Genomic DNA, 57,378 nt, shown 5'->3' on the forward strand with positions numbered 1-57,378 from the left:
CACCCGCTTCACCAAACGCGCCGCCTACTACCGCTCCGAACTCACCATCGCCGCGATCATCCTCTGGCTCCGCGATTCACCGGACACGCCCTAGGACAGCCTCGTGGCAGGCCCGACGGTGAGGGCGACGTCCGCGACGACGGCGTCCGGCTCGTCGGACCACGGGACGGCGTACACCTCGCGGGACGGGGCGTGCGCCTGCCCCGTCGCGACGCGCAGCGCGTCGAGGTACCCGACGATCTGCGGGAACCGGCAGTCGCGCGACGGCACCTCGACGTACGCCTCCGTGCGTGCCGGGTCCTCGCGGAGCACGACCGGCCCGGCGGGGACGACCGCCCCGCGGTACGGGACGCACGCCTCGACCCGCCCGGGGACGTCGCGGCCGACGGGCGAGTGGTAGATCACCCAGTGCGCCGCGCCCGCCTCCGCCCCGGCCGCGGCGAGGTGCGCGCGGATGGTCAGCAGGTCGGCGCTGAACGTGGGGACGAGGTCGTCCTGGGTCGTGGACGACGTGATCGTGGCGACCGTGCACGCAGGGACCTCGCGCCATCGGACCTCGGCCTCCCCGCGCCCGGTCGCGAGCGCACGCGCGAGCTCCTCCGCGGTCGCGCGCTGCTCCGCGAGAGCCCGCTGCCGCTCGTCCCACCAGCCGAGGAGGACGTCGCGCACGTCGCGCGGGTCGGCGTCGAGCACCTCGGGGACGCGCGCGAGCGGCACGTCGATCCGGCGCAGGAGCGCCAGGGCGCGGCCCCGCTCGACCTGCTCGGGCGCGTACGCGCGGTAGCCCGTGCGGGGGTCGACGCCGGCCGGGACGAGGAGGCCGTTGGCGTCATAGAGCCGCAGCGCCTTGATGGACAGACCCGACGCGCGCACCATCTCGCCGCTCGTGAGCGTCTCCGCCGTCGGGCGGTCCCCCTGCTCCTGCGTCACGCGTCGAGCGTAACGACGGGAACAGCTCGTGCCACGGCGACGGCGTGGCGCCGGGCGGCACTACCCTGGCCAGATGCCTGACGACCTCACGCAGACCGCCACGCCGCCGACCCCCGCGGAGCGGGAGGATCCGGCGGCGCCCGTCGCGCCCCGCCGCCCGGCGCCGCGCACGCACCACGGGGAGACCGTGGAGGACGACTACGAGTGGCTGCGGGACAAGGAGTCGCCCGAGGTCGTCGCCCACCTGGAGGCCGAGAACGCGTACACCGAGGCGCGGCTCGCGCACCTCGAGCCGCTGCGCGAGCGGATCTTCGAGGAGATCAAGGCGCGCACGCTCGAGACGGACCTGTCCGTGCCCGTGCGGCAGGGCGCGCACTGGTACTACGCGCGCACGGTCGAGGGCTCGCAGTACCCGATCCGGGCGCGCGCGCCGATCGACGCGAGCCTGGGCAGCGACGCGCCGTCGTCCTGGGTGCCGCCCGTCCTGGAGCCGGGCGTGCCCGTGCCGGGCGAGCAGGTGCTGCTCGACGACAACGTCGAGGCCGAGGGCCACGACTTCTTCTCCCTCGGGTCGTTCGACGTGTCGGTCGACGGGGCGCGGCTCGCGTACGCGGTCGACGTCGTCGGCGACGAGCGGTACACCCTGCGCATCCGCGACCTCGGCACGGGCACGGACCTCGTGGACGAGGTCCCCGGGACGTTCCCGGGCGCCGTCTTCTCCCCGGACGGGCGGTACGTCTTCTACCCGACGGTCGACGACGCGTGGCGGCCCTGGCGCGTGTGGCGCCACGAGGTGGGCACCCCGGCGACGCAGGACGTCGTCGTCTTCGAGGAGCCCGACGAGCGCTACTGGGTCGGCGTGGGCGTCTCGCGCTCGCAGCGGTTCGTGCAGATCGACGTCGGCTCGAAGATCACGTCGGAGACCTGGCTGATCGACGCCGCCGACCCGACCGCCGAGCCGCAGGTCGTGTGGCCGCGCCGCGAGGGCGTCGAGTACACGGTCGAGCACGCCGTCCTGCCGAGCACGTGGTTCCCCGCGGTCGAGCACGAGGAAGATGGCGGAAAGGCCGGGAGGACGACAGCGACGTCGGGTTCGGCGGGGGAGCGGCGCGACGTGCTGCTCGTGCTGCACAACGACGGCGCGGAGAACTTCGAGCTCGTCGTGACCCGGGTGCCCGACGGCGGGGCGTCCGCCGGCGGTGGGCCCGCGGGCCCGGGGGACGCGACCGTCGTCGTGCCGCACGACCCCGAGACCCGGCTGGAAGGGGTCGACGCCTTCGCCTCGCACCTCGTCGTCTCCTACCGGCGCGACGCGCTGTCGCGGGTCGGGGTGATCGACCTCGCGTCGGCCGAGCCGCCGCGCCCGGCGGGCCTGCCGACCCCGATCCGCACGGGCGACACACCGGCACCCTCGGGCGACCACTGGCACGTGCACGAGGTCGCGTTCGACGAGCCGCTGTACACCGTCGCGCTCGCCGGAAACCCCGAGTGGGACCAGCCGAACGTGCGCCTGTCGTACGCGAGCTTCGTCACGCCGTCGACCGTGTACGACCTGCGCGTCGAGACGGACGAGCTCACGCTGCTCAAGCAGCAGCCCGTGCTCGGCGGGTACGACGCCGCGGACTACGTGCAGCGCCGCGAGTGGGCGACGGCCGAGGACGGCACGCAGGTGCCGGTCTCGCTCGTGTGGCGGCGCGACGCCGTCGGGCTCGACGCGACGGGCACGGGCGCCGAGCCCGCGCCGCTGCTGCTCTACGGCTACGGGTCGTACGAGATCAGCATCGACCCGGGGTTCTCGATCTCGCGCCTGTCGCTGCTTGACCGCGGCGTCGTGTTCGCCGTCGCGCACGTGCGCGGCGGCGGTGAGATGGGCCGCCGCTGGTACGACGAGGGCAAGACGCTCACCAAGCGGAACACGTTCACCGACTTCGTCGCGGTCGCGCGCCACCTCGTCGACGCGGGCTGGACGAGCCCCGAGCGCCTCGTCGCGCAGGGCGGCTCCGCGGGCGGGCTGCTCATGGGCGCGGTGACCAACCTCGCGCCCGAGCTGTTCGCGGGCGTGCTCGCGCAGGTGCCGTTCGTCGACGCGCTCACGTCGATCCTCGACCCGTCCCTGCCGCTCACCGTCGTCGAGTGGGACGAGTGGGGCGACCCCCTGCACGACCCCGAGGTCTACCAGTACATGCGCACGTACACGCCGTACGAGAACGTGCCCGACGACGCGTCGCACTACCCGAGGATCCTCGCCGTGACGTCGTTCCACGACACGCGCGTGCTGTACGTCGAGCCCGCGAAGTGGGTCGCGCGGCTGCGTGCCGCGGGGGCACCCGCGCTGCTCAAGATCGAGATGCACGCCGGCCACGGCGGCGTCTCGGGCCGGTACGAGGGCTGGCGCGAGGTCGCGTACGAGGACGCGTGGGTCCTCGACGTGCTCGGGCTCGCGGGGCGGTGACGGGCTCGACGCCCGACCCGCGGACCGCGCGCGACGCGACGCCCCCGGGGACGGCGGCGCTGCTGCTGCGCCCGGTCGGCTACCTCGCGATCGGGCTGGTGTGGACGGCGATCGGGCTGTTCGTCGTCGGGCTGTACCTCGCGGTCGCGGCGTACGGGCTGTTCGAGCCGCCCGCGGACCAGGAGCCGTGGGCCGAGCTCGTGGCCTCGCCCGACGCCGTGCTGGGCCGGCTCGCCGTCGTCGCGCCGATCTTCGTCGTCCTCGCCGGGCCGGTCGCCTGGTACCTGTCATGCGCGACCTGGCCGCTCGCGGCGCTGTCCTTCGTGTACGCCGGCCGGGCGCTGCGGCCCGCGTACCGCGGCGACCGGCTCTCGTTCACGAGCCACGTCGCGCCCGGCACGACCCTCGGCCCGCCCGTGCCGGGTCCGGTCGCGATGTCGCTCCAGCCGCAGCGGCGCTCGCGGTTCACGGACACCCTCATGCGTTTCTACGCCTGCGGCTGGAACCTGGACTTCCGCGAGTTCTGGCCCGCGGTCCCGGCCGGGGTCGCGTGGGCCCTCGCGAGCACCGGGGCGTCGACGGCGCTGCCGTCGGGCTGGCGGGTCGGGCTCGTCGTGGCCGCCGTCCCGTTCGGGTTGTGGTCCGTGGTCGCGCTGCGCCGGGCCTGGACGTGGCGGTTCCACCGCGAGCGCGCGCGCCTGGCGGCGCGGCGCCGCCTCGAGCGGCACGGCGACCAGTACCGGATCGACCCGCGCGTCGTCCGCACGCGCCCGCAGTCGGCGGAGCACCGCGCGCGCGTCGAGGCCGAGCGCGCCGCGGCGCGCAGCGCGCAGGACCACCTGACGAGCCTGTCGAGCGACGCCATCGGCGAGCGCCGCGAGGCCGTGCTCCGCGCGCGCCGGGACCGCGAGGCGCGCGAGCGCTCCCAGGACGACGACCCGAGACGAGGCTGACGTACGGGTCGGCGGTGGTCAGGTGGCCTGCGGGCTGCCGCACTCCGCGCAGAAGCGCGCGCCGGCGGCGTTGGCGGTGCCGCACTCGCGGCATGCGGCGACCTGCGCGAGGCGCTCGCCGCACTCGCCACAGAACTTGCCGCCGTCGACCTTGGCCGAGCACGACGGGCACTGCGTGACGACCGGCGTCCGCAGGTCCGCGCCGCCGACCAGGTCGGTCGTCCGGAGCTGCTCCTGCAGCTGGTAGCGGCGCGCCTCGGCCTGGAGCTGGGCGAGCTCCTCCGCCTGCTGGGGCGAGCAGCGCACGCACTGCCCGACGGCGTCGTTCCAGCAGACCTCGTGGCACATCCAGTCGCCGCAGCCGTGGCACTGGCGGAAGGCGTCGCGCACCTCGCCGACGGCGGCGTCGAGCGCCTTGTCCTTCGCGGACGAGTTGGTCTGGCGGTCGGCGGCCCACGACCCGGCCGCGTACGACAGGTCGGCCACCTTGCCGCCGAAGAACCGGCCGGCGGCCTGGACCAGGCTGCTGCCCTTGGCCACGAGGTCCGCCTGGTACGCGGACCGGTACCCGTTGCCGCACCGCTCGCACCGGAACTCGAACTGGTAGCCGCCCGCGTTCGACAGGTCGCGGACGTTGTCGGTGAAGGCGATGGGCGCGCTCATGGCAGGGACCTCGGTAGGCTCGGGGGCGGCGTCCCCGCAGGCCAGGCCCGCGGGAGGGGGACGTCATGGGAATCCCATGACCGCAGCGATGCTACCCACGGACCCTCGTCGCCCGGACGGATCACCCGGGTGAAATCGGGGCAGACCGCCGTCGGGCCTCGCTGTGGACAGTACGGCCGCGGAGGCGACCCGCTGGATACGATCGGGCCGGTCTCGACCAGGTTCACGTGGCAGGGGGATGCCGTGGGGTATGCGATCGACCCCGACGCCGTGCGCGTCGCGGGGCAGATGGTGGGTCAGCTCGTGGTGACAGGCGTCGCGCGGACGTGGAGCGGCGCCGACGGCTGCGGCGCGGAGCAGGTCGCGACGGCGATGGAGGAGCTCCAGACGTGGTTCCGTGCCGAGTGGGCGACGCTGGAGGACGATCTGCTCCGGTCCGAGCAGGACGCGCGGTACGCGGCGGCCGTGCTGGGCGCAGCGGACGACGCCGCCGCCCGCACGGCGAGGGCCACCGCGGTGGTGTCCGGCGCACGGAGGCCGGTATGAGCGCCTGGGGGCTCTGGCGGCCGGGCGACGGTGATCTCGACGGGCTGAGCAGCGCAGCCTCCGTGCTGCGGGGATCGGTCGACCAGGCGGTGGTGTGCGGGACGGAGGCCTCGCGCGACGGTGCACACGGTGTGGACGGGTCCGGCCAGCGAGGCGTGGTCGACGGCGCTCGCGGCCGCGGCGGCTCGTGCGGCGACGCTGGGTGACGTCGCGCAGACGACGGAGCGAGAGGTCCGCAACTACGTCGCGGAGGTCGAGGGCGTCCGCGACACGCACGCGAAGGCCGTGTGGCGCATGAAGGACGTGTGCGCCGACGCCGCGCGAGCGGGCGTGTCGTGCACGTTCGACCTGGACACGGGGCGCGTGGAGTGCGTCGAGACGGCCGGACACTCGGGCGGTGGGGTGTGGCGGAGCTCTGTCGCCGGTCCGCAGCTGGCCCTGGTCGGCGCGACCGCGTTCGAGATGCGGCTGATGGACGAGCTGTCGGTGATCGCCGAGCTCGCGGAGCGCCGTCGAGAGCTCGACCGGTCCCTGCGGGACGCGGTGCTGGGGGCGATCCCGTCGGGCTGGTCGGCACGGCGGGCGACGTTCGAGGCGGCCGGGGTCACGGACCCGACGGAGATGACGCCGCGGACGTACGCGGTGCTGCTCGCGGACCGCGTCGTCGAGGTCGGGGGTGAACCTCTGACGCCGGCCGATGCCCAGGAGCTCTCGGCGTTCCTCGCCGAGCACTCGGCCGACCGTGTCGCCATGGACGCGTTCTTCCGCGAGCTGGGCGGTGCGGGTGCGGTCCGGCTCTCCGCGTCGCTCGAGACGGCGCTCGACGACTCGCACCGTGATCGTGACCTGTCGTGGCAGCTGCTCGCCGAGCTGGGGATCGGGTTGCGTGACGGGCTCGCGGCGGCGTCGGTGCAGTGGGGGCCGCGGGTGGCCGATCCGTTCGCCCGGGACATGATGGCGGTGGGTGAGCCGGGGGCCGTGGCGTTCCTGCTCTCGGGTCCGCCGTTCGTGGGTGCGGCGCTGGCGGCTGCGGTCGCCCGGGAGGTCGACGTGGCCGAGCGCGAGGGTCGTTCGTTGCCGGCGTCGGGGCACACCGACCTCGGGCAGATGGCGTGGGGGCGCTCGACGTTCGACCTGGCGGGGCGGGCGTTCGAGTCGTTGGGCGCGCACCCGCAGCAGGCGGCCGACTTCCTGGACGACCCGGCGGACGGGCGGGCGCGGATCGAGTACTGGTTCGCGGACCGGTCGTGGATCGCGGCGGACTGGGAGGGGCCGTTGGCGTTGTGGGACGGTGCGCAGCGGGCGCCCGGCGGGCCGGCATGGGTACCGCCGGACGGCGTGTGGGACGTCGACGCGCTGGAGGCCGCGGCGGGGCGCAACAGCCGGATCTTCGATGCGTTGTGGAGCAACACGTCGTTCCAGGCGGAGTCGGTCTCCGACCGGGCGTCGGTCGCGCTCGCGGGAGCGCTCGCGCCCGACCTGCTGTACCAGCTCGAACAGATCCAGTTCTCTGAGGCGCTCGAACAGAAGACCGTGCGGGACGGGGACAAGGGTCCCACGGTGGGGGATACGGTCGAGGTCTCTCCGTTCTGGGCGGGCGGGGTGTCGCGCCCGGTCCCGCTCGTGGGGTGGGACGCGTACGCGCACGTGGTGGGGATCGCGGGGTCGCGCACGGGCGGTGCCAGCGTCCTGGACGCGACGGCGCGGACGTACACGGACAGGCTGTGGGCCGTGACGGGGCACGACGAGCTGCTGTTCGGCAAGGCGACCCAGCGCGTGGTGGCGATGGACGGGTTCGTCACCGGCGCGGTGGACAAGGCGGAGATGGGCGTGGCGCGGCGGGTCGACGAGCGGGTGGCGCGGGACGTCGCGGCCGTGCAGGCGCTGGTCTCCTCGATCCCGCTGCCCGGCCCGAGCGGGCTCGTGGCTCGGGGATGGGCCAGGCGTTGAGCGGCCCGGCGGCGTGGATGGTCGACGGCGGGACGATGTACGGCGTGGGGTCGGTGCTCACGGCGGCGGGGCAGCAGGCGCAGAGCGCCAACGAGCTGGAGGCGCTCCTGGCGACGCGCGCCAGCCGGGACGCGTCGCGCGACGCGATGGAGCAGGAGCTGCTGCGTGCGGCGATGGACGTGTACGGGATGGGGGACCCGCCACGGTTCGAGCCGGACGACGACTCCGAGTGGAACCGGACCTGGGCCGAGGTCCTGGTCAAGCAGGGTGCCGTCACGGCCCAGACGATCGAGGAGTCGCACGGGCAGTGGATGGCGGCGTACGGGTACGGGCGGCTGGAGAACCCTCCACCGATGGCGGCGCCCGAGGTGGCGGACGAGACCGAGACGCGGGAGGAGGCCGGATGAGGCTCGCGAGGCGCGGTGTGGCCGCTGTGGTCGTGGCCGCCGGGGTGCTGGTGGTGTCGGGGTGCGGGGAGCCGAGCCCGACGGTGATGGAGTCGCCGCGGATCGTGTGGCAGGACGGGAGGGCGCCGGACTCGCCTCTGGAGGCAGACCCGTGGGTGCAGGCGATGCGGGCACGGGACCTGGGTGTGTCGATGGCGTGGAACTCGGGGGACTTCACGATCCGGCAGCTGACGGACTACGAGTCGGACGAGGATGTGGCCCGGATAGTGGAGTACTACGTCGTGCAGGGTGACGACCCGTCGGTGGACGTGGGGCCGATGCCGTTCGAGCCGTTGGCGGTGACGGAGCTTCCGGACGGGTCGGCCGCGGCGGTGCGGGCGTGCTTCCTGGAGAAGAGCATGTCGGAGCATGCGACGGAGCCGTGGATCTATGACGTGTTCGGTGAGCCGGAGCTGGTGGCGACGATCGGCGTGTGGTACCTGGGGTTCGAGGAGGGGACGGGTGAGCGGCACCGGTTGGACTCGGACGATCCGCGGATCGAGGAGTTCGACGAGTCGGTGACCGATGGTGAGGACGAGGAGTGTGACCCGGAGTCGGTGCCGTTCGGGTTGTACGACCCGGAGCCGCAGCTGCCGGAGGCGCCGGTGACGAAGCCGGTGCGGGCTCCGCTGGTGGACGGCGCGTGAGGCGCGCGGGTCAGGGGCGGACGAGCCGGAGCGGGGTGTCGGCCGTGCGGACCGTGACGGTCTGGCCCCAGGAGGCGACGAGCCGGTCGTCCTCCACGCCGTCGCCGAACACGACGAGACGGTCCGACGCGACCGTGAGCGCGACGTCCGTGCCGTCCTCGACGACGCCCTCCGTGAGCGTGACGCCGGTCGCCGGCGAGGGCCACGCCTCGCGCACGAACCAGCCGAGCCGGTGTTCGGTGCGCCCCGGGGCCCGGCGGCCGCCGCGGTCGTGCGCGAGCGACGCCCACCAGCCCGTCGCGCCGGTGCCGGTCGCGACGAGCACGCCCGACGACGACTGCCGCTCCTCGCCGGCCGCGCACCGCAGCGTGTAGCGCGCGCTCTGGTGGCTCGGGTGCCCGACGAACACCTCGTTGAGCGCCGTGAGGTGCTGCCCGTCGTCGAGGTCGGCACGGACCATGGTGAGCGCGTCGACGGGCAGGACCGCCGTGGGGTCGGGCGCGCCCGCGGGGGCGTCGCCACCGAGCCCGCGGAGGAGGGCCGTGGCGGCCCCCACCGAGTGCCGCACGAGCACCCCGGGGTTCACCCCGGGCTCGGGATCGATGCCCAGCACCGGCTGCCCGCGCAGGTACTTCGCGACGTTCGCGACGAGGCCGTCCTGCCCGACGACGACCACGACGTCCTCCGGCGCGAGGAGGAACCGCGACAGGTCGGCACGCTCGACGTCCGCGCGGGCCCAGCCCGCGGGGAGGGCGGCCACGACGGCGTCGCGCGCCGCAGCGAGCGCGTCGTGCCGTTCCTGGACCTCGGCGAGCGACCGGCCGCGCGAGCGGAGGAAGAACTCCGCCTGGCCCCGGGTCCCGTGCCGGTCCAGCAGGTCGTCGAGCTCCGTGCGGCGGTGCACGACGACGGCGCGTCGGCGCAGCACCGTCAGGCCGCCTTCCCGGTCGTCCCCGACGCCGTGCCCGACCTCGTGCCGTCCGGTCCGCCGTCGGGCCCGCCGAGCACGCCGCCCAACAGCGAGCCGAGCACCCCCGTCAGGAGGTCGGGCGTGATGGTGAGGTTCTGGACGTCGGGGAGCGAGCCGGCCGCCTCGCGGACCGCGAGCGCGAGCAGCGTGCCCTGCCCGGCGCTCGCCCAGACGTCCATGCGTGCCTGCTCGGCCGCGGCCTCGGCGGCGCCGACGACGCGCACCTGCTCGGCCTGCGCGTCGGTCGCGAGCCGCGCACGCTCGGCGGTCGCGCGGGCGTCGACCAGCGCGGCGGCGGCCTTCTCCTCGGCCTCGCGCCGGGCGTTCGCGCCGTCCTGGGCGACGAGGCGCTCGCGGCGCGTCGCGAGCTCGATCTTGCTCGCCAGCTCGTTCTCGGCGATCGCGCGCTCGCGCTCGACGGCGAGGGCCCGGCGCTCGTACGTCGCGCGGTCGGCCTCGGCCTGCACCTGCTCGCGCGCCGGCGTCTGGAGCGCGCGCTCGACGTCCTTCTCGGGGCGGACGGCGAGCACCTGGACGCCGACGACGACGATGCCGGTCGCCGTGAGGCGCGGGTCGGTGGCCAGAGCGTCGGTGAGGACGTCGCGCACGCGCGGCACGCCGGCCGTGAGGGCGTCGGCGAGGGGCATCGCGGCGAGCGCATCGGCGGCCCGGCTCTGCGCGAGCCGCCCGACGATGCTCGTCACCTGGTCCCGGCCCGCGGTGCTCGTCTCGCCGCTGCCCGGGTCGACGGCGAAGTCGAGGCGCTGCGAGACGGTCACGGGGTCCGCGAACCGGTAGGTGACCCCGGCCTGGACGGTGACGTCCTGGTGGTCGGCGGTCACGGCGTGGAAGAAGACGGGCAGCTCCTGGTCGTCGACGGGGACCTCCGAGAGGACCGACGTCGTCGGGCGGAACCAGAACGCCTGCCCCACGCCCTCGTGCGCGACGCGCCCGCGGCGCAGGTGCACGACGTGGCCCGTGGGGCTGCCGAGGAAGTGCCGGGTCCACGGGTAGGTGCGGATGGTGGCCATGGTCGCTCCAATCGTTATCGTCATCCTGACGATAACGACGCTAGACCGCGGGAGGGTTCTCGTCAACCTGACGCTAATGTGCGACGATGGCCGGATGACCGAGCCCGCGAGCCCGACCCCCGACGTCCCGCCGACCGCCGCTCTGCTGCCCGTCACCGTCGACGTCGTCGCGCTCACGGTCCGCGACGACGCCCTGCACGTGCTCCTCGTCGAGCGCGGGGTCGAGCCGTTCCGCGGCGCGCTCGCCCTGCCCGGCGGCTTCGTCCTGCTCGGCGAGGGCCTCGCGCGGGCGGCACGGCGCGAGCTCGCGGAGGAGACCGGCGTCCGTCCGCCCGGTCACCTCGAACAGCTCCGCACGTACGGCCCGCTCGACCGAGACCCGCGCGGGCCGGTCCTGTCCGTCGCGTACCTGCTCCTCGCGCCCGAGTTCGGCGTCGTGGAGGCGGGGTCCGACGCCGGGGGAGCGGCCTGGCACGCCGTCGAGCCCCTGCTCGCGGCGACCCCGGGCGGGCCGACGGCGTCGGGCGACCGGGCGCCGTCAGGCACCGGGCTCGCGTTCGACCACGCGCGGATCCTGGCCGACGGCGTCGAGCGCGCCCGCGCCAAGCTCGAGTACTCGGCGCTCGCGACGGCGTTCTGCCCGCCTGAGTTCACCGTCGCCGACCTGCGGCGCGTCTACGAGGCGGTGTGGGGCGTGCGCCTCGACCCGCGCAACTTCTCCCGCAAGGCCACGACCACCCCCGGCTTCCTCGCCGACACCGGCCGCACGACGTCGGGCGGCACCGGCCGCCCCGCGACCCTCTACCGCGCCGCGCCGAACCCGGGATCTCTCCCCACGACCGGCCCGGCCCGGGGAGCGACCCCGGGTTCGGCGGCGGACCCGGACGACGCCCCGGCGAGCGTGCCCGCCGTCCTCGACCCGCCGCTCATGCGTCCGCGACGGTGACCGCCGGGGCGCCCGGGGAGAACTCCCCCTCGACAGGGGCGCGCGGCTGAGTACGCTCGCGCGCATGTCGACCTACAGCTACTGGCGCAGCGACCAGGGCAACATGCAGGCCCTCTCGGACGAGCTCGCCGCGCAGGCCGCGATGGCGCGGTCGCGCGAGGCGTCGCTCAACCGGCGCCTGCGCTCGCTCGAGGGCGACCTGTCCAGCCGCGTCGAGGTGCTCACGCGCCTCGTCAACGCGCTCATCGAGCTCGGCGAGGTGCGCGAGGAGCTCGCGCTGTTCACCCCCGCCCGACGCGCCCGCGACGCGGCGCGCGCCCTGACGCGCGCGGTCGTGACGGGCGATGGCGACGTGTCGCACCTGCGGCGGTCGCCCGACCTCGCCGACGTGCCCGGCTACTGGCTCGTGCCCGCGGCGCTCGCCCTCGCCGAGCTCCCCGCGGGCCGGCTCGACGCGGAGGCGGCGCAGGAGGCGCTGCTGCGCGACCGCCGTCGGGCCGCGACCTACCTCGTCGCGGTCTGCGCGCTCGTCGGGCAGCCCGGCCTCGCGCGCGAGTGGATGCCCTGGGTGCTCGACGCCCCCGTCCTCCCCGCGGCCGGCTGGGGGAGCGCCGACGGTGCGCCGGAGGCGGCGCCGGAACGCCCCGGCGAGACGCTGGACGAGGTCCTCGTGACGGCCTCGGAGCGGGCGCTGTGGCGCGCGGCGGCCGCGGGGCACCTCGGGGACGACGGCGTCGCGGTCGTCCGCGCGGCGCTCGCCGAGCGCGTCGCCCTGCTCGACGACGACGCGCACGCCCGCTGGCGTGCGCGGCTCCTCGAGGCGGCGCCCGCGCTCCCCGGGAGCGGGGACGACTGGGGCTCGCCCGAGGTCGGGGCGGCCGACGGGTCCGGCACGCGTCGCCGGGCCGCGGCGCCCGACGCCCTGCCGCTCCTGCGGTCCTGGACCGCGTGGTCGCGGGCCGTCGTCGCAGGGGAGGTCGCCCTGCCCGCGGCGGCACCCGGTCCGCTCGCCCTCGGGGCGTCGTCGGGCACCACCGGCACCACCGGCACCACCGGCACCACCGGCACCGCTGCGACGCCGAGCGGCGCCACGGCCCCGGGCGCGGCGCTGCTGCGGGTCGTCGGGTCGCTCGTGAACGAGGGGGCGCCCGTCGAGCGGGGCCTCCTCGAGCGTGCGGAGCTGCTGGCCGACCGCGTGGGGCGCGCGCCCGAGGACGACGGCCCGGAGTGGGACGCGTCCGCGGGGACGCTCGTCGACCTGCTCGTGGACGACGCGCGCGGCACCGACCCGGGGCTCGCGGCGATCGCGGCACCGCTGCTCGTCGACGACCTGCGCGTCGCGAGCCACGCGCGGGCCTCCGAGCTCGCGGCGACCCCGGCACCGTCGCGCGTGCTGCGCCTCGCGGGCCGGTCCGTCACCGTCACGCCCACCGACGACGGCGCGTCGCCCGCCGCGACGGCGCGGGCGGAGCTCCTCGCACGCCCCGTCGACGGGGTGTCGTGGGGCGTCGTCGGCGGGGTCGGGGCGATCGCCGTCGCGACGCTCGTGCTCGGGATCGTGGTCGCGCCGGCCTGGTACGCGGTGGCCGTCGTCGCGGCGGTGGTCGCGGCGTGGCAGTGGTTCTCGGGCGAGCAGCGCGCGCGGGACCAGCGCGCGGCGGCGCGGGCGAGCGCGGAGCGGTTCGACAGCGAGCTGGCCGAGGCGCGCACCGCCGTCGCGGCGGAGGCGGAGCGCGCGCGGACGCAGCGCGAGGCGGTCGCGACCGTCGTCGACGACCTCGACGACGCCCTCGCCGACCTGGGCGCACCGGCCGCCGCCTGACGCGCCCGACCCGGGTCCGCCCGGGCTCCCGCCGACGGCCCGCCGGGCGCCGCGCCAGGGCCGGACCACCCGCGCCCGCGGGCCGTCCGGCCCTGCCCGGCACCTGCTCGAACAGACCCTCGTCGGCCGTTCGAACAGCCGCTTCGAACGCCGGATGAACTGTCGGTGAACAGTGGCCGAAGAATCCACAGGATGGTCGAGCGCGCGGCGGGGATGACCCCACCATGGACGACGTGACCGAGACGCTCCTGCTGGTGCTCGTCGTCGTGACCGCACTGGCCTTCGACTTCACCAACGGCTTCCACGACACGGGCAACGCGATGGCCACCTCCATCGCCACCAAGGCCCTCAAGCCCAAGACCGCCGTCGCCCTCTCCGCCGTCCTCAACATGGTCGGGGCGTTCCTCTCCCTGGCCGTCGCGGCGACCATCGCGAAGGGCCTGGTCGACGCGAACGTCATCACCCTCGAGGTCGTCCTCGCGGGGCTCGTGGGCGGCATCACCTGGAACCTGCTGACCTGGCTGCTCGGCATCCCGTCGAGCTCGTCGCACGCGCTGATCGGCGGCGTCGTGGGCTCTGTGCTCGCGGCCGTCGGGACCCAGGGCGTCATCTGGAGCGGCGTCGCCGCGAAGGTGCTCATCCCCGCGCTGCTCGCCCCGCTCGTCGCGGTCGGCGTCGCGAGCGTCGGCACGTGGGCCGTGGCCCGCCTCACGCGCGACGTCCCGGAGGACGTGTCGACCCGCGCGTTCCGCTGGGGCCAGGTCGGCTCCGCGTCGCTCGTCTCGCTCGCGCACGGCACCAACGACGCCCAGAAGTCGATGGGCATCATCCTGCTCGCGCTCATCGCGGCGGGCGCCGTCCCGGCCGACTCGAGCGTGCCGTTCTGGGTGATCCTCTCCTGCGCGTCGTTCATGGCGCTCGGCACCTACCTGGGCGGCTGGCGCATCATCCGCACGCTCGGCAAGGGCCTCGTCGAGATCGACACCCGGCAGGGCATGGCCGCCGAGACGTCGTCCGCGGCCGTCATCCTCATGTCCGGGCTGTTCGGCTACTCGCTCTCGACGACGCACGTCGCGACCGGCTCGATCCTCGGCTCGGGCGTCGGCATGCCGGGCGCCAAGGTCCGCTGGGGCGTCGCGGGCCGCATGCTCGCCGCGTGGGGCCTGACGCTCCCGGCCGCCGGCCTCGTCGGCGCGGCCTGCTACGGCATCCAGCACGGGATCGGCGGCGCGGCCGGCACGGTCGTGGTGTTCGCGATCCTCGTCGCGACGTCCGTCGCCATCTGGGTCGCGTCGCGCCGCAAGCCCGTGGACCACAACAACGTCAACGACGCCTGGGAGGAGGGCGCGGTGGACGCCGGGCTCGAGACCGAGGTCGTCGAGGCGCGGGAGGCCGCGCTGGAGCGTCGCCTCGACGCGGCCGACCCGTTCACCGACGGCGAGCCGCAGGCCGCCCGCGCCACGAACCCGACCGTGACCGCACCCGCCGCGCGCCAGCGCGCGAGCGTCTGACCCCGGCAGCCCGGAGGAGAGAACCGTGTTCGTCGAGATCGACTCGCTGCTCAAGGTCGTCGTCGCCGGCCTCGTCGTCGGCGCGGGCCTGCCCGCCCTCTTCGCGCTCGGGGTCCGGCTTGCCGCCGGCCGCGCCGTGCCCGTGGAGGTCGGCACCCCCGACGGCCGCTTCACGTCCGACGGCCGGACCGTGCGCGTCGAGCGCGCCACCCGCGGCCGCCAGGTCGGCGCGCTCGTGTGCTTCGCCGTCGTCGTCCTCGCGATCGCGGGCGGCATCGCCTTCGTCGCGGGCGGCGGTCACTGACCCGCGCTCCCCGGCCCCGCTGAGCGCCTGACGTCGTCGCGGTCGGACCGGTTCGACCTCGACCCTCGCACGCGCGCAGCGAGCGGAGTCAGGCGGAGTCGCGCACCACGAGGCTCGGGTCGAACAGGACGGAGCGCGCCCCGGCCTCCGGGTCGTCGATCTGGGCGAGCAGGAGTCGCGCCATCTCCGCCGCCATCTCCTCGACGGGCTGACGCACCGTCGTGAGCGGGGGGTGCGCCTGGTGCGCGACCGTGGAGTCGTCGAAACCGACGACCGCGACGTCCTCCGGGACGCGCCGCCCGGCCTCCTGCAGGACCGTCGACGCGCCGTCGGCCATGAGGTCGCTCGCGCCGAACACGCCGTCGACGTCGGGTCGCGCCGCGAGGAGCTCGCGCGCCGCGGCCTCGCCGCCCGCCCGCGTGAAGTCGCCCTCGACGACGAGCGGCTCGGGGAGCCCCGCGGCGCGCACCGCGTCGAGGAAGCCGTCGAGCCGGGCGCGCGCGAAGGGGACGTCGGACGGCCCGGCGACCGTCGCCAGCCGCGTCCGGCCGCGCGCCACGAGGTGCTCGGCCGCGAGCCGCCCGCCCGCCGCCTGGTCGAGGTCGACCCAGCTCACCCCGGCCGACTCGTCCGCCCCGTCGAGGTGCGTCGAGAGCACGACCGGCACGGGCAGCGCGGCGAACCGCGCCGGGAGCGGGTCGCCGGAGCTCGACGTGATGAGCAGGACGCCGTCGACGTGGCCCTGGCGCACGTAGCGCACGACCTGGTCGTGCGCGGGCGGGTCGGCGGGCAGGATCGCGAGGTGGATGTCGCGCGGGAGGAGCACCTGCTGCGCCCCGGCCGTGACCCGGCCGATGTACGGGTCCGTGAACAGGCGCTCCAGGAACGGGCTGGCGTGCGGCCGCTCCGTCGGCTCGGAGACGACGAGCGCGACCGACCCCGTGCGCCGCGTCACGAGGGTGCGCGCCGCGAGGTTGGGGACGTATCCCGTCTCGTCGATCGCCTGCTCGACGACCTCGACGATCGCCGGGTCGACCGTCGGCACGCCGTTGATCACGCGGGACACGGTGGCGCGGGAGACGCCCGCGACGGCGGCGACGGCCTCGAGCGTCGGGCGGGGGGCGGAGCGACGGGCAGCCATGGCGTCAGTTATACCGCCCGGGCTCAGCGCAGACGCTCCTTCGCGGCGAGCACGCGGACCACCGCCGCGTCCACCTTGGCGGCGAACGCCGGGTCGGTCGTCGCGCGCTCGACGACCGCCGCCACCATGGGCTGCACGACGCTCGGGTCCGCGGACGCGAGCACCATGTCGCCGCCCGCGTCGATCGTCAGGAGCGCGCGGTCGGCGGGCGACCACGCCTGCACCTGCTGCGCCGCGGACACGTCGTCCGTGATGACGACGCCGTCGAACCCCAGGTCGCCGCGCAGCATCCCGTCGACGACGACGGGCGAGAACGCCGCGGGCAGCGACCCGTCGATCTGCGCGTAGACGGCCGTGGACGTCATGACGAACGCGGCGCCCGCCTCGATGCCCGACGCGAAGACGGCGACGGACGGGTCGTCGCGCGTCGTCACGTCGTCCGTGACGCCCGCGTCGGTGTCGGTGTTCTCGGTGACGCGGCCCAGCCCCGGGAAGTGCTTGATCGTCACGTCCACCCCGGACGCCTCCATGCCGGCGCTGAAGGCGTTCGCGTGGGTCGTCACCGTGTCCGGCGTGAACCCGTAGCTCCGCTGGAAGTACCCGATCGGCGGGTTCTGCGCCGCCGTCCCCTCGGGCACCAGGTCCATCACCGGCGCGAGGTTGAGGTTCACGCCGGCCGCCGCGAGCTCGCCGCCCCAGGTCGTGGCGTCCGCCTGCAGCGTCGCCGGGTCGAGCGCCGCCTGGTCGGTGGCCGTGGGGATCTGCGAGAACCCCGGACCGCGCAGCACCTGGACGTAGCCCCCCTCCTGGTCGGTCGCGACGAACAGCGGCGTGCCGTTCGTGGTCTCGGGCGAGACGAGCGTCGTGAAGCCCGCGACGAGGTCCGCCGTCGGGCCGGTGCCCGCCTGCGAGCGCCCGGCGAGGAACACGTTGCCGACGTGGAGCTGCGACACCGCGTCGTAGCTCACCTGCTGCGGGTCGCTCACGTCGACGCCGACCATGAAGAGCTGCCCGACCTTCTGCTCGAGCGTCCACCCGGCCAGCGGGTCCTCGGGCGGGGTGGACGGCGTCGGGGGAGTGCCCGACGGCGACGGCTCGGGCGAGGCGCTCGGCGCGCCCGACGACGACGGGGCCGGGGCAGGGCCCGGGCGGGTGAGGTACCACGCGACCGCCGAGACGGCGGCGAGCGTGGTGAGGACGGCGACGACGATCCAGGTGGTCCGGGCACGGGTGGTCACAGAGCTGGCACCTCCAGCGGCCACCGTAGCCCGGGTCCGCTCGACGGGCGGAACCTGCCGCGGCGCGACATGATGCCCGCACGGGTGTCGCGTCCCGGGGCAACGGCGCGCCGGGACCGCGCCGTAGACGACGTCACCGACCCTGGAGCCCGGCATGACCCCTCGCCCGCGCCAGCGCCGCCTCGACTGACGATCACCGACCCGACGACCGACACCCGACCTGGGTGCCGGTCGTCGGGTCGGCGGGGCGGTCCAGCGCGAGGAGCGGGACGAACGCCCCCGCGCGGAGACGAGGATCACAACGCAGACTGCGTCATGGGGGAGCACGCACGACGTCTCAGAAGGCGAGGATGGTGCCCGGGGACCGGGCGGCGTCACCCGTCGGACCAGGAGCCATGCATGTCTCGAGGTACCTGCACCCGCACGCTCGACCCCCTGCGTCGTGTCGTCGCAGCCGTCACCGCCGCGACGCTCGCGCTCGCCGGGGCCGTCGTGCTCGTCACCGGGCCCCAGGCCGCACCCTCGTTCGCCGCGGTCGGGCAGTGCCCCGACCCGGGCCAGTTCCCCGGCATCGGGAACCTGCCCCCGAAGTTCACGGACAACAACGTCTCGGTGTATGCCGGGGGAAACTTCCTCGCCACGGGGTCGGCGTCGGAGGCCGAGGGCGTGCTGGTCGTCGGCGGGGATGCGACGTTCAACCGCACGCTCAGCGGGAACTCGTTCAACGTCGGCACGGTCGGGGCAGGGTCTCAGATCGCGCCGGACCCCGGCACGGTCATGCTCCACGTGGGCGGCACTCTCGACGTGGTCGCACCGACGAACGTGATCGTGGGCGCGGGCTACCAGGACCAAGGCGGCGGTGACGTCCAGGTCGGCGCGGCGAAGACCGGTGCAGGGACGGTGGACACGAACGGCGGGGAACTGCGGCCGAACCTCGGCGCTGCGACCGCGCTCGCGCCGTTCGGCGACTTCGGCGACCAGGTCACCCAGGCCTCGACGGCGTTCGCCGGCCTGACCGGGACACCCGCCACGGTGACGGGCAACATCGCGACCTTCGACGGCTCGGCGAGCACCGACCTGCACGTGTTCACGGTGGACGCCGCGGCGCTCAACGGCGTGAACACGCTCAACTTCGACGGGTTCGCTGACGGCTCCCCGATCGTCATCAACGTGGTGGGCGGCCCGGTCGACTTCCAGCCCAACTACTTCGCCGCGAACAACGTCCGGTTCGACGACTTCGCCAACCCGAACTTCGGCAACTGGGCGTCGCGGATCATGTGGAACTTTGTCGACGCCGACGCGGTCCAGCTCGGCCCGGCGGGGGCGGCGCAGTTCATGGGGTCGGTCATGGCACCGGCGGCGGACGTCCAGCTCTACAACCACATGAACGGGCGGGTGTACGTCGGCGGCGACCTCACGTTCGGCGGCGAGGGCTCGCAGAGCGGCCTGGGGATCCACAACTACCCGTGGATCGGTCCGGGGCCGTTCAACTGTGTCCCGACCTCCAGCTTCGTCGTGCAGAAGACGGTGACGGGCGCCGCCGCGGCGGACGTCCCGGCCGGGACGGTGTTCACCGTCCACTACTCCTACGTCACGCCGGCACCGGACAGCGAGACCGGCGAGGGTGACCTCGAGGTCCCGCTCAACGGCAACCTCGTCCCGGGCCCGGACCTCCCCGTCGGGACCGTCGTGACGGTCTCGGAGCCGACGTTGCCGACCGTCCCCGGCGTGTCGTGGGGGTCGCCGGTGTTCCGCGTCAACGGTGACGTGGTGAGCGATCCCACCTCGTTCACCGTCGTCGACGGTTCGATGATGACCGTGTCGGTCGTCAACACGGCGAACGCCGGCGGACCGGTCGGTGGGTTCTCGGTGCAGAAGGCTCCGCTCCAGGGCAACGCGGCGGGCGCCGTCGACCCCGCGACGGAGTACCAGGTCGACTGGGCGGCGACGCTCCCCGACGGGGCGACGTACGACGGCGACCTGACGGGCACGCTCACCGTGCTCGCGGACGGCGCGGTCGTCGACGGCCCGCAGGATCTGCCGGTCGGCACGACCGTGACGTTCACGGAGGTGACCCCGGACCCGGTCGACGGCGTCGTCTGGGGGACGCCCGTCGTCGAGCCCTCGACCGTGACGGTCGGGGAGGGCCAGAACACGTTCGTCACGGTGACGAACACCGCGACCACGCACGTCGGCGGGTTCACGGTCGTGAAGATCGTGGACGGCAACGCCGCGGGGCTCGTGCCCGACGACACGGCGTTCACCGTGACGTGGACGGCGGAGATCCCGGCGGGCGTCGTCTACGACGGCGAGACCGAGGGGCAGGCGGTGGTCCTCGCGGACGGCACCCCGTACGCCGGTCCCGTGGACCTCCCCGTCGGGACGGTCGTCACGTTCACGGAGGTCGCGCCGCCGGCGATCGACGGCGTCGTGTGGGGCATGCCGTCCATCACCCCGACCGAGCTCACGGTGGGTCAGGGGCAGCCGGCCGTCGTCCAGGTGACGAACACCGCGAGCACCGTGAACGGCGGGTTCACGCTGGAGAAGGAGCTCCTCGGCAACGCGTCGGGTGCGGTGCCGGGCGGCACGGCGTTCCTCGTGGACTGGGCGGCGACGCTCCCGTCCGACGTGACCTACGGCGGCCCGCTCGTCGGCACGCTGACCGTGCTCGCGGACGGGACCGTGGTCGACGGGCCGCAGGACCTGCCGGTCGGGACGGTCGTCACGTTCGCCGAGCAGACGCCGCTGCCCGAGATCGACGGCGTCCAGTGGGGGAGCCCGATCGTCTCGCCCGAGTCGCTCGTCGTGAGCGAGAACGGCGGGCAGCCCGTCGCGGTGACGATCACGAACGTCGCGACGTCCGTCGTCGGCGGGTTCTCGCTGAGCAAGGCGCTCGCGGGGAACGCGGCCGGCGCCGTGCCGGACGACACCGAGTTCCTCGTGGACTGGACGGCGGTGCTGCCGACCGGCGTGACGTACGACGGCGACCTGTCCGGGACGCTGACCGTGCTCGCGGACGGGACCGTGGTGGACGGCCCACAGGACCTGCCCGTCGGGACCGCCGTGGCGTTCTCCGAGCGGACGCCGCTGCCTGCGGTGCCGAACATCGTCTGGGGTGAGCCGTCGTTCACCCCGGGCGCCGAGATCTTCATCACCGAGAACGACGGCGCTCCCGTCGCGATCACCGTGACCAACACGGCGACCAGCACTGTGGGCGGCTTCGCGGTCGCCAAGGACGTCGTCGGCGACGCCGAGGGCCTCGTGCCGGGAAGCACGCCGTTCTCGGTGACGTGGGCCGCGACGCTGCCCACCGGCGTCACGTACGACGGCCCCCTCACGGGGACGCTGACCGTCCTCGCGGACGGGACCGTCGTGGACGGCCCGCAGGACCTCCCGGTCGGGACGACCGTGACGTTCTCCGAGACGTCGCTCCCGACGATCCCGAACGTCGTCTGGGGCGACCCGTCGTTCGATCCCGCCACGCTGACCGTCACGGAGACCGGGGACACCCCGACGCTCGTGACCGTGACCAACACGGCGTCGAGCGTCGTCGGCGGCTTCACGCTCCAGAAGGACGTCCAGGGGAACGCGGTCGGGATCGTGCCCGACATCACGACCTTCACGGTCACCTGGACCGCGGTCCTGCCGCCGGACGTCGCCTACGACGGTCCGCTCACCGGCACGCTGACGGTCCGGGCCGACGGGACGGTCGTGGACGGTCCGGCGGACCTCCCCGTGGGCACCGTGGTGACGTTCGCCGAGCAGACCCCGCTGCCCGAGGTCGGCGACGTCGTGTGGGGCCCGCCGTCGTTCACGCCGGCCCAGCTCACCGTCACGGAGAACGACGGCGAGCCCGTCGCGGTCACGGTGACGAACACCGCGAACGCGGTCGTCGGGTCGTTCGGCGTCGCGAAGGCGCTCGCGGGGAACGCCGCCGGGCTGGTGCCTGGCGACACCGCGTTCCTCGTGGACTGGAGCGCCGACATCCCGGACGGCGTCGACTACGACGGCGACACGTCCGGCACCCTCACCGTCCTCGCCGACGGCACGGTCGTCGACGGCCCGACCGACCTGCCGGTCGGGACGGTCGTGACGCTGAGCGAGCAGACCCCGCTCCCGGAGGTCGACGGCGTCGTGTGGGGTACGCCGTCCTACGACCCGGGGACCACGGTCACCATCACCGAGAACGCCGGCGCGCCCGTCGTCGTGACGCTGACGAACACCGCGACCACGGTGGACGGCGGCTTCTCGGTCGCCAAGGCGCTGACCGGGAACGCGGCCGGGCTGGTGCCCGGTGACACCGCGTTCCTCGTGGACTGGTCCGCGGTGCTGCCCGACGGCGTCACGTACGCGGGCCCGCTGACCGGGACGGTGACCGTGCTCGCGAGCGGGGCCGTCGTCGACGGCCCGCAGGACCTCCCCGTGGGGACCACGGTGACGTTCACCGAGCGCACCCCGCTGCCGTCGGTCGACGGCGTGGTCTGGGGCGTGCCGTCCTTCGCTCCCGCGTCGACGATCGTCGTCGTGGAGAACGGGGGCGACACCGTCACGGTGACGGTCACCAACACGGCCTCGACGGTGGACGGCGGGTTCACGGTGGCCAAGGCCGTGACCGGGAACGCGGCGGGCCTCGTGCCGGACGACACCGAGTTCGTCGTGGGCTGGAGCGCGGCCCTCCCCGAGGGCGTGACGTACGACGGCGACCTGTCCGGCACGCTGACGGTGCTCGCGGACGGGACGGTCGTGGCCGGTCCGGCGGACCTGCCGGTGGGCACGGTCGTGACGTTCACGGAGCAGACCCCGCTGCCCGAGGTGCCGAACGTGGTCTGGGGCGCCCCGGCGTTCACGCCGGGGGCCGAGGCGACGATCGTCGAGGGCGCGACGGGCGTCGAGCTCACCGTGACGAACACGGCGACGAGCGTCGTGGGCGGGTTCGCCGTGCAGAAGGCGCTCGCGGGCGACGCGGCGGGGGTCGTGCCGGGCGACACGGAGTTCCTGGTCGACTGGACCGCGGTGCTGCCCGAGGGCGTCACGTACGAGGGCGACCTGTCCGGGACCCTCACGGTGCTCGCGGACGGGACGGTCGTGGACGGCCCGCAGGACCTGCCGGTGGGGACGGTCGTGACGTTCGCGGAGCAGACGCCGCTGCCCGAGGTCCCGGGCGTGGCGTGGGGTGAGCCGAGCCTCGACCCCGAGGGTGCGCTGACGATCACGGAGAACGACGGCGAGCCGGTGGCGGTGACCGTCACGAACACCGCGGACACCGTACTCGGCACGTTCACCGTCGCCAAGGCGCTCACCGGCGCCGCGGCCGGCGCGGTCCCGGAGGGCACGGCGTTCACCGTGACGTGGTCGGCGACCGTGCCCGACGGCGTCGTGTTCGACGGCCCGACGAGCGGCACGCTCACCGTCCTCGCGGACGGGACGGTCGTCGACGGGCCTGCGCTGCCGTACGGCTCCGCCGTGACGCTCGCCGAGCCGACGTTCCCCGACGTCCCCGGGATCGCGTGGGGCACGCCGTCGTTCGACCCGGCCACGGTCGTGGTCGGGGACGCCGATGCCCCGGTGGCGGTCACGGTGACGAACACGGCGGTCGCGCAGGCCGGCGGGTTCACCGTGCACAAGGAGGTCGGCGGCGACGCCGCGAGCCTCGTCCCGGCCGAGACGGCGTTCCAGGTCGACTGGACCGCCGTGCTCCCGGCCGGGGTCGAGTACGACGGCGCCACGGAGGGCACGCTCACCGTCCTCGCCGACGGCACCGTGGTCGCCGGGCCGCAGGACCTGCCCGCGGGGACCGAGGTGACGTTCACCGAGCGCACCCCGCTGCCGGAGGTCCGGGGCGTCCTCTGGGGCGAGCCGACGTTCGCGGTGGACGGCGTGGCCGTCGACCCGGCGACCCTCACGGTCGTCGCGGGCACCGCGGTCGCGGTCACCCTGACCAACACCGCGAACGACGCGCACCTCGTCGGCGGGTTCGCCGTCCCCAAGGTCGTCACCGGGAGCGCGGCGGGCCGGGTGCCCGACGACACCACGTTCACGGTCACCTGGACCGCGGACGTCCCGGGCGGGACGCTCTACGACGGCCCGACGTCGGGGCGCCTCACGGTCCGCGCCGACGGCACGGTCGTCACGGGCCCCGCGGACCTCCCCGAGGGGACCGTCGTGACGCTCGGCGAGGTCGACCTGCCGAGCATCGACGGCGTCCGGTGGGGCACGCCGGTCTTCACGGTCGACGGCGAGCGCACCACCGGGCTGACGGTCGCCGTCGGCGAGCTGGCGGACGTGACGCTCACCAACACGGCGAGCACGACCGGGGGGCTCGCCGTGACCGGCGCGACCACGGGCGGGCTCGTCGGCCTGGGCGCGCTGCTCGTCCTCGGCGGGGCCGCGCTGCTCGCCGTGACGAGGCGCCGCCGGACCGCCTGACGGGCGGGACGCGGTCGCGCACCGCGACGCACGACGGGCCGGTCACCCCGCGGGGTGACCGGCCCGTCGTCGTCCCGCTCGGGCGAGCGGCGCCCGACCTCAGTCGTGGCCCGCGAGCGTCCCGAGCGCCTTGGCCCACAGCGCGTGCGCGCGCTCCGCGCGCTCGGCCGTCTCGATGTTGCGCTCGACGACGCGCACGCGCGTCCCGGAGTCGTCCGGCTCGAGGGTGATGGCGATGTCGTGGTAGTTCTCGGGGACGTCGGGCAGGCCCATCGTCGGGGAGAAGTGCGTGAAGTGCAGCAGGCGCGGGCGCTCGACCGCGACGACGGTGCCCCAGTCCGCGAACTCGCGGCCCATGTAGTGCCCCTCGAACGTGACGGGGCTGCCGGGCCGGAAGTCGGTCTCGACGTTCATGCCGAGCATCCAGCGGGCGCTCGGGTGCAGCAGCTCGGCCCACACGACCTGCGGCGGCCGCGCGACGTGGATCTCGGCGGTCGTGCTGTGCTCGGTCAGGGTCGGGTCGGTCATGGGTACCTCCGGGGGCTCGGGGGCGGGGGCCCGCTTCTGGGGCGACGGTAGACCCTCCGGGCGACACCGGCAGCCGGTAGGTTCGGGCGCGTGACCCGACTCGTGCTCGTCCACGGCCGCGACAACCAGGGCCTCGACGCCGACGTCCTCGACCGCACGTGGACCACGGTGCTGGACGCGGGGCTGCGCGCGGCAGGGTCGAGCCGTGTGCTGCACGACGCCGACACGTCGTTCGTCTTCTACGGCGACACCCTCGCCGGGCTCGTCGCGGGCGACGCGGAGCCGCCGCCGGCGACGGTGCACGCGCTCGCGGCCCTGCCCGGCGACGAGCTCGCGTTCGTCGCGGCCGTCGTCGAGGAGGTGCTGCGGGGCGCGGGAGCGGGCGTCCCGGCCCGCCCCGAGGGCGCCGGGGCCGGTGCGGGGGAGTGGCTGAACCTGCTGCTGTCCGCGCTCGACCGGTACGTGCCCGGCCTGAGCAGCGGTGTCGTCGTGCTGCTCGCGCGCGACGTGTGGGCGTACCTGCACGACGACGTCGTGCGCAGGACGATCGACGACGCGCTGGCGGCCGCGATCCCGACCGACGGTCCGGCCGTCGTCGTCGCGCACTCGCTCGGGTCGGTCGTCGCGTACTCGGTGCTGCGCGAGCACCCCGACGCCGCGCGGTGGGACGTGCCGCTGCTGCTCACGCTGGGCTCCCCGCTCGCCATCCGGGCGATCCGGGACGTCCTCGCCGCGCGCGCCCCGCTCCGCGTGCCCGCGCCGGTGCGCCGCTGGGTCGCGGCGCGCGACCGTCGCGACGCGCTCGCGCTCCACGGCCTCGGGCCGGAGGCGTTCCCGCTCGACCCGCCGACGCCGCCGATCGAGGACCTCGTCGTCGCGAACGCGGCGCCGGGCCACCACGCGGCGGCCGTGCTGCTCACCGACGGCAGCCCGGCGGGCTACCTCGCGCTCCCGCAGGTCGCGGCCACGGTGGCGGCCGCGCTGGACGGCTGACGCGACCTGTCAGCGCCAGGTCGCGGCAGGGCGCGACGTCGTGCTGACAGGGTCACGACACGCCGTGGAGGCGCGCGTGCAGCGACCGGATCTCGGGGGCGAGCTCGTAGGCCGGGCCGCGCACGGGCACGCCCGGCGCGACGTCGCCGATCGCGAGCGGGCGCACGGGTCCGGGCGCCACGCGCCACTCGTCGAGCCAGCCGACGAGCTGCGTCGTGCTCGACGCGTAGACGATCGGGCCGAGCCCGACCCACGCGTGCGCCGCGCTGCACATCGCGCAGTGCTCGCCGGACGTGTACACGGTCGCGGCGCGCCGCTCCTCGGGGGTCAGGTGCTCGGCGGCCCAGCGGGCGATCTCGAACTCCGGGTGCCGGGTCGCGTCGCCGTCCTTGACACGGTTGCGGTCCTCGAACCGCACGGCCCCGTCGCGGTCGACGAGCAGGGAGCCGAACGGCTCGTCGCCGTCGTCGAGCGCCTCGCGCGCGAGCTCGACGCAGCGGCGCAGGTGCACGAGGTCGTCCGGGGTGGGGAGGGTCTCGGGAGTCATGGCGCCCATCCTCGCCCGGTCAGCGCGCGAGCGCGAGGACGCTGCGCACGTCGGCGACGAACCCGTCCACGTCGTCCGGGGTCGTGTCCCACGCGCACATCCACCGGACCTCGACCCGGTCGGCGGTCTCGCCCGGTCCCCAGTCGTAGAAGCGGTGCCGCTCGCGCAGGCGCTCGACGGCCGCGCGGGGGAGGGTCGCGAAGACCGCGTTGACGAGCGTGGGCTGCGTGAAGGCGAGGCCCGACGTCGAGGCGGGCGCGGCGTCGTCGTCCGGTCCCAGCGCGGCGGGGACGACGACGTCCGCGAGCCCCGCGCGCAGGCGCGCCGCCATCGCGTTGGCGCGCCGGGCGTTGCGCAGCCAGAGCTCGTCCTCGTCCGCGACCTCGTCGACCTCGGCGACGGCGTCGCCCACCGGCTCGAACAGCGCGAGGAGCTGCGCGGAGACGTAGCGCATCTTGGACGCGAGCTGCATCGTCGCCTTGCGCACGAACTCGACTCCGTCGACGGCCGACGGGTCGAGCACGACGACCGCCTCCCCGAGCGCGAGCCCGTTCTTGGTGCCGCCGAACGACAGCACGTCCACGCCCGCGTCGGTCGTCAGGGCCCGGAGCGGGACGTCGAGCGCGGCGGCGGCGTTCGCGAGGCGCGACCCGTCGAGGTGCACGCGCATGCCCCGGGCGTGCGCGGTGTCGGCCACCGCGCGGATCTCGGCGGGCGTGTAGAGCGTGCCGAGCTCCGTGGCCTGCGTGAGGGACACGACGAGCGGCTGCGCGCGGTGCGGGTCGCCGAGGTCGCCCGCGAACCGCTCCACGGCGTCGGGCGTGAGCTTCCCGTCCGGCGCCGGGACGGCGAGCACCTTGACCCCGCCGACGCGCTCGGGCGCGCCGTTCTCGTCCGTGTTGAGGTGCGCGTGCTCGGTCGCGACGACCGCGCCCCAGCGCGGGAGCATCGCCATGAGCGCCACGACGTTCGCGCCCGTCCCCGTGAGCACCGGGTAGGCCGCAGCGTCCGGGCCGAAGCGGGACCGCACGGCGTCCTGGAGGCGTGCCGTCCACGGGTCCTCGCCGTACGAGATCTCGTGCCCGGCGCTCGCCGCGGCCAGCGCGGCGAGGACGTCGGGATGGGCGGGGGAGTAGTTGTCCGAGGCGAACGAGGTCACGTGCCCAGCGTAAGGACCCGGGGAGGCGCCGGTGCTCCGTCCGCGTCGTGTGCCGGGTCGTCCGTGGTCGGCGGGTACCAGACGCGCGTCCCCTCGACGCGCGCGAACGAGGTGAGCGTGTGCCGGCGCGGGCGTGCGGCGGAGACGATGTCGCGCACCTCCACGCCGCGGACGACGAGCGCGTCGCCGACCAGCGACCGGTGGCACCGCCACGGCACCGCCTCCGCGCACATGATGACGAGGTCGTCGTGCGTGCTGCGCCGCACGAGGTCGTCGACCGCCGCGGCGAACTCGGGGGTCTGCATGTGGTCGGCGTAGCCGCGGAACGAGAGGTTGCGCCACGCACCGTTCGGGCTGTCGGGCCGCGTGCGCCGCAGCCCGCCCAGCGCCCGGACCCAGCGGTAGGTGATGCCGTGCTCCCGCAGGACGGGACCCAGCGCGTCACGGTGGTACTGCGGGTTGTGCCGCGACTTCGGGACGGTGCGCACGTCCACGAGCCGCCGCACCCCGTTCTCCCGCAGGAGGCCCAGGAACTCCTCGACGGACCGCGTGGAGTGGCCCACCGTGTGCACGACGCTCATGCCCGCATCGTAGGAGCGGGCCGCGTCGCTCGGGCACCGGAGAGGCGCCGGGGCGAGCGAGCGGGCGCGGACGTGCCTAGCGTCGAGAGGGACGCCCGGCCGGGCGTCATGAGCAGCGGAGGTGCAGCCATGACCACGAACCCCGACGAGCCCGGCACGGGACCGGTCCCTTCCGTCGAGCCGACGGTCGAGCCGCCGAAGTCCCCGGGGCCGCCCCCGGACCCGTCGGAGCCGCCGCGCGACCCGAGCCACATGGACCCGGTCCCGGACTCCCCGCCCGACTGGCCGTCGTCTCCCGGCCGCCCCGTCGGCCCGGACGAGCCGAGCGACGACGCCTGACGCCCGGTCGCGCGTCGTGCACCCGACGTGAGGGCGGCCGCGCGGCTCACAGGAGCCGGCGCGAGCCCGGGTGCGTGACGCGCAGCCAGCGGTAGCCGTAGCCGTCGAGCCGGACCTCGGCGGTCCCGTCGGGTTCCGGCTCGACGTCGTCCGCGTCGAGCAGGTCGACGAGGCGCGCCTCCGGCGGCAGGTCGCCGAGCGCGAGCCGGACCACGACCGGGTCCGGGGACAGGTTGTGGACGGTGACCATCGACGCCTCCTGCCACGTGCTGCGCAGCGCGAGGACCGACGGCACCGCCTGGTCGAGCACGTCGACGTCGCCCCAGCCGAGCTCGGGGCACTCGCGGTACCGGTGCGCGAGGAGGCGCACGAACATCAGCAGCGAGTCCGGGTCGCGCCGCTGGTCCGCGACGTTGACGTGCTCGGGTGCGTAGCCGTCCGTGGGCACCGGGCCGGCGAGCCGCCGCGCGGGGGCGCGCGAGAACCCTCCGTTGCGGCCCGACGACCACTGCATCGGGGTCCGCACGGCGAGCCGTCCGTCCGCGGCGAGGTTCTCGCCCATGCCGATCTCCTCGCCGTAGAAGAGGACCGGCGTCCCCGGGAGCGCGAAGAGCAGCGAGTACACCATCCGGACGCGGCGCGGGTCGCCGCCCAGCATGGGCGGGAGCCGACGGCGCAGCCCCCGCCCGTAGAGCTGCATGTCCTCCTCGGGCCCGAACGCGGCGAAGACCTCCTGGCGCTCGTCGTCGGAGAGCTTGTCGAGCGTCAGCTCGTCGTGGTTGCGCACGAACGTCGCCCACTGCGCGTCGTGCGGGATCGGGGGGCGCGCGGAGAGCGACGCGGCGAGCGGGCCGGCGTCGTGCCGCGCGAGGGACAGGTACAGCGCCTGCATGCCGTTGAAGTCGAACTGGAGCGTCAGCTCGGAGCTCGACGGTCCGGACTCGCTCCCGTCGCCCTCCCCGTCGTCGCCGAAGTACAGGCGCTGCTCCTCGAACGACAGGTTGACCTCGCCCATGAGGATCGAGTCCCCGGTGCGGCGCGAGAGGAACGAGCGCAGGGCGCGCAGGAAGTCGTGCGGGTCCTCGATCTCGTCCGACGGGTTCGCCGCCGCGTCCCCGAGGAAGAACGGGACGGCGTCGACCCGGAACCCCGACAGGCCGAGCTGGACCCAGTAGCCCATCGTCTTCGCGATCGCGTCCCGGACGAGCGGGTTCGCCGTGTTGAGGTCCGGCATGTGGCGGTAGAAGCGGTGCCGGTACCACTCGCCGGTGCGCTCGTCCTTGGTCCAGATGCCCTCCTCCTGGTCGGGGAAGATCACCTGGTCCTTCGTGGGCGGCGGCTCGTCGGCGCGCCACACGTAGAAGTCGCGGTACGGGTTGTCCGTGCTGGCGCGCGAGGCCTTGAACCACGGGTGCCGGTCGGACGTGTGGTTGACCACGAGGTCGGCGATGACCCGGATGCCGCGGTCGTGAGCCGTCCGGATCAGCTCGACCAGGTCCCCGACGTCGCCGAGCCGCGGGTCGACCGCGAGGAAGTCGGTGATGTCGTAGCCGTCGTCGCGGTCGGCGGTCGGGTAGAACGGCATGAGCCACAGGCAGGTGACCCCGAGGTCGGCGAGGTGGTCGAGGCGCTGGACGAGCCCGGCGAAGTCGCCCACGCCGTCGTCGTCCCAGTCCATGAACGTCTCGACGTCGAGGCAGTAGATCACCGCGTTCTTCCACCACAGGTCGCCGGTGTCGCTGATCCTCATGCCGCACCTCCCTCGGTCGTCGCTGTCGCCGACCGCAGGAGCGGCAGCAGCGTCGCCCCCGCCGCGTCGAGGAACGCGTCCTGCTGCTGCCCCACGTGGTGCAGGTACACCTCGTCGAACCCACAGGCCGCGAGCTCGGCGACGCGGTCCGCGAAGCGCTCGGCGTCGTGCTCGACGAGGACCGTCCCGCGCACCTCCTCCGGACGCACGAGGTCCGCGACCGCGTCGAACTGCTCGGGGGTCTCGAGGTGCCAGCTCACGCTCGGCGGCAGCAGGTTGGAGCGCCACTGGTCGTGCGCGACGGCGAACGCGGCCGCGTCGTCGTCGCCCCACGCGACGTGGACCTGCACGGCGAGCGGACCCCGGCCGCCCGCGTCGCGGTACGCGCCGACGACGCGGCGCAGCGACTCGACCGGCTGGTTGACCGTCACGAGACCGTCGGCCCAGTCCGCGTGGCGGCGCGCCGTCGCCGGGGTGACGGCCGGGCCCACGAGGCGCGGGACGACGTCGGGCAGCGACCACACGCGCGCACGGTCCACGGTGACGTGGCCGCGGTGCGTGACCTCCTCGCCCGCGAGCAGCGCGCGGATGACGTCCACGCACTCGCGCAGGCGATCGTCCCGGTCGTCCTTGGGGGGCCACGGGTCGCCCGTGACGTGCTCGTTCATCGCCTCGCCGGAGCCGAGCGCGGCCCAGAACCGGCCGGGGAACATCGCACCGAGCGTCGCGATCGCCTGCGCGACCACCGCGGGGTGGTAGCGCTGGCCGGGCGCCGTGACGACGCCGAACGGCAGGTCGGTGCTGGCGAGCGCGGCGCCGAGCCAGGACCAGGAGTGGCCCGACTCGCCCTGCCGCACGCTCCAGGGCGCGAGGTGGTCGGAGCACATCGCGGCGTCGAACCCCACCTCCTGGGCACGACGCGCGGCACCCAGCAGAGGGCCCGGGGCGATCTGCTCGTGGGACGCGTGAAAACCGAGGGAGACCATGGCGCCAGTGAACCGAGGCTCCGCCGGACACGCTCGGCGAGGAGGGGGACCGGTGGAGGCATCGTGCGTGTTCGACAGGAGGCGCCCCGCCTCGGGACGGCCCTCGTACGCTGACGCGATGCGCCTGCTGACCTGGACGTTCGTCGCCTACCTCGCCGCGGTCCTCGTCGTGACCCTGTGGCCGTCGCCGCAGTCCACCGACGCGCCGGGCTGGGCCACGGCGACCCTCGGGTTCCTCCAGGGCCTCGGCGTCCCGATCACGCTGCCTGTGCTCGAGGCGCTCGCGAACGTCGTGATGTTCGGCCCCTTCGGCCTGCTCGGGGTGCCGCTCCTGCGCGGTGCGACCGCCCGACGCCGCGGCGCGCCACCGGGCGTGTGGCGCGCCGTCGGGGTCGTGACGCTCGCGGGCGGTGCGCTGTCGGTCGCGATCGAGCTGACCCAGAACCTCCTGCCCGGCCGCGTCCCGACCGTCCAGGACGTCGTCATGAACACCGCCGGCGCCCTCCTCGGGTCGCTGCTCGTGGCGGTCGTGCTGCTCGCCGTGGCATCCCGTCGTCCCCGCGCACGGGCCGGGTCGCCGAACAGGTGATCTCGGGGCCCTGAGCAGGCGGTCCAGGTCCGTCAGCTGCTCCTGACGAGCCGGTACCACCTGGTCGGCGCCCCGGAGTGCGGGATGTCAGCCGGCGGTGGTCCCGTCGACGTAGTACCAGCGGTCGCCCTCGCGCACGAACCGGCTGACCTCGTGGAGCCGACCGCGGTCGGAGCGGTCCGCGCGCGACCGGTGGTACGCGGCGAACTCGACGACGCCCGTGGTGTCGAACGGGCCGCCGGCCTCCGTGCGCAGGACGTCGAGGCGGCGCCACTCGAGGTCGTCGTCGAGGTCGAGGTCGGCCGGCCGGGTGGACGCGTGCCAGGTCGCGCGCAGGTAGTCGGCGTCGCCGACGGCGAACGCGCTGTAGCGCGAGCGCATGAGCGCCTCCGCGGTCGGGGCGTACGGGCCCGGTGCCGCGCCGTCCGGACCTGGTCGCAGGCCCGCATGGTAGCGGCCGCAGCACGCCTCGTAGGCGTCGCCGGACAGGCAGGGGCATCGGACGGCGTCGGCGGTCGGGTGCGTGCTCATGCCGCCGAACCTACCGCCGCCCCGGGCGGGGCTCGTCGGACGCGACCGTGGCCCGCCCCGGGTCGGGACGGGCCACGGTCACCTGCGCGGGACGGGTGGTCAGCAGGACAGGTTCGCGCCCGTCGTCGTGCCGAGGATCTGCGCGAAGCGCTGGAACGCGGTGATGCGCGACTGCACCTGCGCCGGGTTGCCGCCGTTGCACTCGAGAGAGCCGTTGATGGAACGGATCGTCTCGCCGAAGCCGGCGCCGTTGACGATCGCCTGGTGGCCGGTCATCGTGCCCGGCCCGGACTGCGTGTTCCAGTACCACAGGCCCGTCTTCCAGGCGACGGCCGAGTTCTGCTCCACGAGGTAGGGGTTGTTGAGCAGGTCGATGCCGAGCGCGTCACCGGCCGCCTTGTAGTTGTAGTTCCAGCTGAGCTGGATCGGGCCCTTGCCGTAGTACGCGCTCTGGCCCGCGGGGCAGCCGTACGGCTGCGAGGCGTCGCAGTAGTGCGGGTAGTTCGCGGTGTTGATCTCCTTGATGTGCACGAGCCCACCGGTCTCGTGGTTGATGTTCGCGAGGAACGCCGCCGCCTCGCGCTTGGCGACCTGGTCGCCGCCCGTCGTCGCGAAGGCGGGGTAGGCCGACAGCGCGTCGACCAGACCCTGGTACGTGTAGAACGCGTTCCGGTTTGGGAACATCTGGTTGAACTGCGCCTCGGACACGACGAAGGCACCGGGCGTGCCGGGGTCCGTCGGGTCGGTCGGGTCGGTCGGCCCCCCTCCGCCGCAGGCGCCCTGGGTGCGCCAGACGCCCCACTCGCCGGTGGTGCCGGGCGTCTCGCCCTGCGTCCACCAGCCGGCCTTCCAGTTCTGGCCGCCGTGCGAGACGACGGCGCCGCCCAGGTAGACGGCGCCGGAGCTCCACGCGGGGGCGCAGGTCGCGGCGTGCGCCTGCTGCGCCGGGCCGGCGACCGCCCAGGAGAGCGCTCCCACGAGCGTGAGAAGAACGGCGAGAAGCAGGGCGAGGGGACGGGACGCGGGCCGCTGGGCGACCGCGGCGGCCGCCGCGGGGGAGGACGACGCCGGAGCTCGGGTGTGCATCGGTGCACCTTTCGTCGATGGTCGGGTCGGGTCGAGCCTGGTGCGGCGTCGCCACGATGGACAACCCCCGTACGCGGAACCCCGTACCCGTGGGAGGCGCGAGGCGGGGCCTCGGTCCCGCGAGGTAGAGCCGACCGAAGGTCCCCCTCGGTGCGAGGGCGTGCCGAGGGGTTGACGTCCGGGCGGGGCGGGTGCGAGAGTGTGCGCAACCCGGAAACGTTTCCAAGGCTGTCGAGGTCGTCAGTCTGGAAACGTTTCCAGAACGGTCCTTCGACGACGAGGTGGACGACAGTGACGTCATCACGCGCCACGCTGATCCAGGTGGCACAGCGGGCCGGGGTCTCCCTGGCCTCGACCTCCCGCGCCCTGCACGGGACGGGCGCGAGCCCGGCGATGGTCGAGCGCGTGCGCGCCGCGGCCACCGAGCTCGGCTACAGCCCGGACGCGATCGGGCGCTCGCTGCGCCTGAAGAAGACGTTCCAGGTCGCGTTCGCCGTCGCCGACATCGGCAACCCCGTCTACGTCGAGATGATGACGGCGATCCACGAGGTCCTGGCGCCGCACGGATACCGCGTCGTCGTCATGACGACGGGGGACACCACGCGGTCGACCGTCGAGCTCGTGCGCAGCCTGTCGAGCGGGTTCGTCGACGCCATGATCCTCAGCCCGCTGCGCACCGACGACGAGCTCGTCGAGGAGATCCGGCAGGCACCCGTGCCCGTCGTCGTCATCGGTCGCACCCTCGCTGACCGCGGCATCGACTCCGTGTCCACCGACTCCGCGGGCGGCATCGGCGAGGCCGTGCGCCACCTGCTCGGCCTCGGCCGCCGCCGGATCGCGTTCCTCAACGGGCCGCTCGACACCACGCCCGGTGAGGCGCGGCAGCGCGGCTTCGACGCCGCGACGCACGCCGACGACTTCACGGGCGAGCGCGCCGACGCCGTCGTCGCGGCGGACTTCACCGTCGCGGCGGGTCTCGCGGCCACGCTCGCGCTCCTCGACGGGACCGACGACGGCACGCGCCCGGACGCGATCGTCGCGGCCAACGACCTGCTCGCCATCGGCGCGATCCGGGCCGTGCGCGAGCGCGGGCTGTCGGTCCCCGAGGACGTCGCGGTGACCGGCATGGACGACACCGAGATCGGCCGGGTGTTCCAGCCCAGCCTCACGAGCGTCTCGCTCGGCTCGACCGAGCGCGGGCGGGTCGCCGCGGAGCTCGTCGTCGACCTCGTGGACGGCGACGCGCAGGCCGGGCGGCACACCGCCGTCGGGCCGCGCCTCGTCGTGCGCGAGTCGACCGCCGCGAGAGAGGGGTCTCGATGAGCGCGCCGACCCTCGCGGGCGACCCGCACGCCGCCGCGGCCCGCCGACCGGACCGCGGCACGCCGCGCCGGACCGGCGGCATGGCGCGCGCCAAGCGGCGCGAGGCGATCGCGCTCGTCATGCCGTCGCTCCTGCCGATCCTCGTGCTGAGCGTCGCGCCGCTCGTCATGGGCGTGGCCCTGGCGTTCACCGACGCGCGGCTCGTGCGCCACCCGGACTACCAGTTCGTGGGCGTCGACAACTTCGTGCGCCTCGCGGACAACTCGTTCTTCTGGGACTCGTTCCGCATCGGCATGATCTGGGCCGTCTCGGTGACGCTGCTCCAGCTCGTCGCGGCGATGGGCCTCGCGCTGCTGCTCAACTCGGGGCTGCGGCTCCAGGGGCTGACGCGCGTCCTGGCCCTCATCCCGTGGGCGATGCCGCCGGTCGTCGTGGCGATCATGTGGCAGATGATCTACTCGCCCAACGCCGGGCCGCTCAACGCGTTCCTCGGCGCCCTCGGGCTCCCGGACGACATCAACTGGCTCGCGGACTTCTCCACCGCGCTGCCCGCGGTGATCGTCGTCGGGGTGTGGGTCGGCATGCCGCAGACCACCGTGACGCTGCTCGCCGGGCTCCAGCAGATCCCGGACGAGCTCCACGAGGCCGCCGCGATGGACGGCGCGGGCGCGTGGCGCCGCTTCACCGCGGTGACGCTCCCGAGCCTGCGGCCGATCATCACGTCGATCACGTCGCTGAACTTCATCTGGAACTTCAACTCGTTCTCGCTGGTCTACGTGCTCACCGAGGGCGGGCCGGGCGGCCGGACCATGCTGCCGATGCTCTTCACCTACCTGGAGGCGTTCAAGAACCGGAACATCGGCTACGCCGCCGCGATGGGCGTGGTCCTGGTGATCGTCGTCGTCCTCCTGCTCGCGATCTACCTGCGGTCGCAGTTCCGCTCCGAGAAGGAGAGCTGACCCGTGCGCGCACTCGTCCGCCCGGCCCAGTACGTGGCCCTGGCGTTCTACATCCTCTTCCTCGGCTTCCCGCTCCTGTGGCTCATCTCGGCGTCGCTCAAGTCGTCGGGCGAGCTCAACTCGCTCACCGTGAGCCTGATCCCGCAGGACTTCCACTGGGAGAACTACTCCCAGGCACTCTCGCGCCAGGGGCTCGTGCGCTCGGCGTGGAACAGCGCGATCGTCGCGGTGGTCTCGACGATGCTCGTCATCGTCATCGCGCTGCCCGCGTCGTACGTGCTCGCGCGCCTGCGGGGCAAGATCCGCGCGGCGGGCGTCGGCTGGATCCTGGTGAGCCAGGTGTTCCCGGTGATCCTCATCATCCTGCCGCTGTTCCTCATCCTGCGGACCATCGGCCTCACGGACTCGCTCGTCGGGCTCACGCTCGTCCACACCACGTACACCCTGCCGTTCGCGCTGTGGATGATGCAGGGCTACGTCTCCGCGATCCCGGTGGACCTCGAGGAGGCGGGCTCCATGGACGGCGCGAGCCGGTTCACCGTGCTCCGCACGATCGTCTTCCCGCTGCTCATGCCGGGCATCGTCGCGACGGCGATGTTCAGCTTCGTCTCGTCGTGGAACGAGTTCTTCTTCGCGCTCGTCCTGCTCCAGTCGCCCGAGAACTACACGCTGCCCATCACGCTGAAGATGTTCATCGGGGGCGAGGGCAAGGTGGCGCTCGGCCCCCTCGCCGCGGGCTCCGTGCTCGCGGCCATCCCCAGCATCGTCTTCTTCTCGATCATGCAGAAGAAGCTCACCGGCGGTCTGCTGTCCGGCGCCGTGAAGGGGTGACCCCCATGTACCCCTGCAACACCCCCACCCGAAAGGTAGAACCATGAAGACTCGTGGTGCGTCCATCGCCGCATGCCTCACGATCACGACCCTGCTCGTCGCCTCCTGCTCGAGCGGGGGCGGCAGCGGGGACGACGGCGCCGACGGCGGCCCGGTGACCCTGAAGTTCCAGTCGCTGTCCGACCAGCCGGCCGCCATCGAGGCGACCGAGAAGATCGTCGCGGACTGGAACGAGGCCAACCCCGACGTCCAGGTCGAGATCGTGCCCGCGGGCTGGGACGGGATCTACGACAAGCTCATCACCCAGTTCAACGGCGGCGCCGCGCCGGACATCATCCACTACGAGGCCGCGAGCATCGTGCCCTTCGCCGTGGACGGCTACCTCGCCGACCTGTCGGAGTACATGTCGGACGAGAGGCGCGCCGACATCCCCGAGGGCATCCTCGACGCCGTGACGGTGGACGACCAGGTCATCGCCTACCCGACCGAGCTGCAGTCCTACATGGTGTTCGCCAACAAGACGATGCTCGAGGCCGCCGGCGTCGAGATCCCGACCGGCGAGACCATGACGTGGGACGAGCTGCGCGAGATCTCGAAGGCCACGACGAAGGACGGCGCGTACGGGCTCGGGTGGGGGCTCGCGAGCCCGACGGCCGCGTTCATGGCGATGGCCCCCGGCTTCGGCGGCCAGTACTTCGAGGGCACCGGTGCCGACGCGAGCATCACGATCGGCGAGGGCGAGATGGCCCTGCCGGAGCTCGTCGACGAGATGGCGCACACCGACAACACGGTGCTGCCGGTGACGCTCACGCAGTCCGGCTCGGAGACGCTCGCGTCGTTCTACGCGGGCCAGGTCGCGATGACGATCCAGGGCTCGTTCCAGGCCGCGAACATCGCCAACGACGCCCCCGAGGGCTTCGACTGGGTCGTGCTGCCGCCGCTCGAGGGCCCCGACGGCGCCGAGCAGGCCGCCAACCCGCAGACGCTGTCGGTGAACATCGACTCCGAGCACGTCGAGGAGTCCGCGGAGTTCATCGAGTTCTTCACCGACACGGAGAACCTCGCCGCGCTCAACGAGGCGGACGCGCTCATCCCCGCGACGACGTCGGCCCAGGAGGCCATGGCGGCGTCGCTCGGCGACGAGAACGGCTGGTCGACGATCCTCTCGTCCGGCCAGTTCCTCACGTCCGCGCCGTACCTGTTCGTCGACGCGTACGCGCAGTGGAAGGACACGGTCGCGACGCCCGCGTACCAGAAGTTCCTCGCCCAGGAGATCGACGCCGACCAGCTCGCGACCGAGCTCGAGGCCGGCTGGGACGAGATCACCAAGTAGCAGGACAAGCGGCGGGGCGGTCGACGGACGACCGCCCCGCCGGGAACCGCGGCCCGCACGGGTCGCACCGGGCGCGACCCGCGCCGAGAGAGATCGACAGGGAGTGGACCGTGACCTGGCTGGACGACCGAGCGGTGGCAGTGATCACCGGAGCGGCGGTGGGGGACGCGCTGGGGGGCGCCACCGAGGGCTGGACCCCCGAGCAGATCGAGGAGCGCCACGGGGGGCGCGTGACGGGGATCGTGGAGCCCTGGTATCCCAACTGGCAGGACGCGCGTCCGATCGCGCCCTACCACAAGGGTGACGGGCACATCACGGACGACACCCTCATGACGCGCGCGCTCGTGGAGGTGTACGCGAAGCGGCGCGAGCACCTCGACGCGTACGCGATGGCCGAGGACCTCGTGCCGCTCATGATCGGCGAGCCGCGCTGGATCCCGGAGCTCGAGTCGACCGCGCTGCTGCTGCAGCGCGTGTTCCTGGCCGAGAAGTGGATCGTCGCGCGCCTGCACTACGGGCACGTGGACCCGCGCGAGGCGGGCGTGGGGAACGTCGTCAACTGCGGCGCCGCGATGTACGTGGCGCCCGTCGGCCTCGCCAACGCGGGCGACCCGCGCGGCGCGTACGCCGAGGCGATCGACCTCACGGGCGCGCACCAGTCGAGCTACGGCCGCGAGGCCGCGGGCGTGTTCGCGGCCATGGTCGCCGCGTCCGTCGCGCCCGGGGCGACGGTCGACGACGTCGTGCACGCCGCGCTCGACGTCGCCCACGACGGCACCGCCGCGGCGCTCCGGGCCGTCGTCGACGCGTTCGACGGCTGGACGACGGCGCCCACGACCGACGACGAGGAGCGCGCGCTCGCGCGGCTCGTCCGGGAGACGGTGGCCCCGTTCGACTCGGTCGGGCCCGCGTACCGGCAGATGTCGATGGACGCGCGGCGCCCGTCGCGCACCAAGTCCATCGAGGAGCTGCCCGCGGCGCTCGGGTTCGTGCTCGGGCACCGCGGCGACTTCCGCGGCGCCGTGCTCGGCGCCGTGAACTACGGGCGCGACGCCGACTCGATCGCCGTCATGGCCGGTGCCGTGTGCGCCGGGCTGGGCGGGACCGCCGTCGTGCCGGACGAGTGGCTCGACGCGATCGAGGACGCGAGCCGCATGGACATCCGGGAGACGGGTCGCCTCATGGCGTCCGCGGCGGCGGACATCCTCCGCTCCGACCGTGAGCGCGCCACGTCGCGCCTGCGCGCGCTCGCCGAGCTCGGCGGCGCGTCCGTGGACGGGAGCGGGCGCAGCGTGCCCGACGGCGCGGCGCAGCCCGCGCGGGCGGGTGACCCGGCGTGAGGCTCACCTGGGCCCAGCCCGAGGACCTGCTCGCGCACGAGCTCGTCCAGGCGACGGCGGAGGGCAAGGACCCCGCGTCCCTCGCCGACGTGCGCGAGCGCTGGACCGCCGCGGGCGGCGACGCCGTCCCCGCCGTGAGCGGTGCCGGCCCGGTTCCCGCGACCCCGGCGCTGCGCGCGCTCGCGCGCGACCTGCTCGTCGAGCTGGACGCGCTGCCCGCGGCGCCCGCGCCGCACGAGCCCGACGACTGGGACGCGATCCTCGCCACGCTCCCGGCGGCGCCCGGCCTGCCGACCCGCCCGGGCGCCGTCGGGTCCCCCGACGCCACGGCCGCCGGCGCGGCGACCGGAACCGCCGCGGCCGCCGACGCCGCGTACGCGGACCGCGTGCTCGGCGCGTGGACCGGGCGCGCGGCGGGCTGCCTGCTGGGCAAGCCCGTGGAGAAGATCCCGCGCGCCGGGATCGAGGAGATCCTGCGCGCCACGGGCCGGTGGCCGCTCGACCGCTGGTTCACCGCCGTCGGGCTGCCCGACGACGTCGCCGCGCGCTGGCCGTGGAACCGCCGCAGCGCGCCGACGTCGCTCGAGGAGAACATCGACGGGATGCCGGAGGACGACGACCTCAACTACCCGATCCTCGCGCTGGCCCTGCTGGAGCGGCACGGGCGCGGGTTCACGACGGACGACGTCGCGCAGCTCTGGCTCGACGCGCTGCCCGCGGGTCGCGTGTTCACGGCCGAGCGCGCCGCGTACCGCAACATCCTGGACGCGCGGCCGGTGCCGGAGACGGCGACGCACCACAACCCGTTCCGGGAGTGGATCGGCGCGCTCATCCGCACGGACGTGCTCGGCTGGGTCTCGCCGGGCGACGTGCGCGAGGCCGCTCGCCTCGCGTGGACGGACGCGCGCCTGAGCCACACGCGCAACGGCGTGTACGGGGCGATGTGGGCGGCCGCGCTCGCGTCGGCGGCCATGGTCTGCGAGACGGCGGACGAGGTGCTCGACGCGGCGGACGCCGTCGTGCCGCCGGGCAGCCGACTGGCCGCGGCGATCCGGCTCGGCCGCGACGCGGGTCGCGACGGCGACGCGTCCGAGGCGGGCGTGCGCGCCGGGCTCGACACGATCCACGCCGCGTACGGGGACCTGCACTGGGTGCACGTGCTCAACAACGCCGCGGTGATCGCCTACGCGCTCACCGCGGGGCGCGGCGCGGACGGCCGCGGCGACTTCGGCGCGAGCGTCGCGATCGCCGTCACCGCGGGCTGGGACACCGACTCGGCGGGGGCGACGGTCGGCGGCGTGGTGGGTGCGCTGCAGGGCGTCGACGGGATCGGGGAGCAGTGGACCCGTCCGCTCGACGGCCACGTCGCGACCTCGCTGCCCGGCGGCGAGCAGAGGATCGTGGACCTCGCGGCGCGGACGGTCGCGCTCGCGCCGGTCCCGGTCATGCTGGCCGGGGGAGCCGTGCAGAGTTCCACGGAGGAGGCACGGGCATGAGCACGACGGCGGGCGGGGAGCAGGGCGCCACGGCCCCGGGCGGGTCCGGACGGGTCGTGGTGGTCGGGTCGGCGAACGTCGACCTCGTCGTCGACGTGCCGCGGCACCCCGGCGGCGGCGAGACCATCCTCGGCGGCGAGCTGCGGCGCAACTCCGGCGGCAAGGGCGCGAACCAGGCGGTCGGCGCTGCGCGCGCGGGCGGCGCCGACACGACGTTCGTCGGCGCCCTCGGGCACGACGACGCGGCCGACCTGCTGCTGGCGTCGCTCGACCGCGGCGGCGTGCGGACGGACCTCGTGGAGCGCGTCGACGTCCCGACCGGGACGGCCCTCATCACCGTCTCGCCCGACGGCGAGAACGCGATCGTCGTCGCTCCGGGTGCGAACTCGCACGTGACGGTCGCCGCGGCGCAGGCCGAGCGGATCGCCGCGGCGGACGTCGTGCTCGCGCAGCTCGAGATCCCGCTCGACGTCGTGCGCGCCGCCGCGGCCGCGCGTCGCCCCGGCGCGCTGCTGGTGCTCAACGCGGCGCCGTCGCGCGACCTGCCGGACGACGTCTGGGACGCCATCGACGTGCTCGTCGTCAACGAGCACGAAGCGGCGGACCTCGCCGGGGTCGCCCTCCGTGCCGCGTCACGTACCGAAGAAGACGTGCAAGGCGTCGAGGACGCTCCGGGCCCCGACGGGGCGACGGCGGGCGACGTCGACCCCGAGGCCCTCGCCGGGCTCCTGATCGAGCGGGTGCCGGCCGTCGTCGTGACGCTCGGCGGCCGGGGCAGCCTGGTGCTCGAGCGGCTGCCCGGCGGCAAGCTGCTCAGCGGCGTCCCCGCGATCCCCGTCGACGCCGTCGACACGACCGGCGCGGGCGACACGTTCTGCGGCGTCCTCGCCGCGGCGCTCGCGCGCGGCGACGACCTGCCCGACGCCGCGCGGCTCGCCGCCGCGGCGGGCGCGCTCGCCGTGACCCGGCCGGGGGCGCAGGACGCCGTGCCGGACGGGGCGGACGTCGTCGCGCTCGCGCGCCGGGTCGAGAGCCTCACCTGATCGCCCTGAGCCAGTTCACCGCACGACCGAGCGCGGGCCCGCCCGCCGAGGGAAAGGCACCATGACGTACACGTTCGACCCGCTCGTCCCGCGACCGATCGACCTGCCGACCGAGGTCGCGCTCGACGGGCCGCTCACGCCCGAGCAGTCGCTCGCGCTCGACGAGGCGAAGATCTTCGTCGGCCCGGTCGACCCCGCCGACCGTCCGGCCTGGCGCGAGCGCCTCGCCGCGTGGCGCGACGACGCCCGCCGCCGCCACGGGTACACCGGTGCCGCGTACGACCGCCCGGACGCCGCGTGGGCTGCCGGGTGCTCGACGGTCGCGCAGGTGTGGCTGTGGGACGAGCTGCTGTACTCGTTCGAGGAGCACCGGTTCACGCCGGAGCGGTTCCTCGCCGACGCGCGCGAGAGGTTCGGCGGCCTCGACGCCGTCGTGCTGTGGCACGCGTACCCCGTCATCGGGATCGACGACCGCAACCAGTGGGACTTCTACCGCGACGTCCCGGGCATCGTCGACCTCGTGCGGACGTTCCACGACGCGGGCCTGCACGTGTTCGTCGACTACAACCCGTGGGACGTCGGCACGCGCCGCGGCGACGACGACCTCACCGAGCTCGCCGCCGTCGTGCGCGACCTCGGCGCCGACGGCGTCTTCCTCGACACGCTGAAGAAGGCCGAGCCGGAGCTCGTCGCGCGGCTCGAGGCCGCGCGGCCCGGCGTCGTCCTGGAGGGCGAGTCCAAGCTTCCGGTCGAGCGCATCGAGGACCACTCGTCGTCGTGGGCGCAGTTCTTCGCCGACTCGCCCGTGCCCGGCGTGCTGCGCGCGCACTGGTACGAGCGCCGCCACATGCAGCACCACGTGCGCCGCTGGCACCGCGACCACTCCGAGGAGCTCCAGTCCGCGTGGCTCAACGGCGTGGGCGTCATGGTGTGGGAGGTCGTGTTCGGGGTGTGGGTCGGCTGGTCGCGGCGCGACGCCGCGACGGTCAAGCGCCTCGTCACGGTCCAGCGTGCCGCGCGGCAGCTGCTGCTGGAGGGGGAGTGGACGCCCCTCACCGAGCTCGCCCCCGAGGCGGAGGAGGCCGGGGTCTACGCGTCGCGCTGGGACCTCGACGGCGTCACCCTGTGGACGCTGGTCAACCGAGGCGCCTCGGACTACGCCGGCCCCCTCCTCCCGCCCGACCACCCCTCCCGTCGAACCCTGGATCCCTCCTCGGCCGGGGCCGTCGGTGGGGAGGAACCCCGGGCTCGGCGCGACGTGCGGGTGCCGGGGCGGGGGATCGCCGCCGTGCTGCACGTGGTCGACGGCGCCGGGGAGCCCGACTGGCTGCCGCACCTGCGCGACGTGGTCGTCTCTCTCGACACGTCCGCGCCCCACGACCCCGACGCGCGGTTCCCGCACCGGGTCGCGCGACGCCTCGCGCCGAGCGGCGAGGTCGGGCTGGGGACGGCCGGGGTGACGGACCCGGCCGGGGCGAGCGCCGCCGTCGGGCAGGGCGGGACCGGGGCGACGGGTGTGCCCGGGCCGGGCGCCGTCGTCGTCCCCGCGGGGCCGTACGCGCTGACCGTCCGGTACCGGGCGCGCGAGACCGGGATGTACCAGGGCGCGCCGTACGTGGACGAGTGGAAGCCGCTGCCGCCGCGCCTGCACGACGCGCGGACCCTCCAGCGCGACGGCGAGCTCGCCGCCCCGGTCGCGGTCGGGAACGACGTGACGAACGCGGAGCTCGCGGAGTTCCTCGCGGCCACCGGGTACGAGCCCGTGGTCGCGCACCGCTTCCTCGCGCACTGGAAGGACGGCCGTCCCGTGCCCGGCACGGAGGACGAGCCCGTGACCTTCGTCGACCTCGACGACGCGCGGGCGTACTGCGCGTGGCGCGGCGGCCGCCTGCCCACCGAGGACGAGTGGCAGCTCGCGGCCGAGCAGCCCGGCTGGACGCGCGGCGAGCCCGTCGTGTGGAGCTGGACGGGCTCCGAGCACTCCGACGGCCGCACGCGGTTCGTCATGCTCAAGGGCGGCAGCGACTACCGCGCCGAGGGCTCCGACTGGTACGTCGAGGGCGGGCGCCACGCGGCGGACTACGCGGTCAAGCTCCTCGTCCCCGGCCTGGGGCTCGCGCGCGGCGCGACCGTCGGGTTCCGCTGCGCGTGGGACCTCGCCGCCGACCAGCCCGCCGAGGAGGTGACGGCATGACGGACGCACCGCGCGTCTCGCGCGACCCGGCCGCGGGCGCGCTCGCGGGCCTGCGCGTCGTCGACGCGTCGACGCTGTTCGCCGGGCCCATGGCGGCGATGCACCTCGGTGACCTGGGCGCCGACGTCGTCAAGGTCGAGCACCCGACGAAGCCCGACCCGTCACGCACGCACGGCGCGGCGAAGGACGGCGTGAACCTGTGGTGGAAGACGCTCGGGCGCAACAAGCGCACCGTCACCGCGAACCTCGGCAGCCCGGGCGGGCGCGAGGTGTTCCTCGCGCTCGTCGCCGACGCGGACGTCGTCGTCGAGAACTTCCGGCCCGGCACGCTCGAGCGCTGGGGCCTCGGCTACGACGAGCTGTCCGCGCGCAACCCGCGGCTCGTGCTCGCGCGCGTGAGCGGGTTCGGGCAGGTCGGGCCGTACCGCACCCGCCCCGGGTTCGGCACGCTCGCCGAGGCGATGAGCGGGTTCGCCGCGATGACCGGCGAGCCCGACGGCCCGCCGACCCTCCCGCCGTTCGGGCTCGCCGACGGCGTCGCGTCGCTCGCGACCGCGTTCGCCGTCATGGTCGCGCTGTCGACGCGCGAGCGCACCGGGCACGGGCAGGTCGTCGACACGGCGATCATCGAGCCCATCCTCGCGATGCTCGGGCCGCAGATCACGCGCTGGGACCAGCTCCGCACCGTGCAGCCGCGCACCGGCAACCGGTCCGCGAACAACGCGCCGCGCAACACCTACCGCACGCGCGACGGGCAGTGGGTCGCGGTGTCGACGTCGGCGCAGTCCATCGCCGAGCGCGTCATGCGCCTCGTCGGGCGCCCTGAGATCGTCGACGAGCCGTGGTTCGCGAGCGGCGTCGAGCGCGCGCAGCACGCCGACCTGCTCGACGAGGCCGTCGGCGGCTGGATCGCGCAGCGCACGCGCGACGAGGTCGTGGCCGCGTTCGAGGAGGCGCAGGCCGCCGTCGCGCCGATCTACGACGCCCAGGACATCGTCGACGACCCGCAGCTCCGCGCGCTCGGCACGATCCACGAGATCGAGGACCCCGAGCTCGGGCCGATGCTCATGCAGGGCCCGCTGTTCCGGATGTCCGAGAACGACGGCGTCATCCGCTTCACGGGCCGCCCGCACGGCGCCGACACCGACGCCGTGCTGGGCGAGCTCGGGTTCGCGCCCGAGCGCGTCGCGGAGCTCCGGGCGGAGGGCGCCATATGAGTGCGGGCGCCCGGTCGGGTCCAGGAACCGGGTCCGGGTCGGGAGACCGGCGCGCGTCCCGGGCCGGTGCGCCGCCGTTGACCTTGCTGTACGTGCCCGCGGACCGGCCCGACCGGGTCGCGAAGGCGCTCGCGTCCGCGGCCGACGTCGTGCTCGTCGACCTCGAGGACGCCGTCGCCCCCGCGCGCAAGGACGAGGCGCGGGGGAACGCCGTCGGGCTGCTGGACGAGGCCGCCGCCGCGCGCGGGGTCCAGGTGCGCGTCAACCACCCCGCGACGCCGTGGCACGCCGACGACGTCGCAGCCCTCGCCGGGCTGCCGCCCACCGTCGGGGCGCGCGTGCCGAAGGTCGAGTCCGCCGACGAGGTGCGGGCGCTCGCGGCGGCGCTCCCCGGGCGGGCGCTGCACCTGCTGGTCGAGTCGGCGCTCGGCGTCGAGCGGGCGTTCGAGCTCGCGACGGCGTCGCCGCAGGTCGCGTCGCTCGGGCTCGGCGAGGCCGACCTACGCTCCGACCTGCGGGTCGACGACGAGGCCGGGCTCGCGTGGGCGCGCAGCCGGGTCGTCGTCGCGGCCCGGGCGGCGGGGCTCCCGTCGCCCGCGATGTCCGCGTACACGCACGTGCGCGACCTCGACGGGCTCGCGGCGTCGTGCGCGGCGGGTCGGGCGCTCGGGTTCTGCGGCCGCACCGCGATCCACCCCGGGCAGCTCGACACGATCCGCGACGCGTTCCTGCCGACGCCCGACGAGGTGGACCGCGCGCGCGAGGTGGTGGAGCGCGTGGGCGACGCCGCGGCGTCGGGCACGGGCGTCGTCGCCCTCGCGGACGGCACGTTCCTCGACGTCGCGATGGTCGAGCGCGCGCGCACCGTGCTGGCCCTGGCGGACCGCCGCCCACCCGGATAGCGCCCGGCGCCGAGCACGACCCTGCCCGCGGTCGAACACGACATGAAGGTCGCTTTCAGCCCGATAACGACCCTCATGTCGTGTTCGACCGCGGACGAGGGGTAGGGGGAGGGGGCAGCACATTCACGGATCTCGACGAGGAGAACACGATGGACGCAGCACCACGAGACCCGGCGCAGCGCGGGTCGGCACCACGGCCGGGCCGACGGCTGGGGACGACGGCGGTCGGGACGGCGCTGGCCCTCGCCGTCGGGCTGGGCGGGCTGGGGCTCGCGCTGCCCGCGACGGCGGCGGAGCAGGGCACGGTCGAGGCGGGGCGGGTCGCGGACTCCGCGGCCGGGCCGATCGACTACACGGTCTACCTGCCGCCCGGCTACGACGACGCGGAGCAGGAGTACCCGACGCTCTACCTGCTGCACGGCCGTGGCGACACGCAGGCCGCGTGGCAGCAGGTCACGGGCGACCTCGACGAGCTCATCGGGGCGGGCGAGATCCAACCGATGGTCGTCGTCATGCCCGACGCGCCGTGGAACGACCGCGGCTCCTGGTACACGGACTCGCTCTATACCGGGGACGCGACGGGCGCCGGCGCCGGAACCGCCGTCGAGACGGCGTTCACGCGCGACCTCGTCGCGCACGTCGACGCGACCTACCGCACGGTCGAGGACCGCGAGGCGCGCGCCGTCGGCGGGTACTCCATGGGTGGTGCGGGCGCGCTGCGGTTCACGCTCGCGCACCAGGACACGTTCTCCGCGGGCATCGTGCTGAGCCCCGCGGTGTACGTGCCGCAGCCGCCCGCGGACTCCTCCGCGCGGGACTACGGCGCGTACGGCGTCGACACCGCGCCGTTCGACGCCGACCGGTACACCGAGCTGTCCTACCCGACCGCGCTCGCGACGCTCGACCCGGCGCTCCCGGTGCACCTGTTCGTCGCCGTCGGCGACGACGAGTGGGCCAACCCCGACCCCGCCGAGGCCACGCACGACATCGACTTCGAGTCCGCGCGCCTCTACAACCAGGCGCGCCGCGTCCCGGGCGTGACGGCCGAGCTGCGCGTGCTCGACGGCGGCCACGACTGGGAGGTCTGGCGGCCCGCGTTCCGCGAGGGGGTCGTCGACGTCTCGGCGCGCCTGCGCACCACGCCCGCCGCGCCGTGGGACGCCGAGCTCCTCGGCTCCGCGGGCGACGACCGCGCGGGCGGGGTCGCCGCCCTGCCCGACGGCGGGACCGCCGTCGCGCTGAACCTCGCCGCCGCGTGGGACGGGTACGAGCCCGCGGGCGGGCTCGACTCGGTCGTCGTGCGGCGCGACGCCGACGGCGCGGAGGTCTGGCGGCACGCGGTCGCGACGGCCGCGGACGACCGCGCGTACGGCGTCGTGCCGGGCGCCGACGGCGTGGTGCTCGTCGCCGGGTACACGAAGGGCGACCTCGACGGCGAGCACGCCGGGGCGTCGCGCGACGACGGGTTCGTCGCGGCCGTGACCGCCGACGGCGACCGTGCGTGGACGCTGCAGACCGGCGACCCGGGGGCGGCCGACCGCTTCTACGCGGTCGCGTCCGACGGCGCGGGCGGCGCCTACGTCGCCGGGTACACGAGCGGCGCGGTGGGCGACGCCCCGAGCGCGGGGGACAAGGACGCGCTGGTCGGGCGGGTCTCCGCGGCGGGCGAGCTGCTGTGGTTGCGCCAGGTGGGCGGGCCCGGCGAGGACAAGGCGCTCGCGGTCGCGGCGTCGCCCGACGGCGCAGTGTACGTGGGCGGGGTGTCGGGCGGCGGGATGCCCGGGGCCGAGCACGCGGGCGCGAACGACGGCTGGGTCGCGCGCTACGCCGCGGACGGCGAGCAGGAGTGGCTGCGCGCCGTCGCGACGAGCGAGAACGACCAGGTCAGCGGTCTCGTCGCGCGCTCGGACGGGTCGGTCGTGGCGGTCGGGCACACGCGCGGGACGCTCGGCGAGGCCGGGAACCTCGGGGACAACGACGTCGTGGTGCGGGCGCTCGATCCCGCGGGCGAGGTCCTGTGGACGACGCAGGTCGGCACGTCGACCGACGACCGCGGCGTGACGGGCGTGCTCGGCGCCGACGACGCGGTGCTCGTCGTCGGCACGACGTACGGCGCGCTGGGCACGGCCGTCGGCGGGGTGGATGTCGTGACGCTGCCCGTCGCTGCCGACGGCACGCCTGGCGAGGCGACGCAGTCCGGCACGCGCGAGCGCGACGGTGCGGACGAGTGGGACGACGCGAACCTGTTCGCGGCCTCGGTCCCGGCGTCCTCCGCACCGGGGTCGGGTACGTCGACCGACCCGACCGACCCGACCGACCGGACCGACCCGGCCGACCCGGCCGACCCGGCCGACCCGGCCGGCGCGACCGGCGAGGGAGCCGCGCTGCTCACCGGGCTCACGTACGGCGCGCCCGCGGGCGCGACCAACGCGGGTGCCGGGGACGTGTTCGTCGCGCGCGTGCCGTGGGACGCCGTCGTGCCGGGCGGGGGTACGGGCCCGGCGCTCGACGTCACCGCTCAGGCACGGTGCCTCGCCGGCAAGGCCTACGTCGCGGTGCGCGCGACGAGCACCGCGGACGCACCGGTCGACGTCGAGCTCGCCACGCCGTACGGCTCACGCGTCGTCGCGGACGTCGCGCCGGGGACGAGCGCCTACCAGTCGTTCCCGACCCGGACCGCGACCGTCCCCGCCGGGGAGGCGACCGCGACCGCGGGCGGCCGCACCGCCGTCGTCCCGTACGACGCGCTCACCTGCGCCTGACCGCTGCTGCTGACGACGGCCGGGCGCCACATTCGGCGCACCGGCCGCCGAGCACGACCCTGCGCGCTGCCGAGCACGACGTTGCCGTCGTTATCCGGGCGATAACGACAGCAACGTCGTGCTCGGCGCGGCGGGGAGGGGCGGGCGGGGGCAGGTCTTCAGCAGGTGAGGTGGTCGCCCGTCGTGGTGCCGACGATCTCGACGTAGTGGCGGAAGAGGCGGACGCGGTTGTTCATCTGGCGGGGGTTGCCGCCCTCGCACTCGAGCGGGCCGTTGATGGACCGGATCGTCTCGGCGAAGCCGTGCTCGCCCACGATCGCGTCGTGGCACGTCATCGACGCCGTGCCGGGCCGGGTGTTCCAGTACCAGAGCGCCGTCTGCCACGCGACGGTCGGGTCCTGCTCGACGAGCCACGGGTCGGCCAGGAGGTCGATCCCCAGCGCCTCGCCGGCCGCGCGGTAGTTGAAGTTCCAGGAGAGCTGGAGCGGGCCGCGACCGTAGTACGCGTCCTGCCCGGCCGGGCACCCGTACGGCTGCGACGGGTCGCAGTAGTGCGGGTAGTTCGCGGTGTTCACCTCCACCACGTGGACCAGCCCGTGCGTCTCGTGGCTCACGTTCGCGAGGAACGCCGCCGCCTCGCGCCGGGCGACGCGGTCGCCGCCCGTCGTCGCGAACTCCGGGTACGCGGCCGTCGCGGCGACGAGCCCGGCGTACGTGTAGAACGGGCTCCGCTCGGGGAACATCGCCTCGAACTGCTGCTCGGTCACGACGAACGTCGGCAGGGTGGCGGCGGTCGGCGTCGGGTCGGTCATGGGTCCCCCTCGTCGGGTCGGCGTGGGCGCGGCGTCGCGCCCCGACCCACCCTAGGCGATTCGTGAGGAGACCTGCGTAACCCCGTGCCGGCCGGCGGTTGACCCGGACGCGCGGCGGGTCCAGCCTGGCGGGAGGGGCCGGCGTCGGTCCGGCCCGGTCAGGAGCCGGTCATGGACGACCGCGACGCCGCCCTCCTGCGGGCGCACGAGCACGCCGCGGCGTGGCTCGACTCCCTCACGACGCGGCCGGTCCCGCCGCAGGCGACCGTCGGCGACGTCGTCGCCGCGCTGGGCACCGAGCTGCCGGACGGCCCGACGACGGCTGCGGACGTCGTCGACCTGCTCGCCACCGCGTGCGGTCCCGGCCTCACGGCCATGCCGTCCGGCCGCTTCTACGGCATGGTCATCGGCGGCAGCCACCCCGCGGCGCTCGCGGCCGACTGGCTCACGAGCGCGTGGGACCAGAACTCGGCGCTGCGCACCGTGACGCCCGCGCACACCGCCGTCGAGGACGTGACGAGCGCGTGGCTGCTCGACCTGCTCGGCCTGCCCGCCACGGGGGCGGTCGGGTTCGTCACCGGAGCGACGACCGCGAACTTCACGGCGCTCGCGGCGGCGCGCGGCGAGGTCCTGCGGCGCGCGGGGTGGGACGTGCGTCGCGACGGGCTGACGGGCGCCCCGCGCGTCCGCGTGCTCGTGGGCGCCGAGCGGCACGAGTCGGTCGACCTCGCGCTGTCCTACCTCGGGCTCGGCGCGCCCGAGGTCGTGGCCGCGGACGACCAGGGCCGCATCTCGGTCGCCGCGCTCGACGAGGCGCTGACGGACCAGGTCTCTACCTCGTGGGACCGGGCCTCTACCTCGCAGGACCGGGCCTCTACCTCGGTGGACCAGGGCTCTACCTCGGTGGACCTGGGCTCTACCTCGCGAGACCAGGGCTCTGCCTCGCGGGAGGCGCCGGACGGCCCGACGATCGTCGTGCTGCAGGCGGGGAACGTGCACTCGGGGGCGTTCGACCCGTTCGGCGCGGCCGTCGAGGTGGCGCACCGGCACGGCGCATGGGTGCACGTCGACGGCGCGTTCGGGCTGTTCGCCGCGGCGTCGCCGTCGTACCGCCACCTCGTCGCGGGGTACGAGGGCGCGGACTCCTGGGCGACCGACGCGCACAAGACGCTCAACGTCCCGTACGACTGCGGGCTCGCGATCGTCGCGGACCCCGCGCCGCTGCGCGCGGCGATGGGGATGCACGGCGACTACCTCATCCAGAGCGACACGGGCGACCCGCTCGACAAGGTGCCCGAGCTCTCGCGCCGCGGGCGCGCGTTCCCCGTGTGGGCGGTGCTGCGCGCCCTCGGGCGCTCCGGCGTCGCGGACCTCGTGGACGGCTTCTGCCGCCACGCGACCGCGTTCGCCGCGGGCATGCGGGCGCTCGACGGCGCGGTCGTGCTCAACGACGTCGTCTTCACCCAGGTGTGCGCCGCGTTCGGGGACGACGCGCGCACCCAGGACGTCGTGCGCCGCGTCCTCGACGACGGCACCGCCTGGATGTCCGGGTCACGGTGGCACGACCGCGCGGTGCTGCGCGTGTCGGTGAGCTCGTGGGCGACGACGGACGACGACGTCCGCGTGAGCCTCGACGCCCTGCGCCGTGCGGCGTCGTCGGGCTGAGACCGGGCACCGACGTCGCGGCCCGGTCCGCCTGACCAGCCCGGCCCGCCCGGCCCGGCTCGGCCGGACCGCGGGCGCGGCGCCTACACTCGCTGCCGTGCCGACCGCCGAGGACCTCGCCGCCGCCGTCCGTGCGCGTGCCGAGGGGACGCCCTACCGGATCGTCCATGAGCGCCCGGACGGGTTCGAGCTGAGGTTCGACCGCCCGGACGTGGCGTGGTGGCAGATCTTCTCGCACAGCTACTACGCGACGCTCGTCACGCACGAGGTGCGCGTCCTGTCGGACGGCGTGCGGGTCGAGCTCACCGACGTCGTGCGGCGCACCCACTGGGCGCTCGACGCCGACGGGCGGTTCGTCGAGCCCGAGCGGGGCTGGGTGCGCTCCGTCGCGCGCGGCGACGTCCGCTCGACGTTCACCGCCTCGGTCGTCGACGAGGGGTCGGGGGCGCGGACGCGCGTCCTCTTCGACACGGCGGCCGGGCGCCGGATCGTCACCGAGGCGGCCCAGGGCCTCGGCATGAGCGTCGGCGCCTCGGCCGGGTCCCGCGCCGCGACGATCGTCGGTCTCGTGGCGGCGGGCGTCGGGCTGGCCGTCGCGCTCGGCGCGGTGGTCCTCGCGCTCACCGTCGGCCGGGGCTGACGGCCGAGCCACGAACGTGCGGGCACGACGCGGCCCGGCCGTCCCCGCCGTCGCGGGGGCGCCCGGGCCGAGCGGCGGGCCGGTCAGCGGCGGTCCGCCGCCGTCAGCGGCCCCGGTGCTTGCCGAGGTCGACGCGCACGAGGTGCCCGTCGGGCGGAGTCGTCTCGTCCGCGGGCAGCACGTTCGTCGTCGCGAGCAGGCCCTTGCCGTCCCACTCGAGACCTGCGGGCAGCGGGACCTCGACGACCGTGCTCGGGCCGCGCTTGCCGACCTGCGAGATCTTGCCGCCGAACAGCTCGCTCACGTAGACCGTGCCCCGGTCCGTCACGGCGAGGTTCGTCGCGCCCACGAACCCGGAGCCGAGCTGGTGCACCTTCCCCTTCCACGGGTCCACGGTGTAGACGGCGCCGCGCGCGCCGAGGCTCGCGTCCTCGGGCCCGCCGGGGAGCGTCGTCACGTAGAGCACGCCGCGCGGGCCCACCTCGACGTCCGTGGGGACGGGCTCGAACCAGTAGGTCTCGCCGACGGTGCAGTCGGGCCACCCGACGGCCGCCGCGGCCTCCGCCGTGACCACCGCGGGCTGGGCCGGGAGGACGGCCACGGTGCGGACCTTCCCGCGGTCGCTGATCGACAGGATCGCGTTCGCGCCCGCGTCGGCGACGTACGTGGTGCCGCGCGACGTGGTCGTCGCGTACGGGTGGGAGTCCGCGATCCCCGTGTACAGGCCCGGGATGGGCATCGGGGGGACCTGCGCGACGCAGGCCGGGTCGGTCTCGCGCAGGCCGTACGTCACGCCGGCGTCGGGGTTGTTCGCCTGCTCGAACGCGAACGTGTCCGCGAGGACGCGGGGCGTGCCCGTCGGGTTCCCCCAGCGGTCGGTGCGCAGCGTCGAGACCTCCGACGCGACCGGCCCCTCCTCGCCGAGCTGCGTCTCGGTGAACGTGATGCGGCGGTCGTCGTAGGAGACGCCGCCCACCTCGCCGCCGTCCGGCGACGCGTAGAGCACGCTCGGCGTGCCGTCGCGCCCGACCGCCGTGAGCAGGCCGGGGAAGTTCTGGGTGACGTACGTCGTGCCGCGCGGTCCGACCGCGAGGCTGAGCGGGGTGACGAGCCCGGTCGCGACGTCGGTCACGGTGGGCGGGCGCGGGTCGTGCCTGCCGCCGTGCGCGACGGCGGGGCTCGCGACGAGCACGAGGGCGGCGGTCGCGGCGGCGACGCCTGCGGGCAGGGTGGTGCGCAGTCTTCTCATGGATGCTCCAGGTCCGGCGGTCCCGGGCGCGCGAGGGATCGTGTCAGGGCGGCGTGCTGCCGGGCAGCACGCGCGCACGACGCGCCGGGGACGTGGGTGGGGTGGTCGTCGGGCCGGACGACGTGGCGCGCCCCGGGTGTGCCGCTGGCGTGCCGTGCGACCGACGAGGCGCCGGCCGGGAGTCTGCTGTGCGTCGGCGGTGAGCACAGACCTCCGAGTGTGCACCCGGCGACGGTCCTGGTCCAGGACCGTCGCCCCGGGCGACGGACGCCCGGGGCGACGGGGGCGAACAGGTGGGCCGCTGGGACGAGGAGGGGGGCTCTCGCGTCAGCCGCGGAGCGCCAGGTCCACCCACACGAGCCGGTGGTCGCTGCTCGGGAACGGGAAGACCCCGGTGAGCCGTGACAGCGGGTCGGCCTGGACCGGCCAGAACACCCCGGCGTCGCGCACGCGCAGGTCGCGTGACGGCAGCACGTAGTCCGCGCGCAGGTTGCCCGGCGCGGTGTCCGCGAAGTCGGCGGTGTCGAGCGCGGGGTCGCCGCGGTGGGTGGCGTTCGCGCCGCCCTGGAGCGCGGCCGCCTCGACGGCGCCGTCGGAGCGGGGAGCGGGGTCCTGGACGCGCCGGTGGTCGAGGAGCTGGTCGATCGCCGCGTCGACCGAGTCGCCGTCGAGCGGGTCGGCGTTCTGGTCGCCGAGGACGACGAAGCTCTCGCCCGGGTGCAGCCCGCCGCGGCGGCCGGCGTCGTCGTAGACGTACCGCGACGCCTTGCCGGGCGTCACGTAGTCGGCCCAGAACCGGATCTCGTCGTGGTTGCGCCGCCCGTTGCGGTCCTCGGGACCGTCGAACGTCGGGGGCGTGGGGTGGGACGCGAGCACGTGGACCGTCTCCCGGCCGACGCGCACGGGCACGTCCCAGTGCGACTTGCTCGACAGGCGCACGACCTCGAGCTCCTCCGGCGTGAACCAGTCCGCGGGCGCGGCCGTCGCCGGGTCGTCGGGGAGGAGCGCGCCGGGCATGTCCTTCCACAGGAAGTGCTGGAACGTGCGGACGCCGCGCGTGTCGATCGGGTAGCGCGACAGCACGACCATGCCGTACTGCCCCTCGAACGCGCCGAAGCCGAACGCGTCGTCGCCGCCGCCGACCGTGCCGTCGTCGTTGAGGTCGAACCCGCTGGGCACGCCCGTGTTCGACGGCGCGACGTACGCGTAGCGGTACTCGATCGGCTCCGCGCCGCCCTGGGGGACCTCGAGGTAGTGGTCGCGGAACAGGTCGACCGCGCGCCCGTCGGGCACGTAGTCGAACTCGTTGAGCAGCACGACGTCGGGCCGCGTGCGCTGGAGCACCTCGGCGATCGTCGCGGCCTGCGGGTCGTCGGGCGTCGAGAGGTCGGCCTCGAGCTCGCCCGCCGCGGCGCGGTTCAGGCTCGCGTTGTACGTCGCGACGCGGAGCGTCCCGCGGTCGTGACCGTGGCCGTTCCCGTGCCCGCTCGCGTGGCCGTCGTGCGCGACGGCGGGGCTCGCCGCGGCGCCGACGGCGCCCCCGGTGAGGGCGACGGACAGGGCGAGGGCCAGGGCGACGGGGACGGCGCGGGCGGGTACCCGGGCGGCGCGGGGGGTGGGGGCGGGGTGAGCGGGTCTCGTGGACACGGTGGCTCCTCGTCGTCGGGGACGGTGGTCGTCGAGAGGTTCCTCGTCACCGTACGCACGCCCGCCCCCGCGGGGAAGGGCGGCGAGGTGACCGGCGGGTGAACGCCCCGGTGGCCCTGCCGGTGTGGGCGCGCGGTGGGACCCTGAGGCATGGACACCACGCAGTCCCGGCCGACCCGCACCTACCCGCACGGCGTGCCGTGCTGGGTGGACACCGAGCAGCCCGACGTCGACGCCGCGCTCGCGTTCTACGGCGCCCTCTTCGGGTGGGACTTCGAGGAGAGGCTCCCGCCCGGCACGGGGGAGCGGTACGTCGTCGCCTCGCTCGGCGGGCAGGACGTCGCCGCGGTCGCGTCCGGGACCGGCGAGCCGGGCTGGATCACGTACGTCGCGGTCGACGACGTGGACGCGTCCTCCCGCGGCGTCCCCGACCTGGGCGGGGAGGTCCTCGACGGCCCGACGACGGTCGGGCCGCCCGGGCGCATGGCGTCCGTCCGCGACCCGCAGGGCGCGACGTTCCGGCTCTGGGAGCCCGGGACACGCGTCGGGGCGCAGCGGGTCAACGAGCCGGGCACGTGGAACTTCAGCGTGCTGCACACGCCCGACGTCGCGCGGGCGCTGCACTTCTACGGCCCCCTCCTCGGGTGGGAGGTGGACCCGGGGCTCGGCGCGGGCATGGCCCGCGTCGAGGGCTACGGCGACCACCTCGCCCGGACCGTCTACCCGGAGATCGACGCGAACCAGGAGGGCGCGCCGCCGGGGTTCCGGGACGTCGTGGCCGGCGTGGTCGAGGACGGCGGGCCCGCGCGGCACACGGTGACGTTCGCCGTCGCCGACCGGGACGCCGCCGCCGCGGCCGCCGAGCGCGCGGGCGCGGTCGTGCTCTCGTCGGCCGACACGGAGTGGACGCGCGAGGCCCAGGTGCGCGACCCGCAGGGCGCGGTCCTCACGCTGTCGCAGTTCACCCCGCCCGAGGGCTTCTGACGCACCGACCAGGCGCGGCGTGGTCGCCGCGCCGTCCTGGCCGCGCGCGTGCGGCATCATGACGCCGTGAACGTCGTCACCCGCACCCCGCACGCCCAGGTCGTCGACCGTCTGCGCACCGCGCGCCTCGAGTACGGGCGCGTGGGCCCCACGGACGAGCGCGGCTGGACCTTCGCGGAGGTCGACACGGAGGTCGACGTCGAGACCGGCCGCGACCCCGGCGCGCCCGCGACGGTCGCGCAGGCGCTCGCGCGCGTCGACGAGCTGGTCCCGGCGCCGTGGGTCGTGCAGCTCGACACCGGGTCGGACCTGCTGCCCGAGGGCGTCAGCGCGATCCTCGCGGCCCGACCGGACCCCGTCGCCGCGCCCGTCGCCGTCACCTGGGCGCCCGTGGACGCGTCCGGGACGAGCACCGACCACACCATGCGGCTCGACGACGACCCGGGCCACGTCCTCGCGGCCGTCGACGCGCTCGTCGGGCTGCGGGACGCGGCGACCGCGCCGGACAGCCTGCGGGAGCTCGAGCACCCCGACGACCTGCTGGACGCGTTCACCGCGCTCGCCGACCTCCCCGCGACCGACTCGGCAGCGCCCGACGCCGTCGTCCAGCTCGTGCGCGCCGACGCCGCGTTCGTGCGCGCGGCGGTGCGGCGGGCCGGGACGGCGTCGGTGCGCGCGACCGACGAGCGCACCACAGTCTGGACGCTCGAACGTCCGCCCGCGCCCGTCCCGGGCGAGCCGGACGACGACGTGCGGGAGGCGTTCACGGCGGCGCTCGGCGGGGAGTTCCGCGCGCGCTCGACGATCGAGCGCGGCCTGCGCGCCGGGGAGGCGATGGTGAGCCTGGAGCGCGCGGGGACCGGGGTGTCCTGGACGCTCACCACGCGCGGGCGCCCGTGGGTCTTCGGGAGCTGGAACGACACGTGGACGGACCTGTCGACCTCCGGGACCGAGGGCGCGTACGACACGCTCGTCGAGGTGTTCGGCGAGCCGCGCGACCCGGGCAGACTGCGCGCGCTGCTGGCCGCGTCGACGTGGCCCGGCGACCCCGTCGCCGACCTCACGTACCTCCTGGGCCTGCCGTCCGCGCTCGTCGAGGCCGTCGCGGACCCCGCCCGGTTCCGGCACGGAGCGGAGCGCGTCCAGCCCCTCGGCCCGACGGCGCCCCTCACCCCGCAGGAGAAGGCGGCGCTCGCGGCCCGCGCGCCCCGGCGCGGGGCTGGGAAGACGGCCCGGGACGTGGTCCTGGTCGTGCTGGGCCTCGGGCTGCTCGGGCTCGGGGCGACGATCCTCGCCACCGACGGCGCCGTCGTCGGGTCGGACGGCCCGCCCGACTGGTCCGTCGTCGTCTGGGTCGCGGGCGGTGTGCTCGCGCTCGCCGGCTGGGCCGGGCTGGGGTCGGCCCGCTCGGACCGGCGCCGCTTCCTGTCCGACGCGTGAGCGGGCCCGTCCCCGGCCGTCGTGCCGACCGGGGACGGACCCGCTGCCCGCGGTGTCCCGCGCGTCAGCGGCCGTCGAGGTGCGCGATCTCCTCGAGCAGGCGCTCGCGCGTGGCCGCGTCGTCGACGAACTTCTCGACCGTCCGCCGCACCGACTCCCAGCGCCCCGCCTCGACCGCGGTGATCGCGCCCACGAGCTGGCCGGGCGGGAGGTCGAGCACCGCGACACGGGCACGCAGGCCCTCGGGCGAGACCGTGACGACGACCGTGCGCTCCGCCGTCGCCTCGCCGCCCGCGCCCCGGGCAGTGGCGGAGACGGTGTGCTCGCCGAGCGCGAGGTCCGCGGCGGCGACGGCCGCGCCGTTGGCGACCGGCTCGCCGTCGAGCGAGACGACGAGCTCGTCTGCGTCCGTGGCGCTCGCGGCGACGACGAGCGTCCCGCCGCGCTCGACCTCGGCGCCCTCGGCCGGGCTCACG

At 75.1% G+C, this 57,378-nt stretch carries 47 protein-coding genes (1 of these 47 only partly in view); 29 read left to right on the plus strand and 18 right to left on the minus strand.

The window, feature by feature from the left end; genetic code table 11:
- Positions 1-90: 90 nt before the first annotated feature.
- Positions 91-930: a MerR family transcriptional regulator gene (locus tag ACFC2L_RS14350; RefSeq protein WP_375824959.1), complete on the minus strand. Its 840-nt coding sequence runs from the start codon at positions 928-930 to the stop codon at positions 91-93.
- Between the two features lie 73 nt (positions 931-1,003).
- Between ACFC2L_RS14350 and ACFC2L_RS14355 the strand changes: the two genes are divergently transcribed.
- On the plus strand, positions 1,004-3,382 hold the full coding sequence (locus ACFC2L_RS14355; RefSeq protein ID WP_375824960.1) for a S9 family peptidase: 2,379 nt from the start codon (positions 1,004-1,006) through the stop codon (positions 3,380-3,382).
- Complete coding sequence (locus ACFC2L_RS14360) at positions 3,346-4,335, plus strand: hypothetical protein (protein WP_375824961.1); 990 nt, start codon at positions 3,346-3,348, stop codon at positions 4,333-4,335. The genes ACFC2L_RS14355 and ACFC2L_RS14360 overlap by 37 nt, the downstream gene beginning before the upstream one ends.
- A gap of 18 nt (positions 4,336-4,353) precedes the next feature.
- Here the strand turns inward: ACFC2L_RS14360 and ACFC2L_RS14365 are convergent, their stop codons facing one another.
- Positions 4,354-4,998, minus strand: coding sequence for a zinc ribbon domain-containing protein (locus ACFC2L_RS14365; protein ID WP_375824962.1), 645 nt, complete (start codon positions 4,996-4,998; stop codon positions 4,354-4,356).
- 243 nt (positions 4,999-5,241) lie between these two features.
- Here ACFC2L_RS14365 and ACFC2L_RS14370 point away from each other — a divergent pair, with 243 nt between their 5' ends.
- The 4 genes from ACFC2L_RS14370 (at position 5,242) to ACFC2L_RS14385 (ending at position 8,587) form a co-directional block, all read left to right on the plus strand.
- Positions 5,242-5,544 (plus strand): hypothetical protein, encoded by a 303-nt coding sequence (locus ACFC2L_RS14370; RefSeq protein ID WP_375824963.1) that lies wholly within the window; start codon positions 5,242-5,244, stop codon positions 5,542-5,544.
- Positions 5,545-5,673: 129 nt separating this feature from the next.
- A complete protein-coding gene (locus ACFC2L_RS14375; protein ID WP_375824964.1) occupies positions 5,674-7,494 on the plus strand; it encodes a hypothetical protein in 1,821 nt (606 codons plus the stop codon).
- Positions 7,479-7,901, plus strand: coding sequence for a hypothetical protein (locus ACFC2L_RS14380; protein WP_375824965.1), 423 nt, complete (start codon positions 7,479-7,481; stop codon positions 7,899-7,901). Before ACFC2L_RS14375 ends, ACFC2L_RS14380 begins: the two co-directional genes overlap by 16 nt.
- Positions 7,898-8,587, plus strand: coding sequence for a hypothetical protein (locus ACFC2L_RS14385; RefSeq protein WP_375824966.1), 690 nt, complete (start codon positions 7,898-7,900; stop codon positions 8,585-8,587). The genes ACFC2L_RS14380 and ACFC2L_RS14385 overlap by 4 nt, the downstream gene beginning before the upstream one ends.
- A gap of 10 nt (positions 8,588-8,597) precedes the next feature.
- Here ACFC2L_RS14385 and ACFC2L_RS14390 read toward each other — a convergent pair whose 3' ends face one another.
- The gene (locus ACFC2L_RS14390) at positions 8,598-9,515 is read right to left on the minus strand and encodes a hypothetical protein (RefSeq protein WP_375824967.1); all 918 of its coding nucleotides are present in this window, start codon (positions 9,513-9,515) and stop codon (positions 8,598-8,600) included.
- A gap of 2 nt (positions 9,516-9,517) precedes the next feature.
- Entirely contained in the window at positions 9,518-10,588 is a 1,071-nt protein-coding gene (locus ACFC2L_RS14395; protein WP_375824968.1) for an SPFH domain-containing protein, read from the minus strand.
- A 94-nt stretch (positions 10,589-10,682) separates the two neighbouring features.
- Between ACFC2L_RS14395 and ACFC2L_RS14400 the strand changes: the two genes are divergently transcribed.
- From ACFC2L_RS14400 to ACFC2L_RS14415, 4 genes are all read left to right on the plus strand, one after another.
- Positions 10,683-11,534: an NUDIX domain-containing protein gene (locus tag ACFC2L_RS14400; RefSeq protein ID WP_375824969.1), complete on the plus strand. Its 852-nt coding sequence runs from the start codon at positions 10,683-10,685 to the stop codon at positions 11,532-11,534.
- Positions 11,535-11,598: 64 nt separating this feature from the next.
- Positions 11,599-13,356 carry a hypothetical protein gene (locus tag ACFC2L_RS14405; protein ID WP_375824970.1) on the plus strand — a complete coding sequence of 586 codons (1,758 nt, stop codon included), beginning with the start codon at positions 11,599-11,601 and terminating at the stop codon, positions 13,354-13,356.
- Between the two features lie 224 nt (positions 13,357-13,580).
- Entirely contained in the window at positions 13,581-14,867 is a 1,287-nt protein-coding gene (locus tag ACFC2L_RS14410) for an anion permease (protein ID WP_375824971.1), read from the plus strand.
- 25 nt (positions 14,868-14,892) lie between these two features.
- Positions 14,893-15,171, plus strand: coding sequence for a hypothetical protein (locus ACFC2L_RS14415; protein WP_375824972.1), 279 nt, complete (start codon positions 14,893-14,895; stop codon positions 15,169-15,171).
- Positions 15,172-15,259: 88 nt separating this feature from the next.
- On the opposite strand, the gene ACFC2L_RS14420 is transcribed toward ACFC2L_RS14415, so the two are convergent.
- Complete coding sequence (locus ACFC2L_RS14420) at positions 15,260-16,312, minus strand: LacI family DNA-binding transcriptional regulator (protein ID WP_375824973.1); 1,053 nt, start codon at positions 16,310-16,312, stop codon at positions 15,260-15,262.
- A gap of 23 nt (positions 16,313-16,335) precedes the next feature.
- Entirely contained in the window at positions 16,336-17,550 is a 1,215-nt protein-coding gene (locus tag ACFC2L_RS14425; protein ID WP_375824974.1) for a glycoside hydrolase family 3 N-terminal domain-containing protein, read from the minus strand.
- 399 nt (positions 17,551-17,949) lie between these two features.
- Here ACFC2L_RS14425 and ACFC2L_RS14430 point away from each other — a divergent pair, with 399 nt between their 5' ends.
- Positions 17,950-23,976, plus strand: a complete 6,027-nt coding sequence (locus tag ACFC2L_RS14430) for a DUF5979 domain-containing protein (protein WP_375824975.1) — start codon at positions 17,950-17,952, stop codon at positions 23,974-23,976.
- A 99-nt stretch (positions 23,977-24,075) separates the two neighbouring features.
- Here the strand turns inward: ACFC2L_RS14430 and ACFC2L_RS14435 are convergent, their stop codons facing one another.
- The gene (locus ACFC2L_RS14435) at positions 24,076-24,504 is read right to left on the minus strand and encodes an SRPBCC domain-containing protein (RefSeq protein ID WP_255179838.1); all 429 of its coding nucleotides are present in this window, start codon (positions 24,502-24,504) and stop codon (positions 24,076-24,078) included.
- 90 nt (positions 24,505-24,594) lie between these two features.
- On the opposite strand from ACFC2L_RS14435, the gene ACFC2L_RS14440 reads away from it, so the two are divergent.
- Positions 24,595-25,497 (plus strand): hypothetical protein, encoded by a 903-nt coding sequence (locus tag ACFC2L_RS14440; protein ID WP_375824976.1) that lies wholly within the window; start codon positions 24,595-24,597, stop codon positions 25,495-25,497.
- 52 nt (positions 25,498-25,549) lie between these two features.
- Here the strand turns inward: ACFC2L_RS14440 and ACFC2L_RS14445 are convergent, their stop codons facing one another.
- Genes ACFC2L_RS14445 through ACFC2L_RS14455 form a run of 3 tightly spaced genes read right to left on the minus strand, consistent with a single transcriptional unit; the run spans position 25,550 to position 27,784 of the window.
- On the minus strand, positions 25,550-26,044 hold the full coding sequence (locus ACFC2L_RS14445; protein ID WP_375824977.1) for a nucleoside deaminase: 495 nt from the start codon (positions 26,042-26,044) through the stop codon (positions 25,550-25,552).
- 19 nt (positions 26,045-26,063) lie between these two features.
- A complete protein-coding gene (locus tag ACFC2L_RS14450; protein ID WP_375824978.1) occupies positions 26,064-27,203 on the minus strand; it encodes a threonine aldolase family protein in 1,140 nt (379 codons plus the stop codon).
- Complete coding sequence (locus tag ACFC2L_RS14455) at positions 27,200-27,784, minus strand: DUF488 family protein (protein WP_375824979.1); 585 nt, start codon at positions 27,782-27,784, stop codon at positions 27,200-27,202. Before ACFC2L_RS14455 ends, ACFC2L_RS14450 begins: the two co-directional genes overlap by 4 nt.
- A gap of 129 nt (positions 27,785-27,913) precedes the next feature.
- On the opposite strand from ACFC2L_RS14455, the gene ACFC2L_RS14460 reads away from it, so the two are divergent.
- Positions 27,914-28,123 (plus strand): hypothetical protein, encoded by a 210-nt coding sequence (locus tag ACFC2L_RS14460; RefSeq protein ID WP_375824980.1) that lies wholly within the window; start codon positions 27,914-27,916, stop codon positions 28,121-28,123.
- A 46-nt stretch (positions 28,124-28,169) separates the two neighbouring features.
- On the opposite strand, the gene ACFC2L_RS14465 is transcribed toward ACFC2L_RS14460, so the two are convergent.
- A complete protein-coding gene (locus tag ACFC2L_RS14465) occupies positions 28,170-29,873 on the minus strand; it encodes an alpha-amylase family protein (RefSeq protein WP_375824981.1) in 1,704 nt (567 codons plus the stop codon).
- Entirely contained in the window at positions 29,870-30,859 is a 990-nt protein-coding gene (locus tag ACFC2L_RS14470) for a TIGR03885 family FMN-dependent LLM class oxidoreductase (RefSeq protein WP_375824982.1), read from the minus strand. The genes ACFC2L_RS14465 and ACFC2L_RS14470 overlap by 4 nt, the downstream gene beginning before the upstream one ends.
- 118 nt (positions 30,860-30,977) lie before the next feature.
- On the opposite strand from ACFC2L_RS14470, the gene ACFC2L_RS14475 reads away from it, so the two are divergent.
- Positions 30,978-31,448: a VanZ family protein gene (locus tag ACFC2L_RS14475; protein WP_375824983.1), complete on the plus strand. Its 471-nt coding sequence runs from the start codon at positions 30,978-30,980 to the stop codon at positions 31,446-31,448.
- Positions 31,449-31,535: 87 nt separating this feature from the next.
- On the opposite strand, the gene ACFC2L_RS14480 is transcribed toward ACFC2L_RS14475, so the two are convergent.
- Positions 31,536-31,979 (minus strand): YchJ family protein, encoded by a 444-nt coding sequence (locus tag ACFC2L_RS14480; RefSeq protein WP_375824984.1) that lies wholly within the window; start codon positions 31,977-31,979, stop codon positions 31,536-31,538.
- A 99-nt stretch (positions 31,980-32,078) separates the two neighbouring features.
- The gene (locus ACFC2L_RS14485) at positions 32,079-33,065 is read right to left on the minus strand and encodes a glycoside hydrolase family 19 protein (RefSeq protein WP_375824985.1); all 987 of its coding nucleotides are present in this window, start codon (positions 33,063-33,065) and stop codon (positions 32,079-32,081) included.
- Positions 33,066-33,356: 291 nt separating this feature from the next.
- Here ACFC2L_RS14485 and ACFC2L_RS14490 point away from each other — a divergent pair, with 291 nt between their 5' ends.
- The 11 genes from ACFC2L_RS14490 to ACFC2L_RS14540 all read left to right on the plus strand — a co-directional run bounded on the left by ACFC2L_RS14490 (position 33,357) and on the right by ACFC2L_RS14540 (position 48,465).
- A complete protein-coding gene (locus tag ACFC2L_RS14490; protein WP_375824986.1) occupies positions 33,357-34,388 on the plus strand; it encodes a LacI family DNA-binding transcriptional regulator in 1,032 nt (343 codons plus the stop codon).
- On the plus strand, positions 34,385-35,347 hold the full coding sequence (locus ACFC2L_RS14495; protein ID WP_375824987.1) for a carbohydrate ABC transporter permease: 963 nt from the start codon (positions 34,385-34,387) through the stop codon (positions 35,345-35,347). Before ACFC2L_RS14490 ends, ACFC2L_RS14495 begins: the two co-directional genes overlap by 4 nt.
- 3 nt (positions 35,348-35,350) lie before the next feature.
- Entirely contained in the window at positions 35,351-36,178 is an 828-nt protein-coding gene (locus tag ACFC2L_RS14500) for a carbohydrate ABC transporter permease (protein ID WP_353708173.1), read from the plus strand.
- A 43-nt stretch (positions 36,179-36,221) separates the two neighbouring features.
- Positions 36,222-37,511, plus strand: a complete 1,290-nt coding sequence (locus ACFC2L_RS14505) for an ABC transporter substrate-binding protein (RefSeq protein WP_375824988.1) — start codon at positions 36,222-36,224, stop codon at positions 37,509-37,511.
- A gap of 134 nt (positions 37,512-37,645) precedes the next feature.
- Positions 37,646-38,851 carry an ADP-ribosylglycohydrolase family protein gene (locus ACFC2L_RS14510; protein ID WP_375824989.1) on the plus strand — a complete coding sequence of 402 codons (1,206 nt, stop codon included), beginning with the start codon at positions 37,646-37,648 and terminating at the stop codon, positions 38,849-38,851.
- Positions 38,848-40,347: an ADP-ribosylglycohydrolase family protein gene (locus ACFC2L_RS14515; protein ID WP_375824990.1), complete on the plus strand. Its 1,500-nt coding sequence runs from the start codon at positions 38,848-38,850 to the stop codon at positions 40,345-40,347. The genes ACFC2L_RS14510 and ACFC2L_RS14515 overlap by 4 nt, the downstream gene beginning before the upstream one ends.
- A complete protein-coding gene (locus tag ACFC2L_RS14520; RefSeq protein WP_375824991.1) occupies positions 40,344-41,390 on the plus strand; it encodes a ribokinase in 1,047 nt (348 codons plus the stop codon). Before ACFC2L_RS14515 ends, ACFC2L_RS14520 begins: the two co-directional genes overlap by 4 nt.
- Positions 41,391-41,451: 61 nt before the next feature.
- Positions 41,452-43,584: an SUMF1/EgtB/PvdO family nonheme iron enzyme gene (locus ACFC2L_RS14525; RefSeq protein ID WP_375824992.1), complete on the plus strand. Its 2,133-nt coding sequence runs from the start codon at positions 41,452-41,454 to the stop codon at positions 43,582-43,584.
- Positions 43,581-44,801 carry a CaiB/BaiF CoA transferase family protein gene (locus ACFC2L_RS14530; RefSeq protein ID WP_375824993.1) on the plus strand — a complete coding sequence of 407 codons (1,221 nt, stop codon included), beginning with the start codon at positions 43,581-43,583 and terminating at the stop codon, positions 44,799-44,801. Before ACFC2L_RS14525 ends, ACFC2L_RS14530 begins: the two co-directional genes overlap by 4 nt.
- Before the next feature lie 92 nt (positions 44,802-44,893).
- The gene (locus ACFC2L_RS14535) at positions 44,894-45,703 is read left to right on the plus strand and encodes an HpcH/HpaI aldolase/citrate lyase family protein (protein WP_375824994.1); all 810 of its coding nucleotides are present in this window, start codon (positions 44,894-44,896) and stop codon (positions 45,701-45,703) included.
- A 149-nt stretch (positions 45,704-45,852) separates the two neighbouring features.
- Positions 45,853-48,465 (plus strand): alpha/beta hydrolase-fold protein, encoded by a 2,613-nt coding sequence (locus ACFC2L_RS14540; protein ID WP_375824995.1) that lies wholly within the window; start codon positions 45,853-45,855, stop codon positions 48,463-48,465.
- Between the two features lie 158 nt (positions 48,466-48,623).
- Here the strand turns inward: ACFC2L_RS14540 and ACFC2L_RS14545 are convergent, their stop codons facing one another.
- Positions 48,624-49,277, minus strand: a complete 654-nt coding sequence (locus ACFC2L_RS14545; RefSeq protein WP_375824996.1) for a chitinase — start codon at positions 49,275-49,277, stop codon at positions 48,624-48,626.
- A 171-nt stretch (positions 49,278-49,448) separates the two neighbouring features.
- Between ACFC2L_RS14545 and ACFC2L_RS14550 the strand changes: the two genes are divergently transcribed.
- Complete coding sequence (locus ACFC2L_RS14550) at positions 49,449-50,942, plus strand: pyridoxal phosphate-dependent decarboxylase family protein (RefSeq protein WP_375824997.1); 1,494 nt, start codon at positions 49,449-49,451, stop codon at positions 50,940-50,942.
- 97 nt (positions 50,943-51,039) lie between these two features.
- Complete coding sequence (locus ACFC2L_RS14555; protein WP_375824998.1) at positions 51,040-51,582, plus strand: hypothetical protein; 543 nt, start codon at positions 51,040-51,042, stop codon at positions 51,580-51,582.
- 103 nt (positions 51,583-51,685) lie between these two features.
- Here ACFC2L_RS14555 and ACFC2L_RS14560 read toward each other — a convergent pair whose 3' ends face one another.
- Positions 51,686-52,831: a ScyD/ScyE family protein gene (locus tag ACFC2L_RS14560; protein WP_375824999.1), complete on the minus strand. Its 1,146-nt coding sequence runs from the start codon at positions 52,829-52,831 to the stop codon at positions 51,686-51,688.
- 327 nt (positions 52,832-53,158) lie between these two features.
- The gene (locus tag ACFC2L_RS14565) at positions 53,159-54,478 is read right to left on the minus strand and encodes an endonuclease/exonuclease/phosphatase family protein (RefSeq protein ID WP_375825000.1); all 1,320 of its coding nucleotides are present in this window, start codon (positions 54,476-54,478) and stop codon (positions 53,159-53,161) included.
- 150 nt (positions 54,479-54,628) lie between these two features.
- Between ACFC2L_RS14565 and ACFC2L_RS14570 the strand changes: the two genes are divergently transcribed.
- Both ACFC2L_RS14570 and ACFC2L_RS14575 read left to right on the plus strand, forming a co-directional pair.
- Positions 54,629-55,462, plus strand: coding sequence for a VOC family protein (locus ACFC2L_RS14570; protein WP_375825001.1), 834 nt, complete (start codon positions 54,629-54,631; stop codon positions 55,460-55,462).
- Positions 55,463-55,528: 66 nt separating this feature from the next.
- The gene (locus tag ACFC2L_RS14575) at positions 55,529-56,902 is read left to right on the plus strand and encodes a hypothetical protein (protein ID WP_375825002.1); all 1,374 of its coding nucleotides are present in this window, start codon (positions 55,529-55,531) and stop codon (positions 56,900-56,902) included.
- Between the two features lie 64 nt (positions 56,903-56,966).
- Here the strand turns inward: ACFC2L_RS14575 and ACFC2L_RS14580 are convergent, their stop codons facing one another.
- Positions 56,967-57,378, minus strand: the end of a protein-coding gene (locus ACFC2L_RS14580) for a glycerophosphodiester phosphodiesterase family protein (protein ID WP_375825003.1). The gene runs 1,478 nt beyond the window's last position; the window shows 412 of its 1,890 coding nt (coding positions 1,479-1,890); its start codon lies off the right edge, out of view; it ends in the stop codon at positions 56,967-56,969.

Source organism: Cellulosimicrobium sp. NPDC055967 (assembly GCF_042269845.1).
GTDB lineage: Bacteria > Actinomycetota > Actinomycetes > Actinomycetales > Cellulomonadaceae > Cellulosimicrobium.

What these genes read in the sequence shown, in the direction of transcription:
- ACFC2L_RS14355 (WP_375824960.1), top strand. Translation starts at nt 1,004, where the DNA reads ATGCCTGACGACCTCACGCAGACCGCCACGCCGCCGACCCCCGCGGAG.
- ACFC2L_RS14365 (WP_375824962.1), bottom strand. Translation starts at nt 4,998, where the DNA reads ATGAGCGCGCCCATCGCCTTCACCGACAACGTCCGCGACCTGTCGAAC.
- ACFC2L_RS14380 (WP_375824965.1), top strand. Translation starts at nt 7,479, where the DNA reads ATGGGCCAGGCGTTGAGCGGCCCGGCGGCGTGGATGGTCGACGGCGGG.
- ACFC2L_RS14385 (WP_375824966.1), top strand. Translation starts at nt 7,898, where the DNA reads ATGAGGCTCGCGAGGCGCGGTGTGGCCGCTGTGGTCGTGGCCGCCGGG.
- ACFC2L_RS14395 (WP_375824968.1), bottom strand. Translation starts at nt 10,588, where the DNA reads ATGGCCACCATCCGCACCTACCCGTGGACCCGGCACTTCCTCGGCAGC.
- ACFC2L_RS14400 (WP_375824969.1), top strand. Translation starts at nt 10,683, where the DNA reads ATGACCGAGCCCGCGAGCCCGACCCCCGACGTCCCGCCGACCGCCGCT.
- ACFC2L_RS14405 (WP_375824970.1), top strand. Translation starts at nt 11,599, where the DNA reads ATGTCGACCTACAGCTACTGGCGCAGCGACCAGGGCAACATGCAGGCC.
- ACFC2L_RS14410 (WP_375824971.1), top strand. Translation starts at nt 13,581, where the DNA reads ATGGACGACGTGACCGAGACGCTCCTGCTGGTGCTCGTCGTCGTGACC.
- ACFC2L_RS14420 (WP_375824973.1), bottom strand. Translation starts at nt 16,312, where the DNA reads ATGGCTGCCCGTCGCTCCGCCCCCCGCCCGACGCTCGAGGCCGTCGCC.
- ACFC2L_RS14430 (WP_375824975.1), top strand. Translation starts at nt 17,950, where the DNA reads ATGTCTCGAGGTACCTGCACCCGCACGCTCGACCCCCTGCGTCGTGTC.
- ACFC2L_RS14435 (WP_255179838.1), bottom strand. Translation starts at nt 24,504, where the DNA reads ATGACCGACCCGACCCTGACCGAGCACAGCACGACCGCCGAGATCCAC.
- ACFC2L_RS14445 (WP_375824977.1), bottom strand. Translation starts at nt 26,044, where the DNA reads ATGACTCCCGAGACCCTCCCCACCCCGGACGACCTCGTGCACCTGCGC.
- ACFC2L_RS14455 (WP_375824979.1), bottom strand. Translation starts at nt 27,784, where the DNA reads ATGAGCGTCGTGCACACGGTGGGCCACTCCACGCGGTCCGTCGAGGAG.
- ACFC2L_RS14460 (WP_375824980.1), top strand. Translation starts at nt 27,914, where the DNA reads ATGACCACGAACCCCGACGAGCCCGGCACGGGACCGGTCCCTTCCGTC.
- ACFC2L_RS14465 (WP_375824981.1), bottom strand. Translation starts at nt 29,873, where the DNA reads ATGAGGATCAGCGACACCGGCGACCTGTGGTGGAAGAACGCGGTGATC.
- ACFC2L_RS14470 (WP_375824982.1), bottom strand. Translation starts at nt 30,859, where the DNA reads ATGGTCTCCCTCGGTTTTCACGCGTCCCACGAGCAGATCGCCCCGGGC.
- ACFC2L_RS14475 (WP_375824983.1), top strand. Translation starts at nt 30,978, where the DNA reads ATGCGCCTGCTGACCTGGACGTTCGTCGCCTACCTCGCCGCGGTCCTC.
- ACFC2L_RS14480 (WP_375824984.1), bottom strand. Translation starts at nt 31,979, where the DNA reads ATGAGCACGCACCCGACCGCCGACGCCGTCCGATGCCCCTGCCTGTCC.
- ACFC2L_RS14485 (WP_375824985.1), bottom strand. Translation starts at nt 33,065, where the DNA reads ATGCACACCCGAGCTCCGGCGTCGTCCTCCCCCGCGGCGGCCGCCGCG.
- ACFC2L_RS14495 (WP_375824987.1), top strand. Translation starts at nt 34,385, where the DNA reads ATGAGCGCGCCGACCCTCGCGGGCGACCCGCACGCCGCCGCGGCCCGC.
- ACFC2L_RS14505 (WP_375824988.1), top strand. Translation starts at nt 36,222, where the DNA reads ATGAAGACTCGTGGTGCGTCCATCGCCGCATGCCTCACGATCACGACC.
- ACFC2L_RS14520 (WP_375824991.1), top strand. Translation starts at nt 40,344, where the DNA reads ATGAGCACGACGGCGGGCGGGGAGCAGGGCGCCACGGCCCCGGGCGGG.
- ACFC2L_RS14525 (WP_375824992.1), top strand. Translation starts at nt 41,452, where the DNA reads ATGACGTACACGTTCGACCCGCTCGTCCCGCGACCGATCGACCTGCCG.
- ACFC2L_RS14530 (WP_375824993.1), top strand. Translation starts at nt 43,581, where the DNA reads ATGACGGACGCACCGCGCGTCTCGCGCGACCCGGCCGCGGGCGCGCTC.
- ACFC2L_RS14540 (WP_375824995.1), top strand. Translation starts at nt 45,853, where the DNA reads ATGGACGCAGCACCACGAGACCCGGCGCAGCGCGGGTCGGCACCACGG.
- ACFC2L_RS14545 (WP_375824996.1), bottom strand. Translation starts at nt 49,277, where the DNA reads ATGACCGACCCGACGCCGACCGCCGCCACCCTGCCGACGTTCGTCGTG.
- ACFC2L_RS14550 (WP_375824997.1), top strand. Translation starts at nt 49,449, where the DNA reads ATGGACGACCGCGACGCCGCCCTCCTGCGGGCGCACGAGCACGCCGCG.
- ACFC2L_RS14560 (WP_375824999.1), bottom strand. Translation starts at nt 52,831, where the DNA reads ATGAGAAGACTGCGCACCACCCTGCCCGCAGGCGTCGCCGCCGCGACC.
- ACFC2L_RS14570 (WP_375825001.1), top strand. Translation starts at nt 54,629, where the DNA reads ATGGACACCACGCAGTCCCGGCCGACCCGCACCTACCCGCACGGCGTG.